Annotated in this window: 55 protein-coding genes and 2 tRNA genes (2 of these 57 only partly in view); 27 read left to right on the top strand and 30 right to left on the bottom strand. The window is 43.6% G+C overall.

Annotated elements, in window-relative coordinates; translation table 11 throughout:
• The 5 genes from thrS to AC0J2F_RS02980 form a co-directional block, all read left to right on the top strand.
• Positions 1-692, top strand: partial view of a threonine--tRNA ligase gene (thrS, locus tag AC0J2F_RS02960; protein ID WP_473008639.1) — the 3' end only. The gene continues 1,255 nt to the left of window position 1, outside the view; 692 of the gene's 1,947 nt are visible here — the last part of the coding sequence; its start codon lies beyond the left edge, outside the window; it ends in the stop codon at positions 690-692.
• Between the two features lie 76 nt (positions 693-768).
• Entirely contained in the window at positions 769-1,281 is a 513-nt protein-coding gene (gene infC, locus AC0J2F_RS02965; protein ID WP_473009358.1) for a translation initiation factor IF-3, read from the top strand.
• 34 nt (positions 1,282-1,315) lie between these two features.
• Entirely contained in the window at positions 1,316-1,513 is a 198-nt protein-coding gene (gene rpmI / locus AC0J2F_RS02970) for a 50S ribosomal protein L35 (RefSeq protein WP_087524876.1), read from the top strand.
• A 96-nt stretch (positions 1,514-1,609) separates the two neighbouring features.
• Positions 1,610-1,954 (top strand): 50S ribosomal protein L20, encoded by a 345-nt coding sequence (rplT, locus tag AC0J2F_RS02975; RefSeq protein ID WP_087524875.1) that lies wholly within the window; start codon positions 1,610-1,612, stop codon positions 1,952-1,954.
• 493 nt (positions 1,955-2,447) lie between these two features.
• Entirely contained in the window at positions 2,448-2,744 is a 297-nt protein-coding gene (locus AC0J2F_RS02980) for a peptidyl-tRNA hydrolase (RefSeq protein WP_473008641.1), read from the top strand.
• On the opposite strand, the gene AC0J2F_RS02985 is transcribed toward AC0J2F_RS02980, so the two are convergent.
• From AC0J2F_RS02985 to tgt, 6 genes are all read right to left on the bottom strand, one after another.
• Positions 2,745-4,001 carry an asparagine synthetase B gene (locus AC0J2F_RS02985; protein WP_473008643.1) on the bottom strand — a complete coding sequence of 419 codons (1,257 nt, stop codon included), beginning with the start codon at positions 3,999-4,001 and terminating at the stop codon, positions 2,745-2,747. It abuts the gene before it with no gap.
• Positions 4,002-4,072: 71 nt separating this feature from the next.
• Entirely contained in the window at positions 4,073-5,611 is a 1,539-nt protein-coding gene (gene dnaB, locus AC0J2F_RS02990) for a replicative DNA helicase (RefSeq protein WP_473008644.1), read from the bottom strand.
• A gap of 167 nt (positions 5,612-5,778) precedes the next feature.
• Positions 5,779-6,732: an acetyl-CoA carboxylase carboxyltransferase subunit alpha gene (locus tag AC0J2F_RS02995; protein ID WP_087524871.1), complete on the bottom strand. Its 954-nt coding sequence runs from the start codon at positions 6,730-6,732 to the stop codon at positions 5,779-5,781.
• 57 nt (positions 6,733-6,789) lie between these two features.
• Positions 6,790-7,692, bottom strand: a complete 903-nt coding sequence (locus AC0J2F_RS03000; RefSeq protein WP_473008645.1) for a DMT family transporter — start codon at positions 7,690-7,692, stop codon at positions 6,790-6,792.
• Complete coding sequence (locus AC0J2F_RS03005) at positions 7,679-8,758, bottom strand: LptF/LptG family permease (RefSeq protein ID WP_087524869.1); 1,080 nt, start codon at positions 8,756-8,758, stop codon at positions 7,679-7,681. Before AC0J2F_RS03005 ends, AC0J2F_RS03000 begins: the two co-directional genes overlap by 14 nt.
• Before the next feature lie 3 nt (positions 8,759-8,761).
• Positions 8,762-9,892, bottom strand: a complete 1,131-nt coding sequence (tgt, locus tag AC0J2F_RS03010) for a tRNA guanosine(34) transglycosylase Tgt (RefSeq protein WP_473008647.1) — start codon at positions 9,890-9,892, stop codon at positions 8,762-8,764.
• A 168-nt stretch (positions 9,893-10,060) separates the two neighbouring features.
• Here tgt and AC0J2F_RS03015 point away from each other — a divergent pair, with 168 nt between their 5' ends.
• Together AC0J2F_RS03015 and AC0J2F_RS03020 are read left to right on the top strand one after the other, a co-directional pair.
• Complete coding sequence (locus AC0J2F_RS03015) at positions 10,061-10,906, top strand: transketolase (protein WP_473008649.1); 846 nt, start codon at positions 10,061-10,063, stop codon at positions 10,904-10,906.
• Positions 10,907-10,916: 10 nt separating this feature from the next.
• Positions 10,917-11,870, top strand: coding sequence for a transketolase family protein (locus AC0J2F_RS03020; RefSeq protein WP_473008650.1), 954 nt, complete (start codon positions 10,917-10,919; stop codon positions 11,868-11,870).
• A gap of 80 nt (positions 11,871-11,950) precedes the next feature.
• On the opposite strand, the gene AC0J2F_RS03025 is transcribed toward AC0J2F_RS03020, so the two are convergent.
• Complete coding sequence (locus tag AC0J2F_RS03025; RefSeq protein WP_473008652.1) at positions 11,951-12,856, bottom strand: FKBP-type peptidyl-prolyl cis-trans isomerase; 906 nt, start codon at positions 12,854-12,856, stop codon at positions 11,951-11,953.
• 131 nt (positions 12,857-12,987) lie between these two features.
• On the opposite strand from AC0J2F_RS03025, the gene AC0J2F_RS03030 reads away from it, so the two are divergent.
• On the top strand, positions 12,988-13,359 hold the full coding sequence (locus AC0J2F_RS03030) for an RNA-binding S4 domain-containing protein (protein WP_473008654.1): 372 nt from the start codon (positions 12,988-12,990) through the stop codon (positions 13,357-13,359).
• A 39-nt stretch (positions 13,360-13,398) separates the two neighbouring features.
• Positions 13,399-13,890 carry a phosphoribosyltransferase family protein gene (locus AC0J2F_RS03035; protein WP_473008655.1) on the top strand — a complete coding sequence of 164 codons (492 nt, stop codon included), beginning with the start codon at positions 13,399-13,401 and terminating at the stop codon, positions 13,888-13,890.
• Here the strand turns inward: AC0J2F_RS03035 and AC0J2F_RS03040 are convergent.
• Positions 13,882-14,400 carry a shikimate kinase gene (locus AC0J2F_RS03040; RefSeq protein ID WP_473008657.1) on the bottom strand — a complete coding sequence of 173 codons (519 nt, stop codon included), beginning with the start codon at positions 14,398-14,400 and terminating at the stop codon, positions 13,882-13,884. The genes AC0J2F_RS03035 and AC0J2F_RS03040 overlap by 9 nt on opposite strands.
• Before the next feature lie 127 nt (positions 14,401-14,527).
• On the opposite strand from AC0J2F_RS03040, the gene AC0J2F_RS03045 reads away from it, so the two are divergent.
• From AC0J2F_RS03045 to AC0J2F_RS03075, 7 genes are all read left to right on the top strand, one after another.
• Positions 14,528-14,603, top strand: a tRNA-Lys gene (locus AC0J2F_RS03045).
• A gap of 35 nt (positions 14,604-14,638) precedes the next feature.
• A tRNA-Leu gene (locus AC0J2F_RS03050) sits at positions 14,639-14,722 on the top strand.
• Positions 14,723-15,381: 659 nt separating this feature from the next.
• Positions 15,382-16,296, top strand: a complete 915-nt coding sequence (locus AC0J2F_RS03055; RefSeq protein WP_473008659.1) for a MerR family transcriptional regulator — start codon at positions 15,382-15,384, stop codon at positions 16,294-16,296.
• A gap of 53 nt (positions 16,297-16,349) precedes the next feature.
• Positions 16,350-17,810 (top strand): phytoene desaturase family protein, encoded by a 1,461-nt coding sequence (locus tag AC0J2F_RS03060; protein ID WP_473008660.1) that lies wholly within the window; start codon positions 16,350-16,352, stop codon positions 17,808-17,810.
• Between the two features lie 14 nt (positions 17,811-17,824).
• Complete coding sequence (locus AC0J2F_RS03065) at positions 17,825-18,667, top strand: phytoene/squalene synthase family protein (RefSeq protein ID WP_473008662.1); 843 nt, start codon at positions 17,825-17,827, stop codon at positions 18,665-18,667.
• A gap of 2 nt (positions 18,668-18,669) precedes the next feature.
• A complete protein-coding gene (locus AC0J2F_RS03070) occupies positions 18,670-19,119 on the top strand; it encodes a sterol desaturase family protein (RefSeq protein WP_473008663.1) in 450 nt (149 codons plus the stop codon).
• A gap of 2 nt (positions 19,120-19,121) precedes the next feature.
• Complete coding sequence (locus tag AC0J2F_RS03075; RefSeq protein ID WP_473008665.1) at positions 19,122-19,838, top strand: lycopene cyclase domain-containing protein; 717 nt, start codon at positions 19,122-19,124, stop codon at positions 19,836-19,838.
• On the opposite strand, the gene AC0J2F_RS03080 is transcribed toward AC0J2F_RS03075, so the two are convergent.
• The 3 genes from AC0J2F_RS03080 to AC0J2F_RS03090 all read right to left on the bottom strand — a co-directional run bounded on the left by AC0J2F_RS03080 (position 19,805) and on the right by AC0J2F_RS03090 (position 22,407).
• The gene (locus AC0J2F_RS03080; protein WP_473008666.1) at positions 19,805-20,377 is read right to left on the bottom strand and encodes a TlpA family protein disulfide reductase; all 573 of its coding nucleotides are present in this window, start codon (positions 20,375-20,377) and stop codon (positions 19,805-19,807) included. The two genes, AC0J2F_RS03075 and AC0J2F_RS03080, sit on opposite strands and share 34 nt — an antisense overlap.
• Before the next feature lie 226 nt (positions 20,378-20,603).
• Positions 20,604-21,671: a hypothetical protein gene (locus AC0J2F_RS03085; RefSeq protein ID WP_473008667.1), complete on the bottom strand. Its 1,068-nt coding sequence runs from the start codon at positions 21,669-21,671 to the stop codon at positions 20,604-20,606.
• Between the two features lie 70 nt (positions 21,672-21,741).
• Complete coding sequence (locus tag AC0J2F_RS03090; protein WP_473008668.1) at positions 21,742-22,407, bottom strand: Crp/Fnr family transcriptional regulator; 666 nt, start codon at positions 22,405-22,407, stop codon at positions 21,742-21,744.
• A gap of 133 nt (positions 22,408-22,540) precedes the next feature.
• Here AC0J2F_RS03090 and AC0J2F_RS03095 point away from each other — a divergent pair, with 133 nt between their 5' ends.
• Genes AC0J2F_RS03095 through AC0J2F_RS03105 form a run of 3 tightly spaced genes read left to right on the top strand, consistent with a single transcriptional unit; the run spans position 22,541 to position 25,825 of the window.
• Entirely contained in the window at positions 22,541-23,899 is a 1,359-nt protein-coding gene (locus AC0J2F_RS03095) for a Gfo/Idh/MocA family protein (RefSeq protein WP_473008670.1), read from the top strand.
• Between the two features lie 7 nt (positions 23,900-23,906).
• The gene (locus AC0J2F_RS03100; protein WP_473008672.1) at positions 23,907-24,983 is read left to right on the top strand and encodes a GHMP family kinase ATP-binding protein; all 1,077 of its coding nucleotides are present in this window, start codon (positions 23,907-23,909) and stop codon (positions 24,981-24,983) included.
• A complete protein-coding gene (locus AC0J2F_RS03105; RefSeq protein ID WP_473008674.1) occupies positions 24,980-25,825 on the top strand; it encodes a sugar phosphate nucleotidyltransferase in 846 nt (281 codons plus the stop codon). Before AC0J2F_RS03100 ends, AC0J2F_RS03105 begins: the two co-directional genes overlap by 4 nt.
• A 50-nt stretch (positions 25,826-25,875) precedes the next feature.
• Here AC0J2F_RS03105 and AC0J2F_RS03110 read toward each other — a convergent pair whose 3' ends face one another.
• Both AC0J2F_RS03110 and AC0J2F_RS03115 read right to left on the bottom strand, forming a co-directional pair.
• Positions 25,876-28,140, bottom strand: a complete 2,265-nt coding sequence (locus AC0J2F_RS03110; RefSeq protein WP_473008675.1) for an aconitate hydratase — start codon at positions 28,138-28,140, stop codon at positions 25,876-25,878.
• 171 nt (positions 28,141-28,311) lie between these two features.
• Positions 28,312-29,448 (bottom strand): acyltransferase family protein, encoded by a 1,137-nt coding sequence (locus tag AC0J2F_RS03115; RefSeq protein WP_473008677.1) that lies wholly within the window; start codon positions 29,446-29,448, stop codon positions 28,312-28,314.
• A 27-nt stretch (positions 29,449-29,475) separates the two neighbouring features.
• Between AC0J2F_RS03115 and AC0J2F_RS03120 the strand changes: the two genes are divergently transcribed.
• Complete coding sequence (locus tag AC0J2F_RS03120) at positions 29,476-30,621, top strand: hypothetical protein (RefSeq protein ID WP_473008678.1); 1,146 nt, start codon at positions 29,476-29,478, stop codon at positions 30,619-30,621.
• Here AC0J2F_RS03120 and AC0J2F_RS03125 read toward each other — a convergent pair.
• From AC0J2F_RS03125 to AC0J2F_RS03140, 4 genes are read right to left on the bottom strand one after another with little or no spacing between them, the layout of a single operon-like run.
• Entirely contained in the window at positions 30,618-31,571 is a 954-nt protein-coding gene (locus AC0J2F_RS03125) for an AAA family ATPase (protein ID WP_473008680.1), read from the bottom strand. The two genes, AC0J2F_RS03120 and AC0J2F_RS03125, sit on opposite strands and share 4 nt — an antisense overlap.
• Position 31,572: 1 nt before the next feature.
• Complete coding sequence (locus AC0J2F_RS03130; RefSeq protein WP_473008682.1) at positions 31,573-33,003, bottom strand: peptidylprolyl isomerase; 1,431 nt, start codon at positions 33,001-33,003, stop codon at positions 31,573-31,575.
• Positions 32,981-33,841, bottom strand: a complete 861-nt coding sequence (locus tag AC0J2F_RS03135; RefSeq protein ID WP_473008683.1) for a peptidyl-prolyl cis-trans isomerase — start codon at positions 33,839-33,841, stop codon at positions 32,981-32,983. Before AC0J2F_RS03135 ends, AC0J2F_RS03130 begins: the two co-directional genes overlap by 23 nt.
• A complete protein-coding gene (locus AC0J2F_RS03140; RefSeq protein ID WP_473008685.1) occupies positions 33,841-35,802 on the bottom strand; it encodes a peptidylprolyl isomerase in 1,962 nt (653 codons plus the stop codon). The genes AC0J2F_RS03135 and AC0J2F_RS03140 overlap by 1 nt, the downstream gene beginning before the upstream one ends.
• A gap of 161 nt (positions 35,803-35,963) precedes the next feature.
• Here AC0J2F_RS03140 and AC0J2F_RS03145 point away from each other — a divergent pair, with 161 nt between their 5' ends.
• From AC0J2F_RS03145 to AC0J2F_RS03155, 3 genes are read left to right on the top strand one after another with little or no spacing between them, the layout of a single operon-like run.
• The gene (locus AC0J2F_RS03145) at positions 35,964-36,419 is read left to right on the top strand and encodes an SRPBCC family protein (protein WP_473008687.1); all 456 of its coding nucleotides are present in this window, start codon (positions 35,964-35,966) and stop codon (positions 36,417-36,419) included.
• 2 nt (positions 36,420-36,421) lie between these two features.
• Positions 36,422-36,667 (top strand): hypothetical protein, encoded by a 246-nt coding sequence (locus AC0J2F_RS03150; RefSeq protein ID WP_087524842.1) that lies wholly within the window; start codon positions 36,422-36,424, stop codon positions 36,665-36,667.
• Between the two features lie 57 nt (positions 36,668-36,724).
• Positions 36,725-37,234 carry an OmpH family outer membrane protein gene (locus AC0J2F_RS03155; RefSeq protein ID WP_374957667.1) on the top strand — a complete coding sequence of 170 codons (510 nt, stop codon included), beginning with the start codon at positions 36,725-36,727 and terminating at the stop codon, positions 37,232-37,234.
• Between the two features lie 74 nt (positions 37,235-37,308).
• On the opposite strand, the gene guaB is transcribed toward AC0J2F_RS03155, so the two are convergent.
• The 8 genes from guaB to AC0J2F_RS03195 all read right to left on the bottom strand — a co-directional run bounded on the left by guaB (position 37,309) and on the right by AC0J2F_RS03195 (position 48,439).
• Positions 37,309-38,781 carry an IMP dehydrogenase gene (guaB, locus tag AC0J2F_RS03160; RefSeq protein WP_473008688.1) on the bottom strand — a complete coding sequence of 491 codons (1,473 nt, stop codon included), beginning with the start codon at positions 38,779-38,781 and terminating at the stop codon, positions 37,309-37,311.
• A gap of 114 nt (positions 38,782-38,895) precedes the next feature.
• Positions 38,896-41,250 (bottom strand): TonB-dependent receptor domain-containing protein, encoded by a 2,355-nt coding sequence (locus tag AC0J2F_RS03165; RefSeq protein WP_473008690.1) that lies wholly within the window; start codon positions 41,248-41,250, stop codon positions 38,896-38,898.
• A gap of 82 nt (positions 41,251-41,332) precedes the next feature.
• Positions 41,333-42,697 (bottom strand): HTTM domain-containing protein, encoded by a 1,365-nt coding sequence (locus tag AC0J2F_RS03170; protein ID WP_473008691.1) that lies wholly within the window; start codon positions 42,695-42,697, stop codon positions 41,333-41,335.
• A 2-nt stretch (positions 42,698-42,699) separates the two neighbouring features.
• Entirely contained in the window at positions 42,700-43,848 is a 1,149-nt protein-coding gene (locus AC0J2F_RS03175) for an imelysin family protein (RefSeq protein WP_473008692.1), read from the bottom strand.
• Between the two features lie 82 nt (positions 43,849-43,930).
• Entirely contained in the window at positions 43,931-45,157 is a 1,227-nt protein-coding gene (locus tag AC0J2F_RS03180; RefSeq protein WP_473008693.1) for a DUF4856 domain-containing protein, read from the bottom strand.
• 250 nt (positions 45,158-45,407) lie between these two features.
• Positions 45,408-46,931 (bottom strand): bifunctional metallophosphatase/5'-nucleotidase, encoded by a 1,524-nt coding sequence (locus AC0J2F_RS03185; RefSeq protein WP_473008694.1) that lies wholly within the window; start codon positions 46,929-46,931, stop codon positions 45,408-45,410.
• 1 nt (position 46,932) lies between these two features.
• Positions 46,933-47,796 carry a hydroxymethylglutaryl-CoA lyase gene (locus tag AC0J2F_RS03190; RefSeq protein WP_374957661.1) on the bottom strand — a complete coding sequence of 288 codons (864 nt, stop codon included), beginning with the start codon at positions 47,794-47,796 and terminating at the stop codon, positions 46,933-46,935.
• A 25-nt stretch (positions 47,797-47,821) separates the two neighbouring features.
• A complete protein-coding gene (locus AC0J2F_RS03195) occupies positions 47,822-48,439 on the bottom strand; it encodes a LysE family translocator (protein ID WP_473008695.1) in 618 nt (205 codons plus the stop codon).
• Positions 48,440-48,509: 70 nt separating this feature from the next.
• Here AC0J2F_RS03195 and AC0J2F_RS03200 point away from each other — a divergent pair, with 70 nt between their 5' ends.
• The gene (locus AC0J2F_RS03200) at positions 48,510-49,421 is read left to right on the top strand and encodes a T9SS type A sorting domain-containing protein (RefSeq protein ID WP_473008697.1); all 912 of its coding nucleotides are present in this window, start codon (positions 48,510-48,512) and stop codon (positions 49,419-49,421) included.
• Here AC0J2F_RS03200 and AC0J2F_RS03205 read toward each other — a convergent pair.
• Complete coding sequence (locus tag AC0J2F_RS03205; RefSeq protein ID WP_473008698.1) at positions 49,411-50,439, bottom strand: quinone-dependent dihydroorotate dehydrogenase; 1,029 nt, start codon at positions 50,437-50,439, stop codon at positions 49,411-49,413. The two genes, AC0J2F_RS03200 and AC0J2F_RS03205, sit on opposite strands and share 11 nt — an antisense overlap.
• A 121-nt stretch (positions 50,440-50,560) precedes the next feature.
• Between AC0J2F_RS03205 and pepT the strand changes: the two genes are divergently transcribed.
• Together pepT and AC0J2F_RS03215 are read left to right on the top strand one after the other, a co-directional pair.
• The gene (pepT, locus tag AC0J2F_RS03210) at positions 50,561-51,796 is read left to right on the top strand and encodes a peptidase T (protein WP_473008700.1); all 1,236 of its coding nucleotides are present in this window, start codon (positions 50,561-50,563) and stop codon (positions 51,794-51,796) included.
• A 13-nt stretch (positions 51,797-51,809) separates the two neighbouring features.
• A complete protein-coding gene (locus AC0J2F_RS03215; protein ID WP_473008702.1) occupies positions 51,810-52,382 on the top strand; it encodes a DUF3575 domain-containing protein in 573 nt (190 codons plus the stop codon).
• 70 nt (positions 52,383-52,452) lie between these two features.
• Here AC0J2F_RS03215 and yajC read toward each other — a convergent pair whose 3' ends face one another.
• The 4 genes from yajC to AC0J2F_RS03235 form a co-directional block, all read right to left on the bottom strand.
• Positions 52,453-52,737 (bottom strand): preprotein translocase subunit YajC, encoded by a 285-nt coding sequence (yajC, locus tag AC0J2F_RS03220; RefSeq protein WP_473008703.1) that lies wholly within the window; start codon positions 52,735-52,737, stop codon positions 52,453-52,455.
• A gap of 3 nt (positions 52,738-52,740) precedes the next feature.
• Positions 52,741-53,244 carry a DUF1573 domain-containing protein gene (locus tag AC0J2F_RS03225; protein ID WP_473008705.1) on the bottom strand — a complete coding sequence of 168 codons (504 nt, stop codon included), beginning with the start codon at positions 53,242-53,244 and terminating at the stop codon, positions 52,741-52,743.
• 52 nt (positions 53,245-53,296) lie between these two features.
• The gene (locus tag AC0J2F_RS03230; RefSeq protein WP_473008706.1) at positions 53,297-54,241 is read right to left on the bottom strand and encodes a transcription antitermination protein NusB; all 945 of its coding nucleotides are present in this window, start codon (positions 54,239-54,241) and stop codon (positions 53,297-53,299) included.
• A gap of 75 nt (positions 54,242-54,316) precedes the next feature.
• Positions 54,317-55,414 carry a Glu/Leu/Phe/Val family dehydrogenase gene (locus AC0J2F_RS03235; RefSeq protein ID WP_473008708.1) on the bottom strand — a complete coding sequence of 366 codons (1,098 nt, stop codon included), beginning with the start codon at positions 55,412-55,414 and terminating at the stop codon, positions 54,317-54,319.
• 118 nt (positions 55,415-55,532) lie between these two features.
• Here AC0J2F_RS03235 and AC0J2F_RS03240 point away from each other — a divergent pair, with 118 nt between their 5' ends.
• Positions 55,533-57,127, top strand: the 5' portion of a protein-coding gene (locus AC0J2F_RS03240; protein ID WP_473008710.1) for an ABC transporter ATP-binding protein. It continues 160 nt past the right edge of the window; the window shows 1,595 of its 1,755 coding nt (coding positions 1-1,595); its start codon is at positions 55,533-55,535; its stop codon lies beyond the right edge, outside the window.

A 57,127-nucleotide genomic window follows, 5' to 3' on the forward strand; every position in this document is an offset into this window, starting at 1 on the left:
TTAAGACACAAGTTTCTGTTCGCGATCCGCAGAAACCAGAGAAATACATTGGCGAAACCAAGGTTTGGGATGCTGCAGAACAAGCCATCATTAACGCAGCGGAACAAAAAGGTTTGGATTATGTGGTGGAAGAAGGTGAGGCAGCTTTTTACGGCCCTAAGCTCGACTTTATGGTAAAAGATGCTCTGGGACGCAGCTGGCAGTTGGGTACTATTCAGGTAGATTATCAGCTACCAATCCGATTTGACCTGAACTATAAGGGCGCAGACAATGAGCTACACCGTCCAGTAATGATACACCGCGCGCCTTTTGGTTCTATGGAACGCTTTGTAGCAATACTTTTGGAGCACACTGGCGGGAACTTCCCATTATGGCTTATGCCTGAACAGGTTAGCATCCTCTCTTTGAGTGAGAAATACGAGAATTACGCTCAAAAAGTTTTAAATTTGTTAGAAAATAGCGAAATTCGCGCGCTCGTCGATAACCGAAGTGAGACGATCGGAAGAAAGATCCGAGAAGCCGAAATGAACAAGATTCCTTACATGATCATTGTTGGGGAACAAGAAGAGAAAGATGGCACAATAGCTGTCAGGAAACACAGTGAAGGCGATATTGGAACAATGAAAGTTGAAGAATTTATCGCTATTATTGAGAACGATATTAAAAGTACCATAAAAGAATTTAATGTTTAACAGCCCGATAAGGGACTAATATTTTTAAGTCATAGCAATACGAAGAAAAAGAGGAAGAAGAGGTCCGGCAAGGATCATAAAAGAAGATCAGCACAGAATTAATGACAAGATCAAAGCTCCCGAGGTGCGCCTTGTTGGAGATAATGTAGAAGTTGGTGTTTACCCACTTGCCAAAGCCAAGCAGATCGCAGCAGATCTGGAACTGGACCTGGTAGAGATTTCGCCCAATGCGAATCCGCCAGTATGTAAGGCCATCGATTACAAGAAGTTCGTTTACGAACAAAAGAAAAGAGAAAAGGCCCTAAAGGCCAAAGCGACCAAAGTAACTATCAAAGAGATCCGCTTTGGCCCAAACACAGACGATCACGATTACGAGTTTAAAAAGAAGCATGCCGTTAAATTCTTGCAAGATGGTGCTAAGTTGAAAGCGTATGTATTCTTTAAAGGTCGTTCGATCATCTACAAAGACCAAGGGCAGATTTTATTATTGCGTTTGGCTCAAGAATTAGAAGAATACGGCAAGGTAGAACAAATGCCTAAGCTAGAAGGGAAGCGTATGATCATGTTCATCGCGCCTAAAAAGAAATAAAGAGAAAGCGAGATAATTATAAACCTTAGGAACAATGCCTAAACAAAAAACAAAATCCAGTGCCAAGAAGCGTTTTAAGCTGACTGGAACTGGTAAAATCAAAAGAAAGCACGCGTTTAAGAGTCACATCTTGACTAAAAAGTCTAAGAAACGCAAGCTAGCCTTAACGCACGACACTGTCGTACACAAAGCGGACGAGGACAATGTGAAACAAATGCTTCGAATGAAGTAATAACTTTCACCGGTTTAAACGAGTAATAACCCTGGAGTCAGGCACAAATAAAAAGTATTCTTAAATGAATCGCCTGCTACAAAAAACAAGTAAATTATGCCAAGATCAGTAAATGCAGTTGCTTCAAGAGCCCGAAGAAAAAAGGTGATGAAGCACGCCAAAGGTTACTTTGGCCGTCGTAAAAACGTTTGGACAGTAGCGAAAAACGCGGTTGAAAAAGCTATGCAATATAGCTACAGAGACCGTCGTGCTAAGAAAAGAACGTTTAGAGCTCTATGGATCACCCGTATTAATGCAGGTGCCCGTGAGCACGGTATGTCGTATTCTAAGTTTATGGGACAGTTGAAAGCCAACAATATCGACTTGAACAGAAAAGTTCTTGCCGATTTGGCTATGAACCACCCAGAAGCTTTTAAAGCGATTGTCGATAAGATCAAGTAAGGGCTTTAGGCCTAATTAATAACATATTATTTCGCTAAAAAGCCCTGCTCCGTTGGAGTGGGGCTTTTTGTTTTTACTCGATTTCCAAAGCGCTCTAATGAAATTGTCGGGGCATTCCATGCCCGCCCCAATTTTAAGTTATATTGTTTTGTGATAAGAATGAAGATGTACTAATACAGATTCATCAATTGGATTGAGTAATCGTGATTCTACTGCCAGGATAGCAGTGTAATATGGATACCTTCCAAAGTGGTTACTTATTTTAATAGAAGGAATAAGATACTACCTCGGCTTGTTGGTAGCATTGGAGTTTTAGATTTAAGATAAACCAGGGCGTTCCACTCCCACCCCAGTTTTAAGTTAAGAGATTATTAAACACTTCCCTAAACGGTCCAAATACAGATTTATCAATTCGTGTATTTAAGCAATTTCTTACTAGCTTTGACCCAATCGATAAGGTGCTCTTAAGAATATAATCGTGTCCAATCTAAAAATGTACATTCTTGTAAAAGACAGTATTCCTCAGGGAAAAGCTGTCGTTGGTATTGCACACGCCAGCTTGGCTTGCTATCTGAAGTATTCTGATGACGATACTGTAAAAGAGTGGTTGGCAGGCCCGTTTTACAAAACAGTTTGTTTGGTCAACGAAAAGGAGTTCGAAAAAGCGAAGACAGAAGCCAATCACGTAGTGATGACAGAGTCTTCTATCGGTTATGAGGAAACCGTTATAGCCTTTAAGCCACGGCAAGAATACCCCAAGTACTTCAAGTACTTTCGACTCTACAATTGATCAGGTCTTTTGGCGCTTTTTCTTGGCCGCCGGAAACAAAACATTGTTAAGAATAAGCCTGTAGCCAGGAGAAGTTGGGTGGAGAGCCAGCTCTGTTGGAGCATCTCCTACTCTATGAGTATAATCTTCCGGATCGTGTCCGCCGTAAAAAGTAAAGAACCCCTTGCCTTTGATACCGTGAATATATCGAGCCTCCCCATTGGTTTTATTCTCTCCCATAATCAGCACATTGGCTTTGATCAAATTTCGATCGTAAGAGGTGGTCTGCCCCATAAATCCCTTCACCAATGCGGTGTGGTTTTGCACTAACATAGTTGGAATAGGATCCCATTTGGCAGAGTAATCCATTAAGGAAAAATAGTCGGTCTCTTTGGGTATGGCTCGCTTACGGGTCATATCGATATCTGAGAATTCATAAACATTTGGGCTGCGTTCCAAGATAAAGTCCGTAAAGGCGAAACTTCTTGAGTAATCCAACTTGCTTTGGTATCCACCTTCTGAAGGGTCTCCGTCGAACATGGCCTCGCAAATATCTACACCAGCGGCGGCCAAGGCAATATCAAAACTATCTGTAGCGCTGCACATAGCAAACATGAATCCACCACCTACTACATATTCACGGATCTTGAGTGCCACATCTCTTTTTGATTCAGACACCTTATTATAACCAAGCTTAGCCGCGCGTTCCTCTGCGAGTCGTTTTTCTTCGATATACCAAGGGGCAGATCTAAAACTACGGTAGAATTTCCCGTATTGTCCGGTAAAATCTTCATGATGCAGGTGCAACCAGTCATATAGGATCAGTTGATCGCTCAGAACCTCTTCATCGTAAATCACAGTATAAGGGATCTCAGCATAGGTCAAAACCATGGTCACGGCGTCGTCCCAAGGTTGATTCCCCTTTGGAGAATAGACAGCAATACGTGGTGCCTTTTCTAAAACAACCGCCTCCATATTCTGAGATGGGCTGGCAATTAGGTTTAGAATTTCTTCGGTTTTGGAATCGGAAATGACTTCGAATTGAACTCCTCTAATCTGACATTCTTTACGAATGGTCTCAGAATCTGGGAGTAAAAAAGATCCGCCGCGATAATTCAACAGCCATTTTACCTTTAGGTTCTTCTCTAAGGTCCAATAGGTTATACCATAGGCCTTAAGGTGTTCGGTCTGCCCATCTGCATCCATAGGGATCAGAATATAAGAGGCCTGTGCAGAAAAAACTCCAAAGAATAAGAAGATAAAAATCCATAAACGCATAAGGCTAAGATAACGACAAAAAGCGTTCCAAGCTTGTCCTTTAATATAGATTTAGCAGCTAGAGGCGAATCCTAGAATGGAATATCATCATCCGGAGGGCTTACTGGACCGTCAAAGGCATCTTCTGCGGATGGGAAACTGTCTGGCTTAAAGGTATCGTCATTGGCTGCAGCATTCATGCGAGAATGGAATTCGAAAGGAGAATCAAAGGTCTCCAAATTCTCAAATCGACCTAAATGTCCGATAAATTTCAAGCGGATTTCATCTAAGCCACCATTACGGTGTTTTGCCACGATAAACTCAGCTTGCCCTGCAGTTGGGCTGCGTTCTTCGTCATCCCATTCGTCGATTTTATAATATTCAGGACGATAGATAAAGGATACAATATCTGCATCTTGCTCAATCGCTCCGGATTCACGAAGGTCCGAAAGCAATGGTCTTTTACTTCCTCCACGGGTCTCTACGGCACGAGATAACTGCGACAGTGCAATTACAGGTACATTCAATTCCTTGGCCAAGGCCTTTAGGTTACGCGAGATGGTAGAAATCTCTTGTTCACGGTTCCCTCCTTTTTGACTTCCCCCAGCGGTCATAAGCTGTAGGTAATCGATCACGACCATTTGAATGTCGTGCTGCGACTTAAGACGCCTGGCTTTTGCTCGCAGATCGAAAATAGAGAGCGAAGGCGTATCGTCAATGAAAAGCGGTGCTCTTTCCAAGTCTTTTACCTTAACATTTAGTTGCTCCCATTCGTGTTGCTCTAAATTTCCGGTACGCAGCTTCTCTGAGCTCAAACCAGTTTCTGAAGAGATCAAACGGGTGATCAGCTGTACCGAAGACATCTCCAGAGAAAAGAAGGCTACAGGGATCTGGTGCTCTACCGCCATGTTTCTAGCCATAGATAAGGTCAAAGCCGTTTTACCCATACCAGGACGTGCTGCAACAATAATTAAATCCGAGGGCTGCCAACCTGAGGTAAGCTTGTCCAATTGAGTAAACCCAGAAGGGATACCCGAAAGTCCTTCCTTGTTCGCGATCTCTTCAATGCGTTTTTTAGCCTGAATAACCAAATTCTGTGCTGTTTCAGAAGAGCGCTTTATATTTCCTTGAGTGATCTCATAAAGCTTGGATTCTGCGTTGTCCAAGAGGTCAAATACATCCGTGGCTTCGTCGTAAGACTCTTCAATGATCTCGTTGGAGATCTTTATCAAACTGCGTTGAATAAACTTCTGCAGTATGATACGGGCATGGAACTCAATGTGCGCAGAAGAAGACACCTTTTGTGTCAATTGTATCAAGTAAAATTCCCCTCCTACCAATTCGAGTTGCCCGTCCTTCTTGAGCTGAGCCGAAACGGTTAATAAGTCTACGGGCTGGCTGTTTTCAAATAATTTGTGGATCGCCTCAAAAATATGCTGATGCGCTTCCTTGTAAAAGGCGTCGGGATGCAGAATATCAATCACCTCATCAACTCCTTTTTTATCGATCATCATGGCGCCAATCACAACCTCCTCTAAATCAACGGCTTGTGGTGGTAATTTCCCTTTTTCAAGTGAAATAACCTGAGTTTTCCGTTGTCCGTAGCTTGTGCGAGGTTGCAAATTTTCCATACAGCGAATGTAAATAAATTGTTACCAGCGGCACTAGTTTTTATAGCGACCGATGTCCACCAGCTATTAACATTTTAACTGTTAAGAACTGCTGATTATTGTTAATAACCCTAGAAAAGTAAAAGCTTATAAATGAGTGCTTTCGTTAAGTCCTTATTTTACGAGACTTACCCTTTAAAGACTCCCATTTCGGAATACTTATCCATGCGTTTTTCAACCAATTCGGTTGGGGATAAGTTCTTGAGCTCGTCAAAAGATTTTTCAATCTCCTTAGCTACTGTTGTAAAGATCCCTTCGCGATCGCTGTGTGCTCCACCAAGGGGTTCTTTAACGATAGTATCGATAAGTTTGAGCTTCTTCATGTCAGTTGCCGTGAGCTTTAAAGCCTCGGCTGCCTGTTCTTTATATTCCCAGCTACGCCAAAGAATAGAAGAACAGCTTTCTGGTGAGATCACAGAATACCAAGTGTTTTCCAACATTAGCACAGTATCTCCCACGCCTATACCTAACGCACCGCCACTAGCTCCTTCGCCAATAATGACCACAATGATCGGCACTTTAAGACGTGTCATCTCTAAGATATTGCGAGCAATTGCCTCTCCCTGTCCACGCTCTTCAGCTTCTAAACCGGGATACGCACCTGGGGTATCGATTAAAGTGACTACAGGCACTCCAAATTTTTCTGCCATTTTCATAAGGCGCAAGGCCTTGCGATAGCCTTCAGGATTCGCCATACCAAAATTTCGGTATTGACGCGTTTTGGTATTATAGCCTTTTTGTTGCCCGATGAACATATACGACTGATCTCCGATCTTTCCCAGACCGCCAATCATCGCCTTGTCGTCTTTGACATTTCTGTCTCCGTGCAATTCCAAAAAAGAATCGCCACAAATAGCTTTGATATAATCTAGCGTATATGGGCGATTAGGATGTCTGGACAATTGGACGCGTTGCCAAGGGGTCAGATTCTTATAAATATCCTTTTTGGTCTCCTTGAGTTTTTTCTCGATCTGCTTGCAGGTGTTGGTCACATCAACATCGCTCTCCTCACCTATTTTACAGGCTTTCTCATACTGCTCCTGCAGCTCTTTTATCGGTAATTCAAAATCAAGATATTCCATGATTTTTACTTCAGTTTTTATGTGGGTGGTTAGCTCACAAATATAAGAACTTTGGGTTTATCCCGTAGTTTCAGATCTCCTTTTTCTAGCCTTGGACAATTTGAGGATACCGTTGGCAATGACAGTCAGCAAAATAAGTGCCGCACCTAGATAGAACTCCACTTGCATATGTTCTGCATCGCCAAGAATCCATAGGCCTAAAAGTATTCCGTAAACCGGTTCGAGGTTAACTGTGAGCATTACGGTGTAGGCACTAAGCCAGCGCATTACGTGAACAGAAGCCACAAAAGCATATGCGGTACAGACAGACGCCAACACCAAGACATATATCCAATCGCGACTGCTCAGCACGAAAAAATCCGCAGAAATTGCCCCGCTAAGCGTCAAATAGCCCAAAACAAACAGTGCCCCATAAGCCATTTCAAAGAGACCTATAGACCCGGCCTGATACTGCTTTACCAATTGTGCATTGTATATGGTAAAACACGCCCCTAGAAAAGAGGAGCCTAAGGCCAATAGTATTCCTAAGGTATATTGAGACTCTACCTTGAAGATCAATGCGAGACCACACATAGCCAAAAGCCCAAACACCACCTCATAGATAATGAGTTTACGCTTTAAAAAAATAGGTTCCAAAAAAGCTGCAAAAAAGGCTCCGGTAGACATTACCGCTAGCGTTACTGATACATTAGAGACCTTGACTGCCCCAAAGAAAGCCAACCAATGCAAGGCAATGAGTAGCCCGGCAATGGCAAACTTTAACTGGACCTTCCAAGAGAAGCGCAGTCTTTTTTTAGTCAGAATGGCAAACAGGAAAAGGAAGATGGCAGCAAAACTCATCCGATAGGCAACCAAAGGGATGGCATCTAAAGAGATCAAGGCTCCAAGCACAGCCGTGAAACCCCATATAAAAACAATAAGATGTAAATGCAGGTATTGTCCCTGCTTAGCGCTTAGCATTGTACAGCAGATAAACAGCCAAGATGGCGAAAACGATATTAGGGAACCACGTTGCCACCAAAGGAGAGAAATCGCTCTGCTCCGCCAAAGTCCCAAAGATCTTGTCAAAAAAGACAAAGACCATTCCCAATCCAATACCAAACGCAAGGTTTACTCCCATCCCACCACGTCTTTTTATAGAAGAGACAGCCACGGCAATAATGGTCAAGATATAGGCAGAGATAGGCAAACTCCAACGTTTGTTCCTAACAATCTCATAGCGACTAATATAGGACGACCCCCTAGCCTTTTCCTTATCGATAAAGCGATTGAGCTCGTTGTAGTTCAAAGTTTCGGCAATATATTCTAAAGGAGTTAGGTCTTCAAGGTCAAAAGAAAAGACGGTGTCGAGCTTGTTCTTAATTATGAGCTTATCCTCGCGTTCCCCTACTATCCTTTTCGTGTAATTACTTAAGGTATAGGTACTATCTTCTAGATTGTATTTGATCCTATTCGCACTGAGCTTATAGACCAATTTGTTGTCCACCACATGCTCTAGGGTAAAGTTACGTCCCATCTGATTTTTGGGGTTGAAGTAACTGACATATATATAGTCAGTTTCATTGATCTGTCGGTAAACGTTGGTCTGATCGCGATCTTTCTTGCCGCGTTTCAGGTATTGATAGGTAAACTCATTAAAGCCTTTACTTGCCATTGGGGCGAGATACATCCCCAGAAACAAAGCACCAATGCACACTATTGTCGCCCCTATCATATAAGGTCTTAAAAAGCGGTAAAAAGAGACTCCACTACTCAAGAATGCGATCACTTCTGTCTTGTTAGCCATTTTAGAAGTGAACCAGATCACCGATAAGAATAAGAATAAAGGGAACAGCAGATTCGCAAAGTAGATCGTAAAATGAAGGTAGTAAAGCGCTACTTCAGAGAACGGGACCTCGTTTGCCAAGATCTTATCGATCTTTTCGGCTAGGTTAACCGTTATCCCAATAGGGATAAAAAGCAAGAGCAGCATCAGAAAGGTGCCCAAGTACTTTTTAAGTATGTAACGATCTAAAATTGAGAGCATCTGCTACAAGCGTTTGTCCATTTGGCGTACCATTTTGTCTTTCCAAGACTTAAAGGTTCCGGCAATGATCTGTCGTCTGGCTTCGCGGACTAACCACAAATAAAAGCCTAAATTATGAATCGTGGCTATTTGTTTCCCTAAAAGTTCGTTAACACTGAAAAGGTGTTTTAGGTATGCCTTAGTGTATTGCGTATCTACATAGGTGTGTCCCATAGGGTCTATCACAGAAAAGTCGTCTTCCCACTTTTTATTTTTGATGTTGATGGTCCCTTCTGAGGTGAACAACATACCATTTCGCGCGTTTCTTGTAGGCATCACACAGTCAAACATATCCACACCCAAGGCGATATTCTCCAGAATATTTATCGGAGTTCCAACACCCATCAAATAGCGGGGCTTATCCCAGGGCAAGACTTCTGTGACCACTTCGGTCATGGCGTACATCTCCTCGGCAGGTTCACCTACCGAAAGCCCACCTATAGCATTACCAACAGCATCTACGTTGGCTATATATTCTGCGGATTGTTTCCGTAAATCCTTGTAGGTACTACCCTGGACTATCGGAAAGAAGGCCTGAGAATAGTCATAGGTGTACGGCAATTTATCGAGTTCGGCTATGCAGCGATCCAACCAGCGATGGGTCATGTGCATGGAACGTTTGGCGTAATTATAGTCGCATGGATAGGGCGTGCATTCGTCAAAAGCCATGATAATATCAGCCCCTATTACTCTCTGGATCTGCATTACACGTTCTGGAGTGAACATATGATAAGATCCATCGATATGCGATTGAAACTTAACCCCTTCTTCTTTGATCTTTCGGTTTCCAGAAAGTGAGTACACCTGATATCCACCGCTATCGGTTAAGATATTGCGGTCCCAATTCATGAATTTATGCAAACCTCCTGCCTTTTGTAGAATGTCCGTTTTAGGGCGTAAATACAAATGGTAAGTGTTCCCTAAAATGATATCCGGATCGATATCTTCTTTAAGCTCCCGCTGATGTACACCTTTCACGGTTCCAGCTGTACCAACCGGCATAAATATCGGTGTCTCTATGGTTCCGTGATCTGTGGTTAGAGTGCCCGCACGGGCCTTACTAAGTGGGTCGTTTGCTGCTAAGCTGAATTGCATATCTCTGGTAGATTCCTCAGCGGCAAAGATAGCATCTTATGCTGTTTTTACCCCCGATTGCGCTGCAATGTTAACTAATCCTTGGGAATCGTTGATAACTCGACTTGACAGCTCTTTGCTCGAGGGGTTGAATACCTTAATTTTACACCTAAATTCAAACCATTTTTTATGCCAGATATCGCAGCTTTAGAAGACTTGGTAACGCAGGTCAGACGCGACATTTTAAGGCAAGTACACAAAGTTAATTCGGGTCACCCGGGAGGTTCCTTGGGTTGTGCCGAATTTTTTGTTGCCTTGTTTCAAGTCATCATGGACCGTAAAGACGGTTTCCATATGGACGGAAAAGACGAAGATATTTTCTTTTTATCTAACGGACACATTTCGCCAGTATTTTACAGTGTTTTAGCACGTAGTGGATACTTTCCGGTAGAAGAGTTGAACACCTTTAGACTGATCGATTCTCGCCTACAAGGCCACCCAACCACTCACGAAGGTCTTCCAGGTGTTCGTGTAGCTTCGGGTTCTTTAGGCCAGGGAATCTCTGTAGCCGCCGGTGCAGCAGAGACCAAGAAACTCAATAATGACCCACATCTGGTCTACGCACTTTGTGGCGATGGCGAGTTACAAGAAGGTCAGAATTGGGAGGCGATCATGTACTGCGCTGCCAACAAAGTTGACAACCTGGTTGTTACTGTGGACTTAAACGGTCAACAGATCGATGGTTCTACAGACGACGTACTAGACTTAGGTAACGTCCGTGGTAAATTCGAAGCCTTTGGTTGGACAGTTCACGAAGTAACCGATGGAAACAACTTACAAGCCGTAATAAATGGTTTGACTCATGCCAAAAATCTAACAGGACAAGGTAAACCGGTTTGTTTGCTACTTAAAACGGTTATGGGTAACGGGGTTGACTTTATGATGCATACCCATGCATGGCACGGAAAAGCACCAAACGACGAGCAATTGGCTATTGGCCTTGCGCAAAATCCAGAAACCATAGGAGACTACTAAACCACTAGCAATGAAGATCTATACAGATACAGGAAAAAAAGATACGCGCTCTGGTTTTGGAGCAGGCCTAACGGCTTTGGGACAATCGAATCCGGATGTGGTTGCGCTGTGTGCCGACCTTACCGGATCGCTTAAAATGGACGAATTTAAAGCAAATCACCCGGAAAGATTCTTTCAGGTTGGGATTGCAGAAGCCAATATGATGGGCCTCGCTGCTGGAATGACCATAGGAGGAAAGATCCCTTTTACAGGTACTTTTGCAAACTTCTCCACGGGTCGTGTTTACGATCAGATCAGACAGAGTATTGCCTATTCGCATAAGAATGTAAAAATCTGCGCTTCTCACGCCGGTTTGACCTTGGGAGAAGATGGGGCAACTCACCAGATCTTAGAAGACATTGGCCTTATGAAAATGCTACCAGGTATGACTGTGATCAATACCTGTGATTTCAATCAGACCAAGGCTGCAACCATAGCTATTGCCAAGCACCACGGACCGGTATATCTGCGATTTGGGCGTCCTAAAGTGCCTAATTTTACTGCAGAAGATCAAAACTTTGAGATCGGTAAAGCAGTGAAGCTTCAAGAAGGAAGTGATGTAACCATTGTAGCTACAGGCCATTTGGTTTGGGAAGCTTTAGAAGCAGCCAAAGCACTTAATGAAGAAAGTATTAGCGCAGAGGTGATCAATATTCACACCATTAAACCGCTAGATGCTGAGGCGATAGTAAAAAGTGTAAAAAAGACCGGTTGTATTGTTACTGCAGAAGAACACAACTACCTCGGTGGTTTGGGTGAATCGGTAGCTAGAGAGCTGGCCTTGCACCATCCGACTCCGCAAGAGTTTGTCGCAACGAATGACACCTTTGGGGAGTCAGGGACACCGGCACAACTTATGGATAAATACGGTTTAAATGCGGCCGCAATCGCAGCCAAAGCTAAAAAAGTAATGGGACGCAAATAAGTTCCATTAAACTAAATAACCATCAGAACTAAAAAATCCCGCCAAGAGCGGGATTTTTTTTATGCTTTAAACTGGCTGAGCTAGTTTGTATCTGGATCTCTGTAATCTGGAATACCGTCGCCGTTTGAATCTGTTAAAGTAACATTACCTTCATCGTCTATTTCGATCTCATCACGAGTTGGAATGCCGTCATTATCATCATCAAAGTCTGCAAAGTCAGGTACTCCGTCGCTGTCGGTATCGTCGTCTAATTCGTTACCGTTGTTGTTCAGGTCTTCGTTTAAAGAGATTATCCCGTCCTGGTCGTGATCGGCTACAACAGCTTCTAATACATTAAAGGTAAAGATCAGCTGTGAATAAAGCGGAATCTGCGTACTCGGGGGTTGATTAAAGTAAGCGATTCCAGATGGAATAAAGAGCGCTCCAGACCCGAAGCCTTCAAAGCTTACTGTGCCGTCAGGGTTCACGGTTTGCGACGTTGCCCCTTTGAACTCGATAAGTCCTTCTTGGAATCCGTCTATCACTCCGGTAAGATCAAACCAGACAGGATTTGGAGATCCGTCGAACTGTGTACCGTCTAAAAGGGTACCTCTGTAGGTAACCAGTGTTGAGTCTACAAAGGTCGGCTGATTTCCCTCGCCTGCAAGGGCCTTGAGAATGTAAAGATTATAGGTAACGTCTTCTTCTTCTCTATCGGTCACCACTTTGGTTTCCACCTGATCGATAAGCGGAGTTTTATCTGCATTCTCTCCTGCGATAGTGTCGATAACTACTTCGAAATCGAATCCTACTGGAGGTGTTTGAAACTCTTCGTAATTGTAAAAGTGTGTTTGTAAAAACTCAATCAATTCGGCCTCTGCATTCACAGCCTCTTCCCCGCGGTCTCTTGGAGGAATAGTTTCAAAGCCGTTGTCGTCGTTTCTACAAGAGAACATAGCCGCTAATACAAGCGTTGCTAAAAGTGTGTTGAATATCTTCTTTTTCAATGAGATTATTTTTGAAATGAACAGTCTTAAACTGCCGTATTTACACCATTTTATGTCTTAAAAAGACGGGCGCAAGATACCATTTTTTATACTTTTGCTGTAAACATTAACGTTCATTTTAGACCGATTGTATGAGGGTTGATAAATATCTTTGGGCCACACGTTACTTCAAGACTAGAAATCAGGCGACCATAGCATGCAAAAAAGGTGCTATTCGCGTGAATAACGATGTGGTGAAGCCTTCTCGAGAAGTCTATCCAGGCGATGAGCTTAAAGTTCGGAAGAATCAAATCGATTATAGCTTGCGAGTCTTGGATACGCCCGCCAGCCGTGTTGGTGCCAAGTTGGTAGACATTTACAGAGTGGACACCACACCTAAGGAAGCTGTGGAGACCTTGGAACTTCTAAAATACTCCAAAGATTATTATAGAAAGCGCGGAACGGGCCGGCCAACAAAAAAGGACAGACGGGATCTGGAAGACTTCACAGACGAACAGGAGTGACCAAAGTTTTGGTATCTTTGTTTTAGAACATTAGAGTTTATGGATATTATCCTCAATCACGAGCAGGTTCAACACAAAATCCGACGCATTGCCTATCAGATCTATGAGGCGAATGCCAACGAAAAAGAGATCGTGCTCGCCGGAATAGACGGCGGCGGTTTCACCTTGGCACAGCGTTTGGCTGAAATGCTTCAAGACATCGCCCCCATGCATTTTTCACTCTGTAAAGTAGTTATCGACAAATCCAACCCTCGAGCACCGATTACCACAAGTATGCCCGCCGAAGCGTATACAGATAAGGCCGTTGTACTTATAGATGATGTTCTGAATTCGGGCACAACCCTGATCTATGGGGTTCGGCACTTTCTAAACGTTCCTTTGTCTCGTTTTAAGACTGCGGTACTAGTAAACAGAAATCACAAGAAGTATCCTGTAAAAGCAGATTTTAAAGGAATTTCTCTTTCTACTTCCCTGAACGAAAATGTCGCAGTGGTCTTTGGAGACAAGCAAGATGTTGTTCACTTAGAATAATAAGGCCACTATTTCGGCTACTATTTGCTGCGGAGTCTTCTCAGAGGAATCTAGACGATACTGCGCTTGCATATAATAAGGAGACCTGTCGAACAAATGTTTGCGTACAAAATCCTTTAGATCTTCTTGGCTATTCAAATGAGCGATGAGCGGGCGCTGGGCTCTCTCTGGCCATAGACGCGAAACCAGAACATCCAGAGCTGTTTTGAGATAAATAGTAGTCACCTCTGGTGCCTTTAGCAATTTGTCCATATTGCCGGCGTAACAGGGTGTACCTCCACCGAGAGCTAAAACTTGGTTCTTGGGTTGCTTTAGTTCTTTTTGGAGCACTTCGGATTCAATAATTCTGAATTTTATCTCTCCTTTATTATTGAAGATCTCTGGAATTGTTTGCCCTGTTGCTTGTTCGATTATCGCATCTAAATCTACATAAGGCCACTGCAGGACTTCGGCTAATTTTTTACCGATCAGCGACTTACCACTGCCCATATATCCTAACAGTACGATCATTGTATTTGCATTTAGATTGCGGTCGCATTAAAGAACCGAATTCCATTTTCTGAATTCTCAAATTTAAATCAAAATAGCTTTGATAAATAAATAGAATGGTTTTATATTTGCACCCGCATTCAACAAAGACCTGATAGCTCAGTTGGTAGAGCATCTCCCTTTTAAGGAGAGGGTCCTGGGTTCGAGCCCCAGTCAGGTCACCACTAAAAAGTTAAGCCCAACAGCTTAACTTTTTTTTACCCGGATGCTGGAATTGGTAGACAGGCATGGTTGAGGGCCATGTGTCCATTAGGGCGTGTGAGTTCGAGTCTCATTCCGGGTACAAATGAATCGAAAAACGGTGACAAAGATCGCCGAAAGAAAACCGCATAAAGCTTGCTTTGATGCGGTTTTTTTGTGGGCGAGATTCAATTGCGCAGCCATTTGCGTTTCGATTTTGACTATGCTAGCGTTTTAAGTCCGCCGAACGCAGTGAGGCAGTCTCACAACCAAGCTAGCTTGAGCGTTTTTTTTATGGAGCAGATTTAAATCGCACAGCGATTTGCGTTTCGATTTTGACTATGCTAGCATTTTGAGTCCGCCGAACGCAGTGAGGCAGTCTCACAACCAAGCTAGCTTGAGCGTTTTTTTATGGAGCAGATTTAAATCGCACAGCGATTTGCGTTTCGATTATGACTAAGCTAGCGTGCTGACCCCAACGAGGCGAAGCCGAGTTAGTCTCACCGCCTCCCCTGCGCCAGGGATAGAGCGGCATGTCTGAGCTCTCCTAAAGTAAAGCGAAGCACACTTTAGGAGGCGAGTAGCGATAGCCCGGCCCAAGCAACGCGAGGGAGGCGCCCAAAAATCAAACACAAACGAAGTTTTCTGGTCAATTAACAACAACAGAATGTTAATTGTTTACTATTTTTTCATTATTATTAAACAAAACCTTATTTTTGTTAATCACAATATTGTGATTTCAAACGTGAAGCCCCGTTTAATATGCTCGTTAAAACCCAATTTAACATAAAGGATCTGGAGAACCTCAGCGGCGTAAAAGCGCATACCATTCGTATTTGGGAAAAACGCTATGGTTTACTGGAGCCTAATCGTACCGACACCAATATTAGAAAGTACGACCTAGAGAATTTAAAAAAGTTACTCAACGTGACTTTTTTATATAATGAAGGCATTAAGATCTCTAAGATCGCCAAACTGAGCGAAGAAGAGATCCAGCAGATCATTGAGGAACGCGCAACTCAAAAGCAAGAGGACTACGCGATGAAGGCCTTTAAAACGGCCATGTTCGATTTTGACTACACGCTGTTTGCCACTACTTTTAACGAGCTCAGTGAACGCACGAGTTTTAGAGAGATTTTTATGGATGTCTTTATTCCGCTCTTGCAAGAGATAGGGACTTTATGGCAAACCGGAACGATAGACCCGGCGCATGAACGTTTTATTTCAGAACTGATCAAACAGAAGATCATTGTCAATATATCGAATCTACAAAGTGTGCAAGCTCCAGAAAGGGATGATATTCTCTTTTCACTGTATTTGCCGTATGAGGAAATTCATGAAATTGGACTACTATATGCGCATTACGAGATCTTACAATCCGGTTATCAGACTATTTACCTAGGAAGCAATATTCCGCTGCCAAGTTTGCGCAATGTGTTAAAGCACCACGACAATGTGGTGTTTGTCTCCTTCTTTACTGTGAAGCCAGACAAAGTTTCCCTTTACGAATACCTTAAGGAATACGACAAGATCATTTGTAAAGAACAAACGAGTGATCTGTGGTTAATGGGAGCTAAAACCCGTGAGGTTGAGGCCAGTAAGGTGCCTGAGCATGTAACAGTGATAGGTACTATAGAGGGCTTGCTCGAAAAACTAAATTCATTAAAAAAATCTTAAATACGATTTAGCGCTTTCTTTTTGTTTAGAATTTGATTTAATTTGTTAAACAAATGAAGAAAAGCATTGCAATCGTAGGTAGCGGCTTCGCCTCCATGGCCGCGGCATCTTATCTGGCAAAAGCCGGTCATAAGGTGAGCATTTTTGAAAAAAATGAAACTGTTGGCGGTAGAGCTCGCCAACTCAAGCGAGACGGTTTTACTTTTGATATAGGTCCTACTTGGTATTGGATGCCAGACGTTTTTGAGCGTTTCTTTGCGGACTTCGACAAAAAACCAGAAGACTTTTACGAGCTTATTAAACTGAATCCGGCATACAGTGTCTGTTTTGGAGAAATGGACTTCATTACCATAGAGGATACCTTAGAAAAGATCTGTAAGACCTTTGAACAGGAAGAACCGGGAGCAGCCGCAAAGCTCCAGAAGTTCATGGCCAAAGCCAAATCCAACTACGACATCGCTATAAAAGACTTGGTATACCGACCAGGCGTATCCCCTTTGGAATTGGTAACGCCGGTGACCATTAAAAAGATCGGACAATTCTTTAGTACTATAAGTAAAGATGTACGCTCCGAATTCAAGAATCCACGATTGATCTCTATTTTGGAATTCCCTGTATTGTTTTTAGGGGCTAAGCCAAGTAACACCCCTGCATTCTATAGTTTTATGAATTATGCGGATTTTGGGATCGGGACTTTCCATCCTAAAAACGGGATGTATTCGGTAATTGAAGGTATGAAAACCTTGGCCGAATCCTTAGGGGTAGCAATTCATACCTCCCAAAATGTGGAGGAAATCCTAGTGAGTAATGGTCGCGCTACAGGCCTGGTGGCTAATGGGAATTCTTTCGAGGCCGATATCGTTCTAAGCGGTGCAGACTATCATCACTCTGAAACTCTATTGCCTCCGCAGCACAGACAATATTCAGAAAACTATTGGAAGAAAAAGACCTTTGCGCCTTCTGCCCTGCTCTTTTATGTCGGCTTTGAAAAGCCCATAGAAAATGTAGAGCACCACACCCTTTTCTTCGATGTAGACTTTGAGGCGCACGCCCACGATATATACGACAAGCCAGCTTGGCCAGAAGAACCGCTTTTTTATGCGAGCTTTCCGTCCAAAACAGATGATAACGCAGCTCCAGCAGGAAAAGAAGCTGGAATCTTTTTGATTCCTCTTGCTCCTGGATTGGATGACACCCCAGAAATGCGCGAAAAATATTTTGACATAATTCTCTCTAGACTAGAGCGATTAACGCAGCAAGAAGTTAAAAAATACGTTATCTTTAAAGAGTCCTACTGTGTAAACGACTTTATAAAGGACTACAATTCTTACAAAGGAAATGCGTATGGGATGGCAAATACCCTGCTGCAAACGGCCTTTTTAAGACCTAAGCTGCGAAGTAAGAAAGTAAAAGACCTGTATTTTACCGGTCAGCTCACGGTTCCGGGGCCTGGGGTTCCTCCCTCGCTGATCTCTGGAAAGTTAGTAGCCGGTTTAATTGAAAATGACATTTAGCACACTATTGCAGCATGAAAGCAACATTTGACATCGTTTCTAACCTGTGTAGCCAGAAGGTGACCAATGCGTATAGTACCTCGTTCTCTTTGGCTACCAAGATGCTTGCGCCGAGTATTCGCCAAGACATTTACAACATTTACGGTTTTGTGCGCTTTGCGGATGAGATCGTGGATTCCTTTCACGATTATGACAAAGCGGTACTCTTTGCCCGTTTTGAACAGAGTTTGGAAGATGCCCTTACGGATAAGATCCACTTGAATCCGATATTGAATGCCTTTCAACATACGGTACATAAATACAATATTCAAAAATCGTCTATCGACGCTTTTATGAAAAGTATGCGTATGGATCTTAGCAAGACCGAATATCTAACCGACGCAGAATACAAGGAATACATCTACGGTTCTGCAGATGTGGTGGGGCTAATGTGCCTCATGGTTTTTGTTAAGGGTGATTTAGAGCGTTTTGAAGCTTTGAAGGAATCTGCCATGCATTTGGGCTCCGCTTTCCAAAAGGTGAACTTTTTACGAGATCTCAAAGCGGATTTCGAAGGTTTGAGCAGAACCTATTTTCCAAATACCAATTTGAACGCCCTAGACGAAAATTCTAAGAAGCGTATCATTGCAGAAATAGAAGAAGATTTTGCAAAAGGATATCAAGGAATATTACTTTTGCCAGCGGAAGCGAAGTTCGGTGTCTTTATGGCCTACCGCTATTACAGACGTCTGCTTAAAAAGCTCTACAGAACTCCGGCAATGGAGATCAAGAACAGACGTATTCGCGTTCCAAATTACGAGAAGTTCGGGTTACTAACCCGTAGTTATGTAAAATATCAATTAAAATTAGTTCGATAGAAATGAGTGTATTGCTTTGGATTTTGGTTTTTCTAACCACTTTTTTTACTATGGAATTCATGGCCTGGTTTACCCACAAATACATCATGCACGGTTTTCTGTGGGTCTTGCACAAAGACCATCACCACAAAGATCACGGCAGTTGGTGGGAACGCAACGACGCCTTTTTTATCTTTTATGCCGCCGTTAGTATTGGCTGTTTTATTGCCTGGCAGTACTACGGATTTTGGGCTGGCTTGCCTATAGGCCTCGGGATCTTTGCCTATGGAGTTACTTACTTCATGGTACACGATATCTTTATCCATCAGCGCTTTAAAATGTTCCGCAACGCCAACAACTGGTATGCCCGTGGTATTCGCAGAGCGCACAAGATCCACCACAAACATCTCGGGAAAGAAGACGGACAGTGCTTTGGCATGCTCTTACCTCCCCTGAAATATTTTAAGAAATAAGCATGCAGTACTTGTACCTATGGTTAAACTTAGGTTCATTTATTGTACCCTTCCTTTTTAGTTTCCATCCGCGGCTTAAATTCTACAAACGCTGGAAGGGATTCTTTTTAGGAGTTCTGGTAATGATGGCTGTTTTTATCCCATGGGATATTGCCTTTACGGTGAACGGTTTCTGGGGATTCAATCCGGATTATTTAAGTGGAATCTACCTCTTTAAGCTTCCCATAGAGGAATGGCTATTTTTTATCTGCATCCCTTACGCTTGTATCTTTACGCATTACGCGCTTATAGAATTACTGCCAGAGGTTAAACTGAGTAAGCGGGCATCTGCTGTAATCTATGCAGTTCTAGCTACGGTATTGGTGATCTCGCTCTGGTATACGAATCATTTGTGGTATACGGCCGTAAACTTCAGCTACGCGCTTATTGTACTTGGTATAGTTTACAACTGGCGTCCAGAATTATTTCAGCGCTTCTTTCTTACTTATTTAGTGATCCTTATCCCCTTTTTCATTGTTAATGGAGTATTGACGGGCTCTGGAATAGAAGACCAAGTTGTTTGGTATAACAACGATGAGAATTTGGGCGTCCGAATGGGAACCATCCCAATAGAGGACACTATATACAATTTGGGGATGCTATTGACCGTGTTGGCCATTACCGTTTATGTCTCTGGCCCGGCAACTCAACGACTGAGCAAATCGTCCAAGAACAAGTAGAACTTCGGATCATCCCAAGCCTTGGCTCCAGTTTCTAAAAGGACCACCTTGCCGCTTTTATCTATAACTGCCGTTGTTGGCAGAGCGTTGCTCCGTATAGCTTCCGGTGCAGCATATTCCTGAATATAAACAGGCAACTCATAGCCTTTCTTTTGCATAAAGGCCTTGAGTTTTTCTGCGGATTCGTTAGAGACAAAATAAAACTCGACCTTTTTATTGTAGTCATTGTACAGCTGTTGTAAAGCAGGCATTTCTGCTATACATGGCGGACACCAGGTCGCCCAGAAATTTACCACAATCACCTTCCCTTTAGAATTCACAAAATTGACATCCTCACCTGACAAGGTCTTCAATGGCCATTGATAAGTATCTAAGCTGAGCTGCTCTTCTTCTGGCAAACTGTCTGGCGCAAAAGCAAACAAGCGCTGTATAGCAGTTTTTATAGGAGTTCCTGTTTGAGGCACCAACAATAGTACTACAGCTAATACCATAAGTGTATTACTCCAATTCTTTTTGAGAAAGGTTCGGTCTAATTTCATCTATTTAAAAATTTTTATTTCTCCGATAATCAAGCAAATAAAAATTATCAGCATAGATTAACCGCTTCGCTTTCGCACAAAAAATTTAATTATTCCGGCGGGTAGACTAGTAATTAAATTTGTTTGTGCTCATTTCATAAATCTATAGTCCAAAAATAAGTCGATTCCTTGCATAAAAAAAGTCCCGCTCACCAGCGGGACTTTCACTACAAAAATGTATTACTCCTTAATTTCGAGTAACTGTGATCGAGTTGGACAAGCTAAAGCAGCCCACTAGATCGCTGGCATTGTTGCCAGGCATTGCGCCTTCTAGGCCGTCCTCAAAGCGCAAGTACCAGATAAGGCACACTCCCAAACCAGCACCATCAAAGTCTACGCCTTCTAGGGCTTCAAGTGTTGGAGGTAAGCCTAAGATGTTTCCGGCATCGTCGGTGATCACCCAAGTAGAATTGGTTCCGGTTTGGGTTCCATCTAAGGTGATTCCGCTTACCATATCCGGCATACCGTCTACAATAAAGGTAAATGGCCCTCCGCTGATCATACCTGCATTCGGGGCATTTCTAACCACTTCAATTGGGTTAGACATGCTGAAGTCTCCTTCCAGATCGTTGGCGTTCGCTCCTACTTCTGCTCCTACTAATCCGTCTTCGAATCTGAGGTACCAGATTAGACATACACCTCCACCAGCACCATCAAAGTCTACACCTTCTAAGGCCTCAAGAGTTGGTGGTAATCCTAAAATATTTCCGGCATCGTCTGTAACGACAAAGGTTCTATTGCTTCCCGTAGCAGCCGGATCTGTGCTAATTCCACTCACAAAGTCAGGGCTTCCGTCTACACAGAATTCAAAAGGACCTCCCATAAGAACTCCGGCATTTGGAGCAGCATTTCTGTTTACGGTGATCGAGTTCGACAAATCAAAAGTACCGGTCAAATCGTTTGCATTTGCTCCAACTTCTGCTCCCTGAAGATCATCTTCGAAACGCAGATACCAGATCAAACAAACCCCTACTCCAGCATCGTCAAAGTTTACTCCTTCTAGTGCTTCGAGGGTTGGAGGCAAACCTAAGATATTCCCAGCATCGTCAGTAACCACAAAGGTTCTGTTCGTGCCAACGGCGTCGGGGTCGGTGCTAATACCGCTTACAAAGTCAGGGTTCCCATCGACCAAAAATGTGAAAGGCCCGCCTTGAAGTGTTCCAGCATCAGGTGCTGGCGTATTATTGTCATCATCATTGCTACAGGCGGCAAATAGCAAGGAAACAAACAACAGGCTAAAAATTTTTCTTTTCATGATTATAGTTTTATTAATACCGATACAAACTTAAATCGGCTGCATGAAAAGAAATGTCAGCTAGCTTACACTAAGCAGAAAATTTTAAACGAATCTCATTTCTGCTGAAGTCTATGAGCTCTTCTGCCTTAAATTTATTCATGATGGAATTCAATGTAGGCCGTGATGTTCCAAGCAATTTTGCAATATCTTTTTGGGTATACGGATGCTTTATCACCGTATCTCCATTATACGGACAGCAGTAGCCGTAGTCGTCTGCAAGCTCCTTTAAAAACTCTTTGACACGGGTTTCTGCATCCTTATATAATATGAGTTCTAAGCGACGCTCCAGACGTTTTAAACGAAATCCGATCAGCTTGTATATTCTAAAACTAAAGCTTCGGTTGTCTCGCATAAGCTCGTGCATAGTATTTACATCGACCGGGCAAATACTGGTGCTCCCCAAGGCCTGCGCAAATTCGTCACGCTTTTCTTCACCTAATATGGCCTTTTCTCCAAAAAGTTCGCCTTTGGTAAGAATGGCTTTGACTATCTCTTCGCCATCATCTGTGTAGTATTCGAGCTTTACACGACCTTCTTCTATAAGATACACCTTGCTGGCATTGTCTTCTTCAAAATAAATATAGTCTTGTTTGTTGTAGGTGTTAAAATCGTGATCTTGTTTGTATGCCTTGAATTTATGGGGACAAAGCATTGAAAACAGATTGACATCTTCAAAGAACCAAAGCGTCTTCATAGTGAATATTTTTGTAGTGTTTTGGCCAGCACTTTGGTGTTGACCGCGGTTAGTTATCTGTTTTAGACGGATGAATCTAGTTAGACTTACACATACAATGAAATATGGTTAACTTTGTTTAAAACCCTTTTTTATGAGTAGCCGTAGAGAATTTGTAAAACAGTCTGCATTAATTAGTACAGGATTAGCCCTAAGCCCGGCCTTCGCATTCGCTCAAGATTTAAAACCGCTTACTGAAAAGTTGCGCGTAGGCTTAATTGGTGTTGGTCTTCGGGGCACCAATCATTTACAAAACCTGCTATATAGAGATGATGTAGAGATCGTAGCCGTTTGCGATATTGATACGCGCAGAATGCCCGTAGTAGAAGAGCTGCTCAAAAAACACAAACACAAGGCTGTAAAACAGTTCACTGCAAACGACCTGGATTACAAGAATTTACTTGCGCTAGATAATATAGACGCTGTGATCATTTCTACGCCATGGCTATGGCATGCTCGCATGGCCAAAGACGCTATGAAAGCTGGTAAGTATGTTGGGCTGGAGGTTTCTGCCGCTAATACCATGGAAGAGTGTTGGGATCTGGTGAACATACACGAAGAGACCGGATCTCATTTGATGATCTTAGAAAACGTTTGCTATCGCCGTGATGTGATGGCGGTATTGAATATGGTAAAACAAAATGTATTTGGAGAGTTATTGCACTTTCGCTGTGGATACCAGCACGATCTGCGTTTTGTAAAATTCAACGATGGGAAAACAGCCTATGGGAAAGGTGCTGAGTTTGGTGAAAAAGGTATCTCTGAGTCGGCCTGGAGGACCAGGCACAGTTTGCTTCGCAATGCCGATGTTTACCCGACCCACGGCTTAGGCCCTGTAGCCAGCATGTGTGACATTAATCGCGGGAATCGTTTTGTTTCTATTTCTTCTATGGCTAGTAAAGCAGTAGGTCTCAACAAATATATAGTAGATGTTGGCGGAGCTGATCATCCCAATGCCAAACTCAAGTGGAAGCAAGGAGATGTCATCACTTCCATGATTAGCACTTCGAACGGGGAGACCATTATTGTGACTCACGATTGCAATTCACCGCGACCTTATTCCCTTGGCTTTAGAGTTCAAGGAAGCGAAGGACTGTGGGAAGTTGACGGTCGTAGAATTTATATAGAAGGAAAGTCAGAACCGCATCGCTGGGATGAAGCCCAGCCTTGGTTAGACAAGTACGATCATCCTCTGTGGAAACGCTTTGCCGAGCGCGCCACAGGTTCAGGACACGGCGGTATGGACTTCTTTGTGCTAAATGCCTTTGTAGAATCGGCCAAACGCAATGTAGCACCTCCTTTAGATGTATATGACGCTGCCGCTTGGAGCGCAGTGACGCCTTTGTCTGAAGCCTCCATTGCCGCCAACGGAGAAGCTCAGGAATTCCCTGATTTTACACGTGGGAATTGGGTAAAGCGCAAGCCGTGGAACTGGAACAGCGACCTATTCTAAATAGCTTATGACCCGAATAAAAGCCCCGGCACGGATCTGTCTTTTTGGTGACCACCAGGATTATTTAGGTTTACCAGTCATTGCCTGTGCTATTAATAGGTATATCGAGTTCAATGCTTTGCCAAACTCGAGTAATACGCTCTGTTTTGACTTCATCGATCTAAACGAAAAACGCTCGGTGAACTTAGATCAGCGGTACAATAATTTTGGCCCGAGAGATTATATCCGATCTAGCCTCTATTTACTACAACAGCGGGGAATACAACTAAAGTCTGGCTACGATATTGAGGTCTACGGAAACATCCCTATCAACGCAGGACTCAGTAGTTCTTCGGCCTTTGTAGTTGCTTGGATCACTTTGTTGCTAAAGCTCAGCAACAAGCTAAATGAATACACAGCAGTTCAGATCGGCCAGATGGCTTATGAGGCGGAATGCGTGCTGCACAAGGAGTCGGGAGGTAAAATGGATCAATACACGGCTGCCATTGGCAGTACCGTATATATAGATACCAGTAGAGATCTCAGCTACGAGTCTTTAATATTTCCGACTGATGCTCTTCTGGTAGCGAACTCGGGCATTCCAAAAGCAACACTAGACGGCTTGCGAACGCTCAATGAGCGAACCCATGCTGCAATAGCAAAAGTTACCCAGCAGTACCCTAACTTAGAGGTTGCCAAGGTGAGCCTCGGAGCGCTTGGACAGTATCTTAAATTCTTAGATGAAGCTCAAAGTTTACTGTTCGAGGCAGCGGTACGAAACCACACCTTGACGCTCGAAGCCGTGAAAAGAATTCGCTTGGGCACGGCTGATCCTTCCTTCCTAGGGGCCTTAATGTTCGAACACCATAAGGTATTACGGGATTTTCTAAAGATCACCACCCCAGAGATCGACGCCTTGATCAATGCCGCTATGGAGGCTGGAGCCTTTGGCTGTAAGATAGTCGGTTCAGGTGGTGGTGGGTGTATAGCTTGCATAGCTCCACGCGCAAAGAGAGATGAAATACTGTCCGCGCTAGAGGCAGCTGGCGCTTCGGTAGCTTTCGAAGCAATGATCTCTGAAGGAGCAAAAGAATTGGCCGAATGAAAACTTTGATCATCTTAGCTGGGGGTGCATCCTCAAGGATGAAAAGCTCACAAGCCAGTGCTAATGTTACTGCTGCGGAGGTAGCCGCTGCTAATGCCAGTGCAAAATGCCTGATAGTCTTAGAGGGAGACAAGCGTCCCGTTTTAGACTATCTGATCAAACAGGCAGCCAAAGCTGGGGTTGAGCGAGTGGTATTGCTCACCGGGTTTTACAACGCTACATTTAAACAATGGTACGATGATTCTGAATTCAACCAAAATACTTTGGGTGTTCAGATAGACTTTGCAATACAAAGAATTCCAGAAGGCCGAGATAAACCTCACGGGACAGCCGATGCATTGCAGCAAGCTTTAGAACAACTACCTGAGTTAAAAGAGCAGAAATTCTTGGTGAGCAACAGTGACAACCTCTATGACAAAACTGCTATAAAAGCGCTGTTAGAAACGGAAGCCAGCAATGCGTTCATTGCTTATGACAGAGCAGGTCTAGCTTTTTCAGAAGAAAAGATCGCCCGCTTTGCCCTTTGTCGTTTAGGCCCTAGCAATGAACTTTTGGAAATTGTGGAGAAGCCCGAACAAGCTTTGATGCATTCCTACCAAGATCAAGCTGGTACTTTACGCGTGAGTATGAATATCTTTAAATTTCACGGACAAGATATTTACCCCTATTTGGTTAGCTGCCAAGAACATCCGCAGCGCAAAGAAAGAGAATTACCAACTGCGCTCATGAATATGATTCACCAAGGAGGAATTTCTCTCCAGGGTATCCCATTTAAGCAGCATGTACCAGATTTGACCACCAAAGAGGATATTGCGCTGTTTAGAGCTCAGCTTAAAAAATAAAAAACCCGAAGCTTTCACCTCGGGTTAATTTTATAATCTTCTCGCTTAGTTTAGGCGTTCTGCTTCTTGATAAGGTTCAATGCCGATCCTTCTCTATACCACTCGATCTGAGAGGCATTATACGTATGGTTAGCCATAACGGTGTCTTTAGAACCATCTGCATGAACCACCTCGATAGTCAAAGCCTTGCCAGGAGCAAAGTCCGCGATGTCAACAAAGTTAAAGGTATCGTCTTCTTGGATCAAATCGTAATCCGATTCGTTTACAAAGGTTAGCGCTAACATCCCTTGCTTTTTCAAGTTGGTCTCGTGTATACGAGCAAAAGACTTCACCAATACAGCAGCAACTCCTAGATGACGAGGCTGCATGGCCGCGTGCTCTCTAGAGGAACCTTCACCGTAGTTGTGGTCTCCCACTACGATAGTGCGAATCCCCTGAGCTTTGTAAGCACGCTGTGTATCCGGTACACCTCCGTACTCTCCGTCTAGCTGATTCTTTACAAAGTTGGTCTTTTTGTTAAAAGCATTTACAGCACCGATCAAGGTGTTGTTGGCAATATTGTCTAGGTGACCGCGGTAACGCAACCATGGCCCTGCCATAGAAATATGGTCTGTAGTACATTTACCAAAAGCTTTGATAAGCAACTTTACTCCCTGCAATTCGCTATCCTGAATAGGTTCAAATGGAGTTAGCAACTGCAAACGCTCCGAAGTAGGGCTAACCACTACATCAATACCGCTTCCGTCTGCTACTGGCTCTAAATATCCAGCGTCTTCCACGTCAAAGCCTTGTGGCGGCAGTTCCAATCCTACAGGCTCATCTAACTTAACTTCTACACCGTCTTCATTGATAAGGGTGTCGTTCATCGGGTCAAAATCCAATCGCCCAGAGATCGCAATGGCAGCGACCATTTCTGGCGAACCAACAAAGGCGTGCGTATTTGGATTGCCGTCTGCTCGCTTAGAGAAGTTACGGTTAAAAGAGTGTACAATGGTGTTCTTTTCGTCTCCCAAAAGGTCTGAACGATCCCATTGTCCTATACACGGACCACAGGCATTGGTAAAGATAGTCGCACCGAGATTCTCGAACACGCTCAATAAACCATCGCGCTCTGCGGTGTAGCGAATCTGCTCTGACCCAGGGTTGATACCAAAGTCACTTTTAGGTTTTAGTTTTTTGTCGATGGCCTGTTGTGCAATACTAGCGGCACGTGTCAAGTCTTCGTAAGAGGAATTGGTACAAGAACCAATAAGTCCCCACATTACGTTAAGTGGCCAATCATTTTCTTTTGCTTTTGGACCAAGCTCGCCTACTGGTGTTGCTAAGTCTGGCGTAAAAGGTCCGTTCAAGTGTGGACGCAATTCTGAAAGATTGATCTCTATCACTTGATCGAAATATTGTTCGGGATTCGCATATACCTCAGGATCACCTGTTAGATATTCACGGATCTTATTGGCTTCGTCTGCGATCTCAGAGCGATCTGTGGCCCGTAAGAAGCGCTCCATAGCGTCATCATATCCAAAAGTAGAAGTCGTAGCACCGATCTCCGCTCCCATATTACAGATGGTTCCTTTACCTGTACAAGAAAGGTTGGTCGCTCCAGGTCCAAAGTACTCTACAATAGCGCCAGTTCCTCCTTTTACGGTAAGGATACCAGCTACCTTTAAGATCACATCTTTAGAAGCAGTCCATCCGTTGAGCTCTCCTGTCAATTTAACACCGATCAACTTTGGGAATTTAAGTTCCCAAGGCATTCCGGCCATAACGTCTACAGCATCAGCTCCTCCAACTCCTACAGCAACCATTCCAAGTCCCCCGGCATTTACCGTGTGTGAATCGGTACCGATCATCATTCCTCCTGGGAACGCATAATTCTCTAATACCACTTGGTGGATAATACCTGCGCCTGGCTTCCAAAAGCCGATTCCGTATTTGTTAGAAACAGACTCCAAGAAGTTGAACACTTCACTACTCGTCTCATTAGCGCGTTTTAAGTCGGCCGCAGCACCTTGCTTAGCCTGGATCAAGTGGTCACAGTGTACCGTTGTTGGTACAGCCACTTTTTGTTTTCCGGCTTGCATGAATTGCAGCAAAGCCATTTGCGCCGTAGCATCTTGACATGCGATGCGATCTGGAGCAAAATCAACATAATCCTTACCACGTACAAAAGGTTTGGAAGGTAATCCATCCCAAAGGTGCGCATAGAGGATCTTCTCCGCTAAGGTTAAGGGTTTACCCGTGAGTGCTTTAGCAGCATCTACCTTCTGCGCCATCTGCGCGTAGGTATTCTTTATCATGTCAATGTCGAATGCCATATATTTAGTTTTTTTGGAAGTGTTGCGAAAATACGAAATTTTCCGTTGAATTTTAAGCACCAAATAAGCTCAAATTGCGCGTCCAAGCACGATTTACGGGAATGCCATTTTCTAAAATAAAAATTGACCAACCTCTAAATTTCTACTTGTATTTTTTGCTGACTTGATAATCTAAGGCCCTTGAAAATAACGTTTTACCATTCGATGGTCTCGTAAATTCATCATTGGTTGCTCGTAAATTCGATACAACACATATGACAAAATGAAGGTCAGCAGTATATATACCATTACATAGACCCCTTTATCGATAAGGGAAAGTCGCTCGGTCGGTAAGTGGTATTTGAGCAATTGCAGGACCACTGAATAATGCAACAAATACATACTGTAAGAGATAAGACTGATTCGTGTAATAGGAGCGCGAACTAATCTTGGAGCAGACTGCCAGTGACTCAGCACAGGCAAGAACAGCGCAATGCTCAACGAACAAAACGGCAGGTAGATCACATTCCAAACTACAGGATGGCTGTCTATAAACCAACCAAACATGGGAATCCCGAAACTGATCAGCAACATACCCATCAGCCCTAAAAAAAAGAAAACCCAACGACTGGATCTCCAAAAATCAGTAAAATACTTAGACAAATAAGCGCCTAACATGCCATAAAAAATTGCGTCTAATCTGTAGATCATTACGGCCTTTAATCCCCGGTTCCAATAGTTCATGTCTGGCTGGGCAAACTGGAATTGATAGTAGCATTTACTAATAAGCCCAAAGGCTATCATAGCTAAGCCCGCATATAAAAAAGCCTTTTGTGCTTGTATTTTGAGCGCTTTCCAGAATCCCCAGCCAAGCACAGGAGCCAGTAGATAAGTAAACTCTTCTACAGGTAAACTCCAAGATTCGGTAAAGAAGATATCCATTGCAGAGAAAGCATTCTGCAAAAAGAAAAAATACTGCCAAAGTGAATCCGGCAATTCCCGCCCTATGTAGAACAAAATGGCAATGTTTAGTAAAAGGATCAGGTAATAATTGGGCAAGGTCCTAAACCAACGCCTTACCCAGAAATACTGCAAAGTGGCTTTGTCATAGGCGACTGAGAACTGTTTGAGCAGTATCCGCCCGATCAAAAAACCACTGAGCACAAAAAAGATTTCAACCCCCAATACACCCATAAGTCTGAGCAGTTCTCCTGGTAAACCAGGAAGCTCTGGTACTATCCAGAGCGCATGAGAAAACACCACGAATAAGATCGCCACCGCTCGCATGAGGTCTAAACCAAAAATACGCTTGGTGTAATCTATTTGCATAAAGAGATATATTTGTAGGGTATCGCGATGCGTATAAAAGTAATTAAAATATTCGGCTGGCTGTTGGTTCTCTCCCTACTCGGAGGAGGGCTTTACTATTTGCAGCTCTCTAACAGGCACAAGGCTATAGTCAAGACCACTATTTTACACAAATCAGGTCTTGGAGGCGACTGGCAAGTGAGTTATGGTGACCGACAAACCGATTTTTACAGCCCACTATTCTTTGTAGACAACATTTACACCTCTATGGAAGGCCCTAAGGCCATGCGAGGGTTTCAGATCGACCCAAACGCGGAGGATCTGGTCTGGATAAGTGGATATGAGACCACTGTTGTGGCTGCAAATGGAATTACGGAACTTTCCCGTGACTTTATGTGTCATACCAATTTGGACTATTACGACCAGAGTTATTACAGCAAATGGCAGATCCCAAACAGAATAGGAAGTAATTATCCGCGCTTGGCAACCTTGACCAATGGTATGGAATCTTACCATTATCCAGAAGGCTTCGGATTCCCCATTCAGGCCAACGAGCACTTATATCTTTCTACTCAGGTCTTGAATCACAACCTCAAGGAGTCCTTATTTGGTGTTCGACACAAGGTGAGTATCTTTCACAAAGCCGATAGCCCTGACATTAAACCCCTGCGGCCACTTACCGTTTTTATGATGCTTCCTTATGACGGTGAAAATCCCTTTGACAATGAGGCTGCAAAGACAGACCCAAGTGTGTGTATCCCAGTAGAGACCAAAAATCACAGTTATCAGGACAGCGATGGTAGTATGCGTTCTGGTCATTGGGTTGTATTCCCGGGAAAGCAGACCTATCGCAGTGATATGAGCGCACAACTAGAAGTTAAAGACAGTCTACAAGTGCATCATATTGCGACACATTTACACCCCTTTGCAACCTCCTTAAAGCTTATCAATACCGATACGCATAAGGTCTTGTTCTCTGCGGATGCTGAGAATCATTTAGACCGAGTTGGTTTAGCCCAAATTACCGAGTACAGCAGCACGGAAGGGTTCACCTTATATGCAGACAAGCAGTATGAATTGGTCTTGGAGGTCAATAACACCTCAGCCACAAAACAAGACATGATGGCTTCTATGTTCTTTGGAATTTACGATGCCGACCTAGACACTCGACTCAAAAGTAGGTTCGAGAATTAGAACAGATCTTTAATGATGGCCTCTATGGTCACCCCTTCTGCTTCTGCTTTGTAGTTTTTGATCATTCGATGGCGCAGCACCCCGTAAGCAACTTGCTGTACGTCTTCGATATCTGGAGAATATTTCCCGCGGATAGCAGCATTGGCCTTGGCCGACAAAATGAGGTTTTGCGAGGCTCTTGGACCAGCTCCCCAATCGACATAGGTTTTGACCATCGCTGTAGCTGTAGGCTCTTTAGGTCTGGTTTTTCCCACCATGGTAACTGCGTATTCGATCACATTATCTGCAACTGGAATGCGACGGATCAAATGTTGAAAATCGATGATCTCTTGTGCATTAAACAGGGTATTGACTTTAACCTCGTTATCGGTAGTGGTGTTCTTAACTACAGAGACCTCTTCTTCAAAGCTCGGATACTTTAAGTTGATAGCGAACATGAAACGGTCCAATTGCGCTTCTGGCAATGGGTAGGTTCCCTCCTGCTCAATTGGGTTCTGTGTAGCTAAAACAAAATAAGGCAGATCTAATGGGTAATGTCTACCGGCTACTGTCACTGCGCGTTCTTGCATAGCTTCCAGTAAAGCAGCTTGTGTTTTTGGTGGCGTCCGGTTTATCTCATCCGCCAAAATTACATTGGCAAAAATAGGTCCTTTTACAAAGGTGAAATTGCGGTTCTGATCTAGAATCTCTGCTCCCAGTATATCACTCGGCATAAGATCTGGAGTAAACTGTATACGTTTAAAGTCTAAGCCAAGGGTTTGGGCGACTGTGTTTACCAATAAGGTCTTGGCCAGTCCGGGTACTCCAATAAGCAGCGCGTGTCCTCCAGAGAAAATTGCCAATAGGACCTGGTCTATGACCTCTTCTTGTCCTACTATAACTTTGGCAATCTCTGTCTTTAAGGCCTTATACTTTTCAACAAGTTGGCCTATGGCTGCTACATCACTCATATTAGTTCTTTGTCCAGTTACTGGCAAATTCGCAGTCGGTGTAATCTCTGTTTACACTGACATAGGTCTCGATTATCTTCTCGTCTTGCCAAGCTTCTATCGCGCGTCTTCTTTTATCGTTTAAGGCCAGATCTTTGATCTTTTCGTAGTCCTTGGAATAATCGGCTTGGTGCTCGTCATAGCGATCGGTCACCATAATTATCTTAAACTTCTTTCGTCCGGTTCTATCGGCATCGGTAAGAACTTGCGAAACTTCTTGATCTTTTAGATTGTAGATCTGCTGGGCCAAAACTGGATCCATTTTGGTAAGGTCAAAGCGCGTATCTCCGGTTACCGGGTTTATGAGTTGCCCTCCGTCGTTCTTGGTTTCCTTTTCGTCGGATTCACTCTTGGCAGCCTCTGCAAAGGTGAGTTCTCCCGCTACGATTCGATTGCGGATATTCTCTATCTTCTTTTTGGCAACCTCTACCGTGGCATCGGTCACATCAGGGATCAACAGAATATGGCGCACATCTACAGTTTGTCCGCGAATTTTATCGACCATAAGAATATGGTATCCAAATTCGGACTCAAAAGGTTCACTAACCTCTCCTTCTTGCAAAGAGAAAGCCATGTCTTTGAATTCTTTTACAAAATTGTCGGAGCGCTTTAGACTGATCTTCCCTCCTTTGGTACTCGAACCAGGGTCTTGTGAATACAATACTGCTTTGGTAGCAAAAGACTCTCCGTTTTCCACAATTCCAGTTCGGAACTCGTTTAAACGATCGATCACTTTTTGAATCTCCTCTTGTGGGATTTCCGGTTCTATAACGATCTGAGCGATCTCCACCTCAGCACTAAAAAGCGGACGTTCATCCGCAGGGATAGAATTGAAAAAGGTTCTCACCTCTTCTGGTGTGATCTCTACACCTTCGATGATCTTGTTCTGCATCTCTGAGGCCAACATGTTGGTCTTGTTGATCTCAAAGAGCTCCGCCCTGAGTTCCGGCATGGTCTTTTTCTTGTAGAATTTCAAGACCTGCTCTTCGGAGTTGAATTGGGCTAACATGTATTGTATCTGCTGATCTGTGGTGGCGTTTACTTGTGCATCTGGAATGATCACACTGTCTTGAATGGCGTGATGTGCATAAAGCTTCTCTTCCATTAGCGTTCCTAGCAATTCACAGCGGCTAATGTCTGAGGTTGAAAAACCTTGTTGCTCTATTTGGATGTATTTTCTATCGATATCACTGTCTAGCACAATATACTTTCCTACTTGAGCAGTAACTCCATCGACCTTGAATTTCTCAAAAGGCTTTACGGTATCTTTAACCTGCTGACTCGCTGCAACTCCCGTACTGTCTACCTCAACTACTTCCTGCGCCTGTACTTGCAATCCAACCAATAAGGCTGTTGTCACTAAAATTCGGCTATTGATAAATTTCGAAATCATTATTCTTGATCGCATCTTTTGTAATATCGGCCTCTAAGTTTTTTATGAGGTCCAATTTCCTTTTGTTTAGTATAATCTGTTGAATGGTGGGGCGCACATATTCCAAGGGTGCGTCGTCCCCTTTTTCTAAGGCATCCTGAACTTGGATCAAATATACTCCTATAGAGTCTTGCAGCCTTACGAAATTAGATTTTTTTAACTTTTCAGCATTCGATTTATCGCTGATCAGTGGGATTTCCGTCAAAAGGGCATCTTGTCTAACCCAAGTGCTATCATTGAGGTAATATCCCTTGAATTGAAACGCTTTAGCCTCTAGAGCAGCTTTAGCATCGGTGTCGAAATCTCGCAAATTCTTAGCAACTTCTTCTGTTGCGTTTGAACTAATGGGCAGATTTACATAGCGTAGCTTGAGCAAACGCTCTTTGAGTCTAAAACTCTCGCGATTCTTTTCGTAGTACTGCTGATAAACCGAAGGTGCTATGGTACTGTCCAATTTTTTGGCTACCACGGCATTCTTATAGCCTTTGGTGTATAGGTCTTCTTTATAATCTTGAACCAGTTGATCGTAAGTGGTAAGCTGAGACTCCGGCAAATTGATTCGCGCCTGATCGATGAGTAACTGCTGTGTCGCCCAACGATTGATGTAATTGGTAACAATAAGAAGGCTGTCTTCTGGAGAAGTATTTGGTTGAATCAAATTCACCAGATCTTCTTTAAAAAGATAGCTATCATTCACCCGAGCCACAGGCTCAGAGGGTAACTCCTTGGTAAAGAAATCACAGGAATAAAGCGTAAAACACGCCAATATGATAGTTAGAACGCTTTTCGATTTAAGCATTAAAGTTGTGCTTTAATTTCCTGGAGCACCTGCTGATCAACCGTTACCTTGAACTTTGCTTTCAATGCTTCCATAAAGGCTGCTTCTAAAGCCGCCTGGTAATCGCCCATGATCTTACCACGGATCTTATCGAGTGGGATAGCTGTTGGTGCTAGGAGCTCATCTGTGCGTATAACTGTGAATTGCCCTGCCTTATTGTATACTTTAGACACACCGGAAGACAATTTATAATCCTCTGGCAATAAACGGTGACCTTCTTGGTAGGTTCCATTACTAAAAAGTACCTGAGTCTCTTCTTCGTTGAATTGTTCTTTCAATTCACTGAGACTAGCACCTCTCTTTAGGGCTTTGCGCAGTTGCTTTGCAACAGCTTCATTTGGTGTGCTGGCAATCAAGGCTTTTACGCGAGTTTCGTATTGGTAATTGGCCAGGTGTTCTTTGTAATAGTTCTCTAAACCGATGCTGTCTTCTCTTACCTTGCTCCAGATCTCGTTTTCCATCAGGTCAAAGATCAACAGCCCTTCTTTGTATTCTCGAACGATGTTTGCAAAGCCTTCATCCTCTTCGTCTAAGTGATCTTTGAAATAATCGCGAATGGTGGCCAGTTCGAACTCATCGTAAAACGCTTTAGCAGCTCCATAGGTCGTATTGTGACGTGCTGTCTTTCGGTGACGCTCTTCTATGAATCGAGCAAAATCGTCATAAGTAAAAGTGGTAGAACCCAAAGTAAAGATCTCGGTTTTCATGGCCGGATTTAAACTATCGGTGTACTTCCAAGTTTTGGTTTTAATACTGTCTGTTAGAAACTCCGTAAAGAAAGGAACAACATGCTCTGGAGAGGTGATATTATACCTCTCCTTGAGTTCTTGCTTAGAGAGTGCCTTGATATAATCCAAACGCTGTGCTTGTTGCACTTGACGTTTAAGACGCTGCTCTACGTCTTGAAAGGTTGGATATTCATGTCTGTCTATCAATTTAATGATGTGCCAACCAAAGTCTGTTTTGACCGGGCTAGACATATCGCCAGGATTCTTTAAAGCAAAAGCGGCACGTTCAAAATTCTCTGCATTGAGCATCCCTGGACCAAAGCGACTCAATTTACCGCCATTCTCAGCCGTATTTCTATCGTCGGAATATTGCTTGGCCAGTTCTTCAAAGGAAGCGCCTTGTTTAATGTTGCTATACAGTTCGTTGATTCGTGCTTCCGGATCAAAGCTAGCATCGTCTGCTTTTGGACTGATCATGATGTGGGCTACAGTTACTTCCTTAGCCACAGGACGACGATCTAGAATTTGGACGAAATGATACCCGAATTGCGTTCTAAACACTTTAGAAATATCACCTACCGGGGTATTGTAAGCTACTGTTTCAAAAGGATAAACCATTTTAAAAACAGAGAACCAGCCAAGATCTCCTCCTGTGTCTGGAGCGCTAGGGTCTGCAGAAAACTGACGAGCAGCCTGTTCGAATTTGCGTTTTCCATCGATGATCTCTTGTCTGAGTTTTACTGCTTTATTGTAGGCTACCAGAGTGTCCTGTGGAAGATCATCTATAGAAGCAGCAATTAGTATATGGCGCGCTAATATCTCTTCTTGTTGCCTTGCAAAGGCTTCTTTCATGAGCGTATCGGTCACCTCTTCTACGTTCATGTAGGTGGTAGCCAATTTGTGCTTGTATTTGCGATACTCTGTTTTATGAGCATCTTGCTGATCCAACCCCATAGCGTAGGCCTCTGCAACCTTGAGCTTGTAATCGACATAGAGATCGAGATAATTTTCGACTTTGCGCTGCTCAACGTCGGCCACAAGATTTAAATTCTTCTTGTAGACGCGCATGAACTCTCCGGCACTTACGGTCTGATCACCAATAGAAAGGACTGTTTTGTCTTCCAATTGCTGCGCTGTGGCGGCAGGAAGAAGTAGACAAATAAAAATCAAGCTAAGCAAGCTACGTTTCCCCATAGATCATATTTTTTATAGTACCCGCAAAAATAGCAAAAAGCCCCGGCCAAGCAAGATTTTAACGCCCCTACTCCACAGCTGTTAAGAAATTTACCATAATATTAACGCACTTAGATTTTTGCTACCTTTAAGGTATCGATCAACAACTAAACTCAATTTTCATGAAATACACTTGCGAAATCACCATAGATAGACCTTTACAAGAGGTCATAGAGAAACTAGACAACGCAGAGAATATGAAGCACTGGCAACGCGGTCTGCTCAGTTATGAAGTTACGCAGGGTACGCCTGGACAAGAGGGTGCGAAAATGCAACTCAATTACCAAATGGGAAAGCGTCAAATGAGTCTTACAGAAACGATTACAAAGCGCAATTTTCCACATGAATTCGAAGCTACCTACGATACTAAAGGGGTTCACAATATCCAGAAATTGAATTTTGAAGAAACTCCGGACGGCAAGACCAAGTGGGTATCTGATTGTGAATTCCAGTTTCAAGGATTTGGCATGAAATTAATGGGTTGGCTAATGCCTGCTGCCTTTAAAAAACAATCCTTAAAGTATATGCAAGATTTTAAGGCTTTTGTAGAAGACGGAACCTCTGTTGCTAATACTTAAGAATGGAAGCCAAAGCCAGATTGATTTGGGACTTTAAAGGTCCGGCAGGAGAACGAACCGCAGAACATCACTTGATTCATTTAGGAGAGTTCTTTGCTCGGGAGAGCTTTGTGTGTCACGAAAGCGGCAGCATAGTACAATCTCCCATGTGGCATTCTGCCTATGTGGTAGTAGACTTAAAAGATGTACAGGCACTGCGTGAAATTCTCAAACCGCATAGAGGCCAGCGCATTGCAGAAAGCACTTAGTGTTAATTGGCACCGTAATTGTAAGCTAAAATTCTATATTTGCAAAAAATTAGAATTATGCGTTTTTATCTCATAGGAATCATTGCCCTAGCGACATCATTTCAAATGTTCGCACAAACCTCTAAAGTAGGTACCATCGATGTAGATTATATTTTGAGCAAAATGCCAGATCTTACCAATGTAAAGTCAGGTGTTGAATCTTACGGAAAAGAATTGGATACCGAATTGGGTCAGAAAATCGCTAAGTACGATTCCTTGATCGCTAAGTATCAAGAAATGGAATCCACTTACGGAGACGCGATCAAGAAAACCAAGCAGAACGAAATTATCGCTCTAGAAGGAGAAATGCAGCAGTTTCGTCAAAACTCTGTGACCTTGATCCAGCTTAAACAAAACGAATTGATGCAGCCTCTTTATCAAAAAGTAGGCGTTGCTTTAGAAGCAGTAGCTCAAGAACAAGGATATACTCAAGTACTTACAAGCAACGCAACCGTAGCTTATTTGGATCCTAAATTCGATCTTACCATTGCGGTTATGCAAAAACTAGGTCTACCTACTGAAGAGTAACACAACAGACCCTTAAAAAAACAAAAAAGCACTGTTTATGGACAGTGCTTTTTTTTTATAGAATGATCTAAGTATTATCTACTGTAATTCGGAGCCTCCTTGGTAATGGTTACATTGTGTGGATGACTCTCGTGGATACCTGCAGAGGTGATCTTAACAAATTTTCCTTTCTCTTGGAGCGTCGGAACATCTTTGGCTCCGCAGTAACCCATACCTGCACGTAAACCGCCTACAAACTGGTGAATACTCTCAAAGAGATCTCCTTTATATGGTACACGCCCAACGATACCCTCGGGAACCAATTTCTTTAGGTCGTCTTCCACATCTTGGAAATAACGGTCTTTAGACCCTTTAGACATAGCCTCTACAGATCCCATCCCTCGATAGGACTTGAACTTACGCCCTTCGTAAATAATGGTCTCTCCCGGAGACTCCTTAGTCCCTGCAAGTAGTGATCCTAGCATCACACAGTCCGCCCCAGCGGCCAAGGCCTTTGGAATATCCCCTGTATAGCGAATACCACCATCTGCAATAACAGGAACTCCACTGCCCTTTATGGCAGCAGCTACTTCTATAACTGCTGAGAACTGCGGGAATCCAACTCCGGCCACAACGCGGGTGGTACAGATAGAACCAGGCCCAATACCAACTTTAACGGCATCTGCTCCGGCTTCAACCAAATATTTTGCGGCTTCTGCAGTGGCAATGTTTCCAACCACTACTTCCAGTTCTGGGAAGCGCTTCTTAATTTCTTTTAAAACGGTGACTACTCCCTGAGTATGTCCGTGCGCCGTATCGATAACAATGGCATCTACATCCGCATTGACTAAGGCCGCAGCACGTTCTACAGCATCGCCGGTAACTCCAACCGCCGCAGCTACACGCAATCGACCATAACTGTCTTTGTTTGCATTCGGCTTTAAGGACAGCTTGGTAATATCTCTAAAGGTAATTAGACCTATAAGGGTATTCTCTTTAGTTACAACAGGCAGCTTTTCGATCTTATTGTCTTGTAATATCTCTTCGGCATCCATCAATGAGGTGCCTTCGTGGGTGGTCACCAAGTTCTCACTGGTCATTACCTCAACGATAGGACGATCATTATTCTTTTCGAAACGCAGGTCTCGATTGGTAACGATACCTTTGAGCTTGCCTTGCCCATCTACAATAGGGATCCCGCCTATACTGTGCTCGCGCATACTGTTCTTGGCATCGATCACTTTGGCGTCCATTGGCAGGGTTACCGGGTCGATGATCATCCCACTTTCTGCACGCTTTACGCGACGCACCTTAGTGGCTTGTTGCGCAATGGTCATGTTCTTGTGCAAAACGCCGATTCCACCTTCACGAGCCATAGCAATGGCCATACGCGCTTCTGTAACTGTATCCATAGCTGCGGATACAATAGGTACATTGAGCGAAATATTACGCGTAAATTTAGATTTGATAGAAACTTCTCTGGGAAGTACCTGAGAATAGGCCGGAACAAGTAGAACGTCGTCGTAAGTAAGACCCTCGCCTACTATTTTGTTTTGATGTGCTGTCATTGCAATTAAATCTAGTGCCCGTTGCCGAACGTTGAATTTTATTTAATTGCATGCAAATATACCAAAAATCGACGAGAGCAGATGTAAAGAATTCCTTAAGAATTCCACAAGGGCCTAAAAGCGAAATTCCAAACCTGCATACAAGGTACGCGGCTGACTTGGAATGATCCCTGGCCCGGGGTAGCCTGTAGCTCTGCGGACAAAATAATTGTTGTCTAGCAGATTGTTTATTCCGCCTTCAACTTGCAACCAGGATTTGAATCGGTAGCGGGCAGAAAAGTCAAGTATATCATAAGCCGGGATCTCTCCTACTATCCCGCTTTGGCTATCCAGATCGGCCCGAGAATTGGTGGCATCGGTAAACTGCTGGCTCAAATAAGTGTACTGCAAACTGGCCAAGAAATTCTTATAACCCATACTCAAACCTGTCTTTAAGTTTACGTCTGGCACAAATTCCACCTGATTCCCCACTACATTGTTGAGTTCGCTGCGGGTGTATTCGGAGCGGGTCAAAGCTAAGTTCGCAAATACACTGAGTCGGTATTCTTTGTCCAGACCAAGGGCAGGCACTAAATTGTATTCACTAAAGCCCTCAAAACCATAAGTAACAGCGTCACCGATATTCCCGCGGAATTGCTCTTGTTGAATATCGCTAACGGCTCTTAGCACCAATCCCAATCGGTCTTGGTAGCTCAATAAGAAAATGCCCGCATCAAAACTAAAGTTATTCTTTATACGACCGCGCAGGCCTATATCTGCAGTAAAACCAGATTCGTCACTTATATTAGGATCAATGGTCAGCGAGGGATTCGTAATTCGAATATCACTAAAGGTTACCGAGCGGTAATTTTGGCTAATGTTTCCGTAAAACTCCAAGGCGTCTGTGGCTTTATAGCTGGCTCCGAGCCCTAGTAGTACAAAACTTCTATCTACACTGCGCATATCTGGCACCGTTTCTTGTAAGATGGGATTGCCAGCAAGATCAAAGTTGATGCGCTCAAAGCTACCGTCGATCTCTGTTTTGATGTATTCAAAACGCGCTCCCGGGGTAATACTCAAGCGGTCATTGAGTTTTAATATATGCTCCGCAAAAAAAGCCACATTCAAGTTGGGCAGATCAAAATCACTTTGACGAGCATAGTTCGGAAACTCCTCATCCGCAAAATTGAAGTCAGCATCTAGGCCATTGGTGCCTGGACCTTGGCGTTCTGCATTGTTTGACTGATAGTACTTCCCTCCTATTAAAAAAGTCTGCTCTTGTCCAAAGGCATCATAACGACTTAAAAATCGCGCTTCGGCACCCCAGTTTCTAAAATTCCCAACAATGAGCTCTCTGGGCGACTCCAAATCATCCACCTGAGAAACACGGTTCTCTCTAAACCCAACAGACTTACGCGAAGCATCAAGGGCAAAGAGGTTCAAGCTGAACTGACTGCGCTGCGCTATGGCTTGCTCCCACTTCAAACTGTAGAGTTTCCAATCTACTTTAAAGTAGTTCCGGGTTCTGTTACTAAATGTAGGATCTTCCTGAAACTGACTGTCCGTGAGTCCGCCCGCTTGCTGGGCCAAATAGTTCAGATAACTAAACTCCGCAGTAATTGTTGTTCTTTTAGACGGTTTATAACGCAACAAACCAAAAGCATTATAAGATTCAAAATCAGAATTGGGTCTAAAGTCTTCTCCTGATTTATAGTTGAAATAACTGTAATAACTGAACTTACCCAGGGTACCGCTCAGGCTGTTGAAACTGGTAAACAAATTATAAGCTCCCAAAGTTTGTCGACTAACCAGTGCAATAGGTTTTTCCTTTTCGGGTTCACGCATTTTAAAGTTCACCAAGCCGCCGAACTGGGTTCCGTATTGCAAGGACGCAGCACCGCGAACTATTTGGATCTCTTGTACCGCCTCTGGTGGTGGCGAATAGTAACTTTCCGGATAACCTAAAACATCCGCAGAGATATCATAACCGTTCTGGCGGGTATTGAAATTGGCCGTTCTATTAGGGTTTAAACCTCGGCCACCTATATTGAGCTGCAAGCCCGCGTCATTGTTCTCGTAAATGTTAAGTCCAACTATCCTAGAATAAATTTGTCTAGCGTTGGCCGTGGCCAAGTTTGCCGTGACATTATCTAGCAGGACAACCTCACTTTTCTTACCGGAATAAATAGCTGTCCCCTCGACCGGACGCAATTGTCTCAATGCTAAAACTGTTTCTCTTTGAGCAGTAATGATAACCTCAGAAAGCGCTTCCCCTAAAGGTTTTAAAGCATAAGTCAAAGTCTTGTTGGTATTTAGGCTGATGGTAGCCTCAAAGAGTTCGTAGTCTAGTGCAAAGACATAGAGCTGGTAATCTCCCGGTTCCAGATCTTCAAAGACGACTTGGCCATTAGCATCTGTTAGACCGCTCTCCACAGCAGGATTAAGGTAAACTTCTGCGCCTACTAACGCTTGTCCCTGTTCGTCGTTCACTTGGAGTTCCAGCCTTAATTGGCCAAAGGACGCAGATACACAGCAACAGCTAAAAAAGACAACTAGGTATGTACTAAGAGATTTAAAGTCCATCGATGGTATCGTTAAAAGGAAGTATCCAAGTTTTGTGTTTAAAAGATGCGCGCTGGCTTACCAGATCGACCTTTGGGTCTATGTAGGCTTGACTCAATCGCCCGTTAAGCGCCACATAGCTCTCTACATAGACAGCCACATCCTTATAGCCTTGCTGCTGATAATGATCTGCCAAATAATGGGCATACTCTAATATAAAATCGGGCTGAAAGCTCATTTGCTTTTCTTGCAGCGGCGTTAAAAAGTCGCTATTATCTATAGCGAATGACTTTCCGGATTGTCCGTCCACCACTTTGAATTGCGCATAACCGGCCTTTTCCATCAGCATGACGCGCCAAGAGAAACGATAGCCTTCTTCTGTCCAGAACAACTCCCCTGGGTATAACAAATAGCGCCATGGGAATAACAACTGAACCACAAAGAAGAGGATCAGAACAGGCTTTACATATGTTTCAGGTTGCCAAGTTTTTGCAGCGTGTACAGTTTGCTGTCGATAGAGTTTTAGACTTTTCAGTACAGTTTGGAATCCACTTAAAAGACGCTCGTGAAAGCTCGGACTAAAAAAGATGAGCGAAGAAACGATCATGATATAAGGGAACATACCTATGGGAAACAGGACTCGGGTCAAAACGTGAAAGATCACTACCAAACCAAAGGCAAACCAACGCGTTCTGGCAAAGAGTAGTAAAAAAGGAATAAAAAGATCGTAAAGTGCGCCGCCATAACTAAAAGCATAGTGTACCCATTCTTGCTGCATGAGATCTCCCAATAGCGGCAGATCGTATTTGGCCGGCAGCCAGATCTTTAAAGGCATAGCTTCTACCAGCCAGTCACTATTGAGCTTGGCCAAACCTGCATAGAAATAAACTATCCCCAGCATAAGCTTAAGAGAATCTACTGTCCAGCGCGGTACTTCCTTAGCCGCAAAACCAGGTTTTAGAGCATCTACAGCAAACCAACGGTTGGCTGGTAAAAAAATCATCAGAAAACTAAGTACACTGACAAAGTAATAGTGATTCAAATAAGTGGTTTTATCCATCAGCTCTATATAGGTAAAGCTCAAAAAGAACAAGACTATGGACAATCGGTACTTATAGCCTAAGGCCACGCCTAGGGCAGTCAAGCCACAAACCACAAACAATAGATAAGTCCAAACACCTATGGGTTTAACCCACTCAAAGCCGTAATAGCTAAAATGAAACTCGGGTTCTAAGTAGAGTTTCGATATCCAGCCATTGGCCCAAAAGCGAATAAGACTCAAGAGCATCATCACACCAAATAAAACACGAAAGACCGCTAATGGAGCGGTCTTAATCGTGCGATTAAAATAGGTATGATTTACTAATGAGAACATTTTTAGTCGCCGTCTGTATCTACAAAGTCTACGTCAATGCTCAATGCCTGAAGCATGTCTACCTTTAAAAGAATCACATTGCGCTGCAATTCGTCGTAGGCTTCCAGCATGGCAGTATTATTGGTTTGCACTTGAGTTGCAAAATTGTCATCCAGATCGTTGATCGCCAAACGAGCCAGATCGAACTGCTCGTTGATCAAAGTACTGAGGTCTTCTCCGTTCTTAATGGTGTTCAAGAAATCTAAATAAGACTTAAAGCCTCGACCGTTTCCTCCTGCTAGACCGTTCCCGTTAAAGAAACTCTGTACCGCTTGCAAGGCCTCTAGAGCCAATTCCTTAGATACTTCTTGGTTAAAGAAGGCCTCTACATTCTGTGGCATCGGATCCGTAGAGAATACTCCCGCAGGAATACCGATCTTCCCTGCGCGTAAGGCTTTCTCATAATACAGGATATAATCGTTTGTAAGCTTGTCTATGGATCCGGTTGCAGAAGCTGCAGTATTGGTCTTAAAACTAGCTGCAAAACTCATGAGCCACTGATCGCGTACCAAAGAAGCTAGGGTTTTAATGTTCGCTGCCAAGTTCTGCATATACACCAAATGATTCGGTGCGGTCGGATCGTTCTCATAAAAGTCTATGATTGCTTCTTCCGTATCGGCTATGCCAAATAGCAAATAATCCAAAGCAGGGAAACCTTGAGCGTCTATGGTAGAAGGCAATTCAAGATCGTAAGTTCCCGAGGCGATGAACTCGTCAATACTCGCCGTATCTGTAGGATACGTGTTTAGGCGAGCGCGGAATCTGAATTCTTCGGCCGGTCCGATCTCGAACATAGAAACCCACTGAAAAGCGCGATATGCAGCTAACCAATCGGTACGCACCTCCAAAAGACCCACAGCTGTCGGATCGTTTGCAAAGGCCGTGACACTTTCTTCAAGAGCTTCTGTAAAGGGATAGAACTCCTCATAAGCCGGAACGATGATATTGTCTGTCCAATTCGCCAAAAGCGCAGCACGGTCAAAACCAGTGGTTCCGTCTCCGCCGTTGTTATCGGTTCCACCACCTGCGTTGTTATTATCGGGAGCTGGATCATCAGAAGAACAGGCTAAAAGCAGTCCTGTAAAGAGTAGAAAAATTGTCTTTTTAATCATGTTCAAATATTTTGCAAAATTACAAAGCAAAACCCGAGGAGCCAGCTCATGTGGCTCCCGGTTTTGATAATTTATTCACAGTTTAATCTGCTGCTTGTGCAACGGTAAAACTTAATTTAGCGGCAATAGTTTCTGCTAGGTCACTCAAGATGGCAGGAGTTATATCCCATAGGCCGTTTGGCCCTTGCTCCATAAGTTGAGCCAGCATGGCATCTACCTCAGTTCGGTTAAAATATGGCGCTCCCGTAACTGTGTTTCTGGTAAAGCGCAGACTATAGATAAAACCATATCCTTCGGAAAGGTCGTGGAAAGCAGTTCCGTAATTCTCTTGCTCAAGCGCCAGACGCCCTTGCTCCAAATAATACACTGCTCTAATGGCAATGATCTCTGAGATGCGCTCTTGAATAATAGCAGCTTGCTCATCGCGCAATTGATAATTCTTACCAACTATTGCAGCACGACCAAGTTTAAAGGCATCGAACAGCTCTTGCGCAATACCTGTAAAGTCTGCGTCATTCTCAACGCGACCTAGATATTTATTCAAGAAACTATCGTCGTCTCCTAGGGTCGCTAATGGGTTAGCAGCGCTCGGCGAATTTCCGAATAAGTAACCGTAGGCTTCGTCCCATTTATGCTCCATGGTGGTATAGTTCTTACCGTCTTCTAATACCTCATTATCGTTGTTTTCAATATTGTCTGCTTCATCTAAAACTGCAGGACTCAAATAGTTGTTTATCATTTGATCGGTCATTAAAGCTCCTAAAAGGCCTTTGATCCACAGCTGATTGTACTCCAATCCGTTTGGAGCGACCCAGCGGGTAGCACTCCCGTCTGCCAACTGTCCGGCAACTCCTGGTTCTGCCGCCTGTAGTTCGCCTGGAAACACCTCAGTGACCTGCTTTTCGAGATAGCTTTCAAAGTCTGCGCGAATTGCTGCGGACTCTGCCGTATTGGTAAAAAAGTAATCACGAGAAGCTGCAGTTTTACTGCCTAAGTTCTTGCCAGAGGCGTTTAAAGCTGCATCTTGGAAATTGGACTCGCCTTCTTGGTGGTTGAACATGGCTGAAAGTGATTCGGCAGTAGCATTGTCAAAATCTAACAAAGCTCCTACCACTTCCTCTGCCATACGAATACGCGTGGTCTGCCCATCAAAGGCTACGGTTGTAGCCCCATCGCGCTCAAAACTATAGGTAAGTGGTGCCTCTATATCTACCCCACCGTTGTCTACGATAGGTTCGTTGTTATCATCGTCTGAGCAACTAGCAAAAAGTACCGTTACTGCTAAGATTATGTTTGGGATGTATTTCATAGTTGTTTTTATTAAGACTTAATCTAAGTAACAAGTTATAGATATCTAAAAAATTGGTTCTTTATAAGGTATTAATCTGATCAGCTGATAGTGAATTTAAGGCCTAAAATGTTCTGTTTTTATTTAGAACGAATTTAAATAACGATGCAAAATTAAGACTCAGCGTTTATCCAAACAAGTTTATTTAGATTAATTTTAAATAAAATTCACGTTAAGAATCGTAGCCACTGAGTATCAGTCCGTTTTACTCCTACTGCTTAAGAAAGTCTATGACCGCTCGGCGAATATCGCCTGCCTTCTCTGTGGTTTCTGGAGTGTATACTCCAAGGATCTCTGGGTGGTCTGCTGTTAGAAAAGGGATATCGAATCCTTTGAGCAAGAAATCACTCAGCGCAATGCTGTAGACGCCTTCTGGGTCAATCTCTGTAGGCCCTATCATCCACTCCCCTTGAGCATTTCGGTCTATGTTGAAGCGTTGCAGATAGGCTCCCTTTCCGCGTTTGCTCAATCCGTAGTCAAGTGTCTTTATTAAAAGTGCTCCGCTCATATCTACCTTAACCACATGTCCGCCAAAAGGAAGCACACGGAATATATCTAGACTGCTAATAGCTCCAGCTAACATATCGTCCAGACGGATAGAGCCTCCATTAACTAGAGCTGCCTGAGCAGGTTGATCAAAAGCCTTAGCCATGGCTTCGGTTATGATACCGCCCAAATTGGTTTGTATACCTCTACTGGCACTGTCTGTTCCGTCTAAAGGTGTACTTGCTGTGTAAATGATCTCGTTGGGGTCTGCCACTACTTCTTTGAGTTTGGAATCTAAAATAGCTTCCCATTTCGCCACTACGGCTTGGGTCGCTGGTTGTGCGGCCAGTCTTTCATCTATTGGCACTAATTCTGAATCTATGATGAGTACCTTAGTATTCTTATTGTATGTGAAACGATGCACATAAACCGTTTTGGCATTGGCGTCTGCCTTAACCACAGTAGCATTATTGGTAGGAACCGACATATTATTGTGCTCATGTCCACCCATAATCAGTCTCAGCGCATCAAACTGGTTAGCAACTGCCTTGTCTTGTTCTAAAGCCAAGTGGGTAAGCCCTAATTGAATATCTGTCTTAGGGATCACCGCTTCTAATGCAGCTTCCAAGGAAGGAATTACAGGCTCATAGGCTACAAAATCTCTCGGATTAGAATCTATACAGGCACTTACAAAACCTACGTCTAGTTTGGTTCCGTCTACATCGGTCATAGACCAGATATAATAAGGTTTTATAGCAACGTTTCCTATATCACGGTTTATCTTGAAATAGGATTTACGGTCATTATTCACTTCTAAAACATTAGCAACAGTCCAAGCAAAGCGCGATTCATTAATGCGTTTTTGTAGCGCTTCACGTCCTATATCGAACTCGTGGTTTCCAAAGGTGGCCAGATCCATCCCCATAGTGTTCATGGTCTCTACCATTTGCTTGCCGTATATGCGCTCCCCATCCAGTTTAAGCGTTCCTATGAGCGAAGGATTCAGAAAATCACCTGCCATGACCATAAAAGTATTGGGGTTGATCATGCTAAGTGAATCCTTCAAGTGGGCAACACGAGCCATACCTCCGTGTTTACCTCCTCCCAAAGGAGCTATCTCGTATACATCGTTGAGCTGAATGATCACGAACGCTATCTGTCCGTCATCTTTTTTAGTATCAGTTACTGTTGCTGCGGATTTACATCCGTTGGCTAAAATCAGCAATAAAAGAAAAGAAAGTACGCGCATCTTAATGGTATTTGTGAAATATCTTGGAAGCCTCGTTAAAAGCACTTTCAAAACTCATAGTAGCAATATTGGTATCGGCTTTTACCGTTGTAAAGTAAGAGACCAAGCGTTCAGTTGGCATGTTTCCGGTAAGCTCATCTTTAGCCATAGGACAACCGCCAAAGCCTTGAATGGCGCCATCGAACCTGTGGCAACCTGCCTGATAGGCAGCATCCACTTTTTCGTGCCAACTGCTAGGGGTAGTGTGTAAATGCGCCCCAAACTCAATGGCAGGATAACGCGGAATAAGATTCGAGAACAGGTAATCTATCACCTCGGGAGTACTCGAACCAATAGTGTCAGAGAGCGATAATATCTTAACCCCCATGGCTGCTAAACGTTCGGTCCACTCGCCCACTATATCCACATTCCAAGGATCTCCATAGGGATTGCCAAATCCCATAGAGAGATAGGCCACTACCTCTTTGTTATGCGCATCGGCTATGTTTAGAATCTCCTGTAAGGTTTCTACGGACTGCGCAATGGTCTTGTGCGTATTACGCATCTGAAAGTTCTCCGAAATGGAAAACGGGAATCCGAGGTAATCTATCTGTGCAAATTTGACCGCATCTTGAGCTCCGCGAACATTGGCCACTATTGCTAAGAGTTTCGACTCCGTAGTGCTCAAATCCAAGCTGTTTAATACCTCGGCAGTATCTTTCATCTGCGGAATTGCCTTGGGTGAGACAAAACTCCCCACATCAATGGTATCAAATCCGCAGCGCAACAATGCCTGGATATACTGCACTTTCTGCGGGGTTGGAATCCAATCTTTGATGCCTTGCATGGCATCTCTTGGACATTCGATGAGCTTAACTTTTTGCATCACTCAAATATACGATTCCCAAGGCTTATTCGGGCAGTAAAATATAGATTGCTATTCCTACAAAAACTACGATCTGCAACCACTTGAAAAAGAGACCGCTCTTGGGCTGACTCATGGCGTATTTGTTAAGCTGACCAGCGAAAAGCGCTATGCTGCTAAAGATGAGAAAGGAGATGAGCATAAAGCTGCCTCCCAAAATATAGAATTGCTTTACCAGGCCTGAGTCTGGGTTCCACAAAAAACTGGGAAAGAAGGCCAAAAAGAATAAGATCACCTTAGGGTTTAGCAAGTTCATGACCACGCCTTGCCAATACAACTGCGTTAAGCTCCTTTTGGGTACTCCGGAATCTGCTATAATGTCGCCTTTAGACCCGTAGACCTTATAGGCCAGAAACAACAAATAGGTGGCACCAAAGATCTTGATCCCCCAAAAAAGTCCAGAAGAAGCTGTAATGATCGCAGAAACACCAAAGGCTAGCAAGGTGGTATGCACTATGCAGCCCGAGATCAAGCCGGCCGTAGTTGCAATTCCGTAACGGCTGCCGTGAGCCATGGCCTGAGATAAGACATAGATATTATCAGGACCTGGAGAAAAGGCCAATCCAGCAGTTGCAATAGCAAATAAGTAGAGGTTCTCTAGCATTAGCTTAAAAATACTTCAATTTGTGTAATGTATAGCGTTTTATTCCGACTACGGACTTAAAATAGCTGCTATGAAAAAGACTACCCTACTTCTAATACTTACCCTGATCTCCCAATTGGGATGGTCTCAATCCACGGCCCAATACAGTGTCAGTTTTGAAAGCACTTGGTCTCAAGCTACACATCCGCATTCCAGTGGTAGTTTGCCAGCGACAGCACATTGGTCGCGTTTGGTGGGTGCAACACATAATGATAATATTACTTTTTTTGAGCTCGGCGGATTAGCGACAGCCGGGTTAGAAGATGTGGCAGAACAAGGCAATAACGTACAATTCTTCAACGAAGTAGCCAGCGCAATAAGCGCCGGCGATGCCAATCTACAAATTGAAGGCCCTGCCCTAGCCACGGCTGCGGGAGCGGTTAGTATCGACCTCATTGAAACCACCTCAGACTATCCACTTTTGACTTTGGTATCTATGATAGCCCCTTCTCCAGATTGGATCATTGGCATTAACAGTATTTCGTTATTAGATTCCGAAGGCAATTGGATCGATGAGATCGTGATCGACCTCTACCCTTATGACGCCGGAACCGATAGCGGCCCAGATTACAGCTCTCCAAACATGGACACAGACCCTCAGGATCCCATAAGTAGTTTACAAGGCGTTACACCATTTTCCACGGCCCCCATGGGAACTTTGACCATTAGCCTAGAAGGTATCTTGTCTGTAGATGAGCTCGCGCTAGAAAATGTTAGTATGAGTCCTAATCCTGCGACAGACTTACTTATGCTACAGTTTCCTCAGGCTGAGTTTGACCGTGTGGCTATCTACTCCGCTTTAGGACAACAGGTCATAGCAAGACGTATTAATGGGCAACAAGATCTAGTCTTAGATATCAGTAAACTTAAAAGCGGTGTATACTTGGTGCATTTACAAAGCACGCAAGGACAAACGGTGGTACGCAAACTCGTTAAGCGCTAAGAATTTCTTTTTGGATCGCCTTTACCAGAGCTGGTCCTTCATAAATAAAGCCGGTATAGAGCTGCACCAAGCTTGCGCCGGCTTCTAGCTTTTCCATAGCGTCTGCTGCGGAGTGAATTCCGCCCACGCCGATAATAGGAATACTCCCCTCGCTTTTTTGATGTAAGAAACGAATCACTTCTGTACTGCGATCAGTAAGTGGTTTACCACTAAGGCCTCCGTTTCCAATGGCAGTTACTTTTTCTGCGGAGGTGGTCAAAGGCTCACGTGCAATGGTGGTATTAGTAGCGATGATACCGTCAGTCTTAGAATCCCGAACAATGTCGATTATATCTAAGAGTTGATCCTCATTGAGGTCTGGTGCTATTTTGAGCAAGATAGGCTTCGGATGGTTCTTGGCCTGATTCTTTTCTTGCAAGGTCTTTAACAGCTCCGTAAGTGGCTCCTTTTCTTGTAAAGCGCGCAAGTTTGGTGTGTTCGGAGAGCTAACATTCACCACAAAATAATCTACATGATCAAAAAGGGCTTCGAAACATTTGATGTAATCTAAAGTCGCCTCTTCATTGGGAGTTACTTTGTTCTTCCCTATGTTTCCTCCAATGATGATCTTGGTCTTTCTGTTCTTTAAACGGCCCAATGCAGCAGCTACTCCCTGATTGTTAAAGCCCATACGATTAATAATGGCCTTGTCCTTTTTTAAGCGGAACAATCTTTTTTTAGGGTTGCCTTCTTGTGGTTTTGGAGTTAGGGTTCCAATCTCGACAAAGCCGAATCCGAAGTTGGCCAATTCGTTGTAAAGTTTGGCGTCTTTGTCAAAGCCTGCTGCTAAACCTACCGGATTATCAAAGGTCAATCCAAAGACCTCTCGCTTAAGCTTAGGGTCATTGGTCACATAAATAGCTTTAAAAAGACCTCCCAAACCGAGCTTATGCATAAAACGGATCAATCCGAAAGTAAAATGATGAACAGCTTCTGGATCAAAACAAAAAAGAATCGGTCTTAAAAGGAATTTATACACGGCTAGAATGTTTGCACAAAAATACATTTTCTGCGGCTTCTAATACAGCATCCGCAGCAAGTATTTTACACTTGGTCAGCTGCGGGCATATCGCTATTTTTGGGTGACAAAAAATTATTCCATGATAGACAGAAAACACCTCATCGATCGGTTTGTAGGCTATGTGACCACAGATACCGAATCTGACGCCAGCAGCCCAACTACCCCCAGTACTGAAAAGCAGTGGGACTTGGCCAACAAACTCTATGAAGAGCTAAAGGCCATTGGAATGACGGAGGTGACCATAGACGACAAGGCCTATGTAATGGCTACCTTGGAATCTAATGTAGATCACGAAGTACCTACCATTGGCTTTGTAAGTCATTTTGATACTTCTCCGGACTTTACCGGTGCCAATGTGAAACCACAGATACACGAAAACTATGATGGTGGTGACATTGTCTTGAACGCTGAAAAACAGATCGTGCTCTCACCTAGCTATTTTGAGGATCTACTGCTCTATAAAGGACAAACACTTATTACTACAGATGGCACTACCCTTTTGGGTGCCGATGACAAAGCAGGGATTACCGAGATCGTCTCTGCCATGGAATACCTGATAAACAATCCAGAAATTCCGCACGGTCGAATTCGCGTATGCTTTACTCCGGATGAGGAGATCGGGCGCGGAGCGCATCATTTCGATGTAGAGAAATTTGGTGCCGATTGGGCCTATACCATGGACGGCAGCCAGATCGGTGAGTTGGAATACGAAAACTTCAATGCCGCAGGCGCCGTGGTAACTATAAAAGGTAAGATCGTGCATCCTGGCTATGCCAAAGGAAAGATGATAAACAGTATGTATATCGCTACGGAGTTTATCAATGCGCTACCTGTCAATGAAACTCCAGAGACTACCGAAGGCCGTGAGGGCTTCTATCATCTTTACGATCAGCAAGGTAGCGTAGATGAAACCAAATTGCAGTACATAATAAGAGATCACGACCGTGAAAAATTCGAAGCGCGCAAAGCAACCTTTCAAGATATTGCTCGTCTATTGAATGAAAAGCACGGAGCCGGTAGTGTAACTGTGGCGATTAAAGATCAGTATTACAATATGCGGGAAAAGATAGAACCCGTAATGCATATTGTAACACTGGCCGAGCAGGCAATGCAAGAGGCAGGCATCACGCCTATCATTAAGCCTATCAGAGGCGGTACCGATGGTTCTCAATTGAGTTTTATGGGCTTACCCTGTCCGAACATCTTTGCGGGTGGTCACAACTTTCACGGCCGTTACGAATACGTACCGGTAGAGAGTATGGAAAAAGCCATAGAGGTAATTGTGAACATAGCTCGCAGGCTGGCCACTAATTAATTAATTTGCTACAATGAAAAAGAAACTGCTAACAGCCCTACTGGGCCTGTTCACTGCTGCCCTATGGGCACAAGACAATGAATCCACAACCCCTAAACCTATAGAAGAACGCAAGCACGAGCTTCGGTTAGACGCACTAGAAGCACTTGCGGTACCTAATATCGAATTCAGTTATGAATACGTGCTAAGTCGCTATTCCGGAGTAGGAACCTCTGCGAGTTTTAGTTTAAACGATGACTTTGACGAATACCAAGCCTGGGCCTTGACCCCTTTTTACCGACAGTATTTCTTCAATAAAAAGGAATACGGGGCACGCGGCTTCTTTGTAGAAGGACTTTTAAAATTCGCCGGAGGGACAGAAGAGAACTTCGATTATTTGGTGACTATAGATGGTGATACCACGGAGATCATAACTCAAGAGAACTGGTTCAATGCAGGTATAGGAATTGCCCTAGGACAAAAATGGGTAAGCAATAACGGCTTTGTCTTTGAACTCAGTTTAGGTGGCGGCCGCTACCTTATAGACGACCAAGACGGCCCAGAAGGATTCTTAAGAGGAGGAATATTGGTGGGTTACCGTTTTTAAAAAATACAAGGGCCATAAAACAAAAAAGCCGTTCTATTGAGAACGGCTTTTTTAATGCTATAAAAGCGAATTATTTCTTCGCGGGTTCGTTAAAGCGTTTGCTCTTGTCCATAGAAATAGCGGCGCGATCGAACTTGATCTTTCCAGCTCCGGTTTCTATAATACAAGTACCGTCGTCATTCAGATCGAGTACTTTGCCGTGCATGCCGCTTATAGTCACCACGCGATCTCCCTTTTTCAACTCTTCGATGAACTTGCGTTCTTGTTTTTGTTTCTTACGCTGCGGAGCGATCAGAAATAAATAGAATACTGCAAAAAGCAGTAATAAGGGGATAAATTGTTGGAATCCTTCCATGGATTATTGTCCTGAAGTGTTAACTTGGATAGGAGAACCTGTTGCACCAGCTTTAGGTGTTACGAAAGCTTTGATCTTGATAAGCTCTTTCCCGTTACGAGTGTTAGCAGTGATAGTCACTGTTTTGCTTACCTGATTCTGACCAGATCCGTTGAATTTTACTAGCATCTCTCCTTCTCCTCCTGGAGGGATAGACTCACGAGACCAAGTTGGAACAGTACATCCACAGCTTGATTTAGCGTCAACTACAACCAATGGAGCATTACCGGTATTCTTGAATTTGAACAAGTGCTCTACGTTAGTTCCTTGGTCAATAGTTCCAAAATCGTGCTCTGTAGTCTCAAAAGTCATTACAGGGAACTTAGCTTCATCACCACTAGCGCTAGTGGCTGCTTCTGCATTTGCAGATACGTCTGCTGCTCCGTCTACTTTGTCAGCAGCGTTCTCTTTACATGAAGTAAAAGCGAAAGCAACAAAGGCTGCCAATATTAATGCTGATTTTTTCATCTTTTTGGGTTTAATTTTTTTAAGAGTGGCTAAAATAACCAAATTTTCTATTCTATCTAAGCCCGCGTCCTATTTTGTTCAGGCTGTTATCGTCGCGGTATTGCTGAACTAATTTGTCTAGAATACCATTGATAAAAATACTGCTTTTCGGGGTAGAATACTCCTTGGCAATTTCTAAATATTCGTTAATTGTCACCTTAACTGGGATACTTGGAAAATGTATAAACTCCGCAATTCCCATCTTGATCATGATCATATCCAGGTCTGCAATGCGATCCTTGTCCCAGTTTGGGGTCTTAGCAATAATGTCTTTGGTGTACTTCTCGTCATGCAAAACCACCTTTCTGAAGAGCTCTACACCAAAGTCCAGATCTTCTTTGTTCTTAAAGGCCGGTGGGGTTAATTTACCGTCACTTGGATTCGGACCCATTTGATTCAAGAGCTTGACGATCCCTGTATTTACCACCGGATAATCGTCTAACCAGGTAAGACGCTTGTCTTCAAAATAGTCGTAAAGCTTGTCGTTAGGCGCAACAATCTCTTTAAAAAGTTTGATGACAAACTCTTTATCAGTTTTGAAATCGCGGCTGGAATTGTCTAAGTATTGCTGGTAAAAATCCGCGGCCATCAACTCCTTATACAAAAGACTGATGTATTCGTCATCGAGTTTCCAAAAGTCCAACTTACGCTCGGCGACCAAGGTGTTCAATGCTTTATTCTCTTTTAAGAGTAACAGCACTTTATTGTCTATAAAAGCAGTATTGGGATTGAGGTCTTCTTGAGTGACCAAGTGTTTTTTCTTATGCTTTTCCAGCTGATCGGCCCCGTAATCGCGCAGATTGATTAGCAAACTTAACATTACCAAGTGCAGGTCGCGCATTTGCTCCATACTATACACTAGGAATTTTTCACTCTTTTTGAGCTCATCTATCTCGGCTTTGTCAAAAGCATAGATGGTTTGCAATACTTTGATACGAATATGTCTTCGGGTCAGCATGGGTAAGAACTTAATACAGGTATACTTAATTGTACCCTGCAAATGTAATAAAAAACGCTTCTGGTCTAAAGCGGATTAGCTATCCTTTTTTCTGGCATCAATACGCGCTTGAGCAATATCAAAGGCTGCCTGATGTGTAGTAATATCTTGTTGTTCTGCTTTTGCTAGGATCTCTAAGGTAGTGTTGTAGATATTCTCTGTCTTACGCATAATATCTGCCTTGCCGTAGTTTTCCAATTCCGCGTACACATTGATGATACCTCCAGCGTTGATCAAGAAGTCCGGAGCGTAAACAATTCCGCGCTCGCGCAGTCGCTTTCCGTGAATATTCTCATCGGCCAGCTGATTATTAGCTGCCCCAGCGATCACCGCCGCTTGCAACTGCTCAATGGTATTGTCGTTAACGGTGGCTCCTAATGCGCAAGGTGCATAGATATCCATAGGCTCAGCGTAAAGATTATCTCCACGATATATCTCTGCTCCGTATTTGGCACTTACCTCTTGCAAACGCTCTTCGCTAATATCGCTCAGGACAACTTTAGCACCTTCGTTGGTCAAATGCTCAACCAAAGCCTCACCAACATTACCGATTCCCTGAACAAACACACGCTTGTCTTCTAACATCTCTGAACCGTATCGATACTTGGCAGCCGCCTTCATTCCCATAAATACGCCATAAGCGGTAATTGGAGATGGGTTACCGGCTCCTCCTTTTGCTTCGGAGATTCCAGTGACATAAGGAGTCACGGTACGTACCAGATCCATATCTGAAGTAGCCATACCTACGTCTTCTGCAGTAATGTATTTACCTCCTAAAGAGTGTACAAATTCACCAAAGCGCAACATAAGCTCCGGAGTCTTTTGTGTTTTGGCGTCACCAATGATCACTGCCTTACCACCCCCTAGATTAAGGCCGGTAATAGCTGACTTATAGGTCATACCTCTAGAAAGACGCAATACATCATTGAGCGCTTCCCATTCCGATTTATAAGACCACATCCGAGTACCTCCCAAAGCCGGTCCCATGACCGTATTGTGGATACCGATTATTGCTTTTAAACCTGTATCTTTGTCATTGCAAAAGACCACCTGTTCGTGGTTATCGAAGGAAAACTGTCCAAAAACGGGGTCCATTTTTTTGAGGTCTTCAGTAGGTATGATTTCTGCCATCATAGAATATATAGGTTATGAATCCTTTAAAAAGGACGGGCAAAAGTAACAGTTAATTGAAATATTAACAACTAAATAGGGGCAGAAATAAGAATAATTTATTAACCATCCTTAAAAGGAAATGAAGGAACTCAAGTATCTCAACAAGTTTTTTATCAAATATCGCGGCCGTTTAGCCCTCGGGCTCTTCATTACAGTGATCGCAAGATTTTTTTCCCTTTTCATTCCGATCTTCATTGGCAATATAGTGAACACTGTGGATTCCTTCTCATCTGCTTCTGAAGCCCAGATGGATTCGCTTTTGTCCGATGTAAACACCAACATTTTAATCATTCTCGGAGCTGCTTTATTGGCCGGATTCTTCACCTTTATCATGCGACAGACCATTATTGTGGTTTCTCGCTTTATAGAGTTCGACCTCAAAAATGAAGTATTCCAGCAATACGAACGCCTGTCGCTGGCTTTTTACAAACAGAACCGCACCGGAGACCTAATGAGCCGAATCAGCGAAGATGTCTCCAAGGTGCGTATGTATGTAGGGCCTGCCCTTATGTACAGTGCCACCACGGTGACCACTTTTGTGGTGACCATTAGTTATATGATCTACAGCGCGCCACTACTGACCTTGTACGCGGTTACCCCTTTACCTATCTTATCGGTAGCTATCTACAAATTGAGCCGCGCTATTCACAAGCGCAGTACAGTTGTACAAGAATATCTGGCCAAATTGACCACTTTTACCCAGGAATCCTTTAGCGGGATCTCAGTCATAAAAGCCTACGGAATTGAACCCCCAACCAACAGCAGTTTTGTGGAACTTGCGGAAGGCAGCAAAGACAAGAATATCGACTTGGTAAAGGTTCAAGCCCTGTTCTTCCCTCTTATGATACTACTTATAGGGATCAGCAACACACTGGTCATATATATAGGAGGGAAACAATACATAGACGGGCAGATCGATCTGGGAACCATAGTCGAGTTCTTGGTTTATGTAAATATGCTAACCTGGCCAGTGGCCATTGTGGGCTGGGTGACCTCTATGGTACAACAAGCAGAGGCCTCTCAGAAGCGCATCAACGAATTCCTTGGGCAAGAACCAGAAATCGTAAATCCAAGTGTTGAAACGGTTAGCCTTAAGGGAGCGATCCGTTTTGAAAACGTACACTTTACTTATCCAGACACCAACATCAAGGCCTTAAAAGGCATTAGTTTTCAGTTGGCGCCAGGTGAAAAACTCGCTATTCTTGGAAACACCGGCTCGGGGAAGTCGACAGTACTTGAGCTGCTGGGCCGCCTTTATGATGTGGAAAAAGGTAGTATTACTGCGGATGGAATAGACCTGCGCGAGATCAATCTGGAAGCATTCAGACAACAAATGGGTTATGTCCCACAGGACGCTTTCCTTTTTAGTGACACCTTGGCCAACAACATCAAATTTGGCAAGGAAGATGCTACCCAAGAAGAAATTGAACAGGCTGCTAAGATGGCTGTGGTTCACGATAATATTATCGATTTTAGCAAAGGCTATCAAACCATACTCGGAGAACGCGGTATTACCTTATCCGGAGGACAAAAACAACGCGTTTCTATTGCTCGTGCCTTAATCAAATCACCTAAATTGCTGCTTTTAGACGATTGCCTCTCCGCAGTAGACACCGAGACCGAGGAAGCAATTTTGAGCAATTTAGAGATCGCTACCCAAGATTGTACCACCCT

This window comes from Gilvibacter sp. CC01 (genome assembly GCF_055755295.1).

Bases quoted from the DNA above. Each gene is read 5' to 3' on its own strand.
- rpmI (WP_087524876.1), top strand. From the start codon at position 1,316: ATGCCTAAACAAAAAACAAAATCCAGTGCCAAGAAGCGTTTTAAGCTG.
- rplT (WP_087524875.1), top strand. From the start codon at position 1,610: ATGCCAAGATCAGTAAATGCAGTTGCTTCAAGAGCCCGAAGAAAAAAG.
- AC0J2F_RS02980 (WP_473008641.1), top strand. From the start codon at position 2,448: ATGTACATTCTTGTAAAAGACAGTATTCCTCAGGGAAAAGCTGTCGTT.
- AC0J2F_RS02985 (WP_473008643.1), bottom strand. From the start codon at position 4,001: ATGCGTTTATGGATTTTTATCTTCTTATTCTTTGGAGTTTTTTCTGCA.
- dnaB (WP_473008644.1), bottom strand. From the start codon at position 5,611: ATGGAAAATTTGCAACCTCGCACAAGCTACGGACAACGGAAAACTCAG.
- AC0J2F_RS02995 (WP_087524871.1), bottom strand. From the start codon at position 6,732: ATGGAATATCTTGATTTTGAATTACCGATAAAAGAGCTGCAGGAGCAG.
- AC0J2F_RS03000 (WP_473008645.1), bottom strand. From the start codon at position 7,692: ATGCTAAGCGCTAAGCAGGGACAATACCTGCATTTACATCTTATTGTT.
- AC0J2F_RS03005 (WP_087524869.1), bottom strand. From the start codon at position 8,758: ATGCTCTCAATTTTAGATCGTTACATACTTAAAAAGTACTTGGGCACC.
- tgt (WP_473008647.1), bottom strand. From the start codon at position 9,892: ATGCAATTCAGCTTAGCAGCAAACGACCCACTTAGTAAGGCCCGTGCG.
- AC0J2F_RS03015 (WP_473008649.1), top strand. From the start codon at position 10,061: ATGCCAGATATCGCAGCTTTAGAAGACTTGGTAACGCAGGTCAGACGC.
- AC0J2F_RS03020 (WP_473008650.1), top strand. From the start codon at position 10,917: ATGAAGATCTATACAGATACAGGAAAAAAAGATACGCGCTCTGGTTTT.
- AC0J2F_RS03030 (WP_473008654.1), top strand. From the start codon at position 12,988: ATGAGGGTTGATAAATATCTTTGGGCCACACGTTACTTCAAGACTAGA.
- AC0J2F_RS03035 (WP_473008655.1), top strand. From the start codon at position 13,399: ATGGATATTATCCTCAATCACGAGCAGGTTCAACACAAAATCCGACGC.
- AC0J2F_RS03040 (WP_473008657.1), bottom strand. From the start codon at position 14,400: ATGATCGTACTGTTAGGATATATGGGCAGTGGTAAGTCGCTGATCGGT.
- AC0J2F_RS03055 (WP_473008659.1), top strand. From the start codon at position 15,382: ATGCTCGTTAAAACCCAATTTAACATAAAGGATCTGGAGAACCTCAGC.
- AC0J2F_RS03060 (WP_473008660.1), top strand. From the start codon at position 16,350: ATGAAGAAAAGCATTGCAATCGTAGGTAGCGGCTTCGCCTCCATGGCC.
- AC0J2F_RS03065 (WP_473008662.1), top strand. From the start codon at position 17,825: ATGAAAGCAACATTTGACATCGTTTCTAACCTGTGTAGCCAGAAGGTG.
- AC0J2F_RS03070 (WP_473008663.1), top strand. From the start codon at position 18,670: ATGAGTGTATTGCTTTGGATTTTGGTTTTTCTAACCACTTTTTTTACT.
- AC0J2F_RS03075 (WP_473008665.1), top strand. From the start codon at position 19,122: ATGCAGTACTTGTACCTATGGTTAAACTTAGGTTCATTTATTGTACCC.
- AC0J2F_RS03080 (WP_473008666.1), bottom strand. From the start codon at position 20,377: ATGAAATTAGACCGAACCTTTCTCAAAAAGAATTGGAGTAATACACTT.
- AC0J2F_RS03085 (WP_473008667.1), bottom strand. From the start codon at position 21,671: ATGAAAAGAAAAATTTTTAGCCTGTTGTTTGTTTCCTTGCTATTTGCC.
- AC0J2F_RS03090 (WP_473008668.1), bottom strand. From the start codon at position 22,407: ATGAAGACGCTTTGGTTCTTTGAAGATGTCAATCTGTTTTCAATGCTT.
- AC0J2F_RS03095 (WP_473008670.1), top strand. From the start codon at position 22,541: ATGAGTAGCCGTAGAGAATTTGTAAAACAGTCTGCATTAATTAGTACA.
- AC0J2F_RS03100 (WP_473008672.1), top strand. From the start codon at position 23,907: ATGACCCGAATAAAAGCCCCGGCACGGATCTGTCTTTTTGGTGACCAC.
- AC0J2F_RS03105 (WP_473008674.1), top strand. From the start codon at position 24,980: ATGAAAACTTTGATCATCTTAGCTGGGGGTGCATCCTCAAGGATGAAA.
- AC0J2F_RS03110 (WP_473008675.1), bottom strand. From the start codon at position 28,140: ATGGCATTCGACATTGACATGATAAAGAATACCTACGCGCAGATGGCG.
- AC0J2F_RS03115 (WP_473008677.1), bottom strand. From the start codon at position 29,448: ATGCAAATAGATTACACCAAGCGTATTTTTGGTTTAGACCTCATGCGA.
- AC0J2F_RS03120 (WP_473008678.1), top strand. From the start codon at position 29,476: ATGCGTATAAAAGTAATTAAAATATTCGGCTGGCTGTTGGTTCTCTCC.
- AC0J2F_RS03125 (WP_473008680.1), bottom strand. From the start codon at position 31,571: ATGAGTGATGTAGCAGCCATAGGCCAACTTGTTGAAAAGTATAAGGCC.
- AC0J2F_RS03130 (WP_473008682.1), bottom strand. From the start codon at position 33,003: ATGATTTCGAAATTTATCAATAGCCGAATTTTAGTGACAACAGCCTTA.
- AC0J2F_RS03135 (WP_473008683.1), bottom strand. From the start codon at position 33,841: ATGCTTAAATCGAAAAGCGTTCTAACTATCATATTGGCGTGTTTTACG.
- AC0J2F_RS03140 (WP_473008685.1), bottom strand. From the start codon at position 35,802: ATGGGGAAACGTAGCTTGCTTAGCTTGATTTTTATTTGTCTACTTCTT.
- AC0J2F_RS03145 (WP_473008687.1), top strand. From the start codon at position 35,964: ATGAAATACACTTGCGAAATCACCATAGATAGACCTTTACAAGAGGTC.
- AC0J2F_RS03150 (WP_087524842.1), top strand. From the start codon at position 36,422: ATGGAAGCCAAAGCCAGATTGATTTGGGACTTTAAAGGTCCGGCAGGA.
- AC0J2F_RS03155 (WP_374957667.1), top strand. From the start codon at position 36,725: ATGCGTTTTTATCTCATAGGAATCATTGCCCTAGCGACATCATTTCAA.
- guaB (WP_473008688.1), bottom strand. From the start codon at position 38,781: ATGACAGCACATCAAAACAAAATAGTAGGCGAGGGTCTTACTTACGAC.
- AC0J2F_RS03170 (WP_473008691.1), bottom strand. From the start codon at position 42,697: ATGTTCTCATTAGTAAATCATACCTATTTTAATCGCACGATTAAGACC.
- AC0J2F_RS03175 (WP_473008692.1), bottom strand. From the start codon at position 43,848: ATGATTAAAAAGACAATTTTTCTACTCTTTACAGGACTGCTTTTAGCC.
- AC0J2F_RS03180 (WP_473008693.1), bottom strand. From the start codon at position 45,157: ATGAAATACATCCCAAACATAATCTTAGCAGTAACGGTACTTTTTGCT.
- AC0J2F_RS03185 (WP_473008694.1), bottom strand. From the start codon at position 46,931: ATGCGCGTACTTTCTTTTCTTTTATTGCTGATTTTAGCCAACGGATGT.
- AC0J2F_RS03190 (WP_374957661.1), bottom strand. From the start codon at position 47,796: ATGCAAAAAGTTAAGCTCATCGAATGTCCAAGAGATGCCATGCAAGGC.
- AC0J2F_RS03195 (WP_473008695.1), bottom strand. From the start codon at position 48,439: ATGCTAGAGAACCTCTACTTATTTGCTATTGCAACTGCTGGATTGGCC.
- AC0J2F_RS03200 (WP_473008697.1), top strand. From the start codon at position 48,510: ATGAAAAAGACTACCCTACTTCTAATACTTACCCTGATCTCCCAATTG.
- pepT (WP_473008700.1), top strand. From the start codon at position 50,561: ATGATAGACAGAAAACACCTCATCGATCGGTTTGTAGGCTATGTGACC.
- AC0J2F_RS03215 (WP_473008702.1), top strand. From the start codon at position 51,810: ATGAAAAAGAAACTGCTAACAGCCCTACTGGGCCTGTTCACTGCTGCC.
- yajC (WP_473008703.1), bottom strand. From the start codon at position 52,737: ATGGAAGGATTCCAACAATTTATCCCCTTATTACTGCTTTTTGCAGTA.
- AC0J2F_RS03225 (WP_473008705.1), bottom strand. From the start codon at position 53,244: ATGAAAAAATCAGCATTAATATTGGCAGCCTTTGTTGCTTTCGCTTTT.
- AC0J2F_RS03230 (WP_473008706.1), bottom strand. From the start codon at position 54,241: ATGCTGACCCGAAGACATATTCGTATCAAAGTATTGCAAACCATCTAT.
- AC0J2F_RS03235 (WP_473008708.1), bottom strand. From the start codon at position 55,414: ATGATGGCAGAAATCATACCTACTGAAGACCTCAAAAAAATGGACCCC.